The 56429-nt window shown below is 64.4% G+C and carries 54 protein-coding genes and 1 tRNA gene (2 of these 55 running past the window's edge); 32 read left to right on the top strand and 23 right to left on the bottom strand.

Going from position 1 to position 56429, the window contains the following annotated elements:
* Positions 1-329: the 5' portion of an O-acetyl-ADP-ribose deacetylase gene (locus FHS47_RS12615; RefSeq protein ID WP_167028332.1), read on the bottom strand. The gene continues 178 nt to the left of window position 1, outside the view; 329 of the gene's 507 nt are visible here — the first part of the coding sequence; the start codon lies at positions 327-329; its stop codon lies off the left edge, out of view.
* Between the two features lie 74 nt (positions 330-403).
* Here FHS47_RS12615 and FHS47_RS12610 point away from each other — a divergent pair, with 74 nt between their 5' ends.
* The 3 genes from FHS47_RS12610 to FHS47_RS12600 all read left to right on the top strand — a co-directional run bounded on the left by FHS47_RS12610 (position 404) and on the right by FHS47_RS12600 (position 5235).
* Positions 404-862, top strand: coding sequence for a MarR family transcriptional regulator (locus FHS47_RS12610; RefSeq protein WP_167028329.1), 459 nt, complete (start codon positions 404-406; stop codon positions 860-862).
* Positions 863-980: 118 nt separating this feature from the next.
* Complete coding sequence (locus FHS47_RS12605; RefSeq protein WP_167028326.1) at positions 981-2123, top strand: efflux RND transporter periplasmic adaptor subunit; 1143 nt, start codon at positions 981-983, stop codon at positions 2121-2123.
* Positions 2124-2133: 10 nt separating this feature from the next.
* Positions 2134-5235 carry an efflux RND transporter permease subunit gene (locus FHS47_RS12600; protein WP_167028323.1) on the top strand — a complete coding sequence of 1034 codons (3102 nt, stop codon included), beginning with the start codon at positions 2134-2136 and terminating at the stop codon, positions 5233-5235.
* 219 nt (positions 5236-5454) lie between these two features.
* Here FHS47_RS12600 and FHS47_RS12595 read toward each other — a convergent pair whose 3' ends face one another.
* The 3 genes from FHS47_RS12595 to FHS47_RS12585 all read right to left on the bottom strand — a co-directional run bounded on the left by FHS47_RS12595 (position 5455) and on the right by FHS47_RS12585 (position 8281).
* Entirely contained in the window at positions 5455-6897 is a 1443-nt protein-coding gene (locus FHS47_RS12595; protein WP_167028320.1) for a M20/M25/M40 family metallo-hydrolase, read from the bottom strand.
* Between the two features lie 216 nt (positions 6898-7113).
* On the bottom strand, positions 7114-7524 hold the full coding sequence (gene mscL, locus FHS47_RS12590) for a large-conductance mechanosensitive channel protein MscL (RefSeq protein ID WP_167028318.1): 411 nt from the start codon (positions 7522-7524) through the stop codon (positions 7114-7116).
* A gap of 70 nt (positions 7525-7594) precedes the next feature.
* Positions 7595-8281: a fumarylacetoacetate hydrolase family protein gene (locus tag FHS47_RS12585; RefSeq protein ID WP_167028314.1), complete on the bottom strand. Its 687-nt coding sequence runs from the start codon at positions 8279-8281 to the stop codon at positions 7595-7597.
* 117 nt (positions 8282-8398) lie between these two features.
* Here FHS47_RS12585 and FHS47_RS12580 point away from each other — a divergent pair, with 117 nt between their 5' ends.
* Genes FHS47_RS12580 through FHS47_RS12565 form a run of 4 tightly spaced genes read left to right on the top strand, consistent with a single transcriptional unit; the run spans position 8399 to position 12876 of the window.
* The gene (locus FHS47_RS12580; protein ID WP_167028311.1) at positions 8399-9652 is read left to right on the top strand and encodes an efflux RND transporter periplasmic adaptor subunit; all 1254 of its coding nucleotides are present in this window, start codon (positions 8399-8401) and stop codon (positions 9650-9652) included.
* 19 nt (positions 9653-9671) lie between these two features.
* Positions 9672-10358, top strand: a complete 687-nt coding sequence (locus tag FHS47_RS12575) for an ABC transporter ATP-binding protein (RefSeq protein WP_167028308.1) — start codon at positions 9672-9674, stop codon at positions 10356-10358.
* 16 nt (positions 10359-10374) lie between these two features.
* Positions 10375-11541, top strand: a complete 1167-nt coding sequence (locus tag FHS47_RS12570; protein WP_167028305.1) for an FtsX-like permease family protein — start codon at positions 10375-10377, stop codon at positions 11539-11541.
* Between the two features lie 12 nt (positions 11542-11553).
* Positions 11554-12876 carry an ABC transporter permease gene (locus tag FHS47_RS12565; protein WP_167028302.1) on the top strand — a complete coding sequence of 441 codons (1323 nt, stop codon included), beginning with the start codon at positions 11554-11556 and terminating at the stop codon, positions 12874-12876.
* 31 nt (positions 12877-12907) lie between these two features.
* Here FHS47_RS12565 and FHS47_RS12560 read toward each other — a convergent pair whose 3' ends face one another.
* Positions 12908-13804 carry an AraC family transcriptional regulator gene (locus FHS47_RS12560; RefSeq protein WP_167028298.1) on the bottom strand — a complete coding sequence of 299 codons (897 nt, stop codon included), beginning with the start codon at positions 13802-13804 and terminating at the stop codon, positions 12908-12910.
* A 489-nt stretch (positions 13805-14293) separates the two neighbouring features.
* Here FHS47_RS12560 and FHS47_RS12555 point away from each other — a divergent pair, with 489 nt between their 5' ends.
* The 9 genes from FHS47_RS12555 (at position 14294) to FHS47_RS12515 (ending at position 19716) form a co-directional block, all read left to right on the top strand.
* Positions 14294-14716: a hypothetical protein gene (locus FHS47_RS12555; protein ID WP_167028295.1), complete on the top strand. Its 423-nt coding sequence runs from the start codon at positions 14294-14296 to the stop codon at positions 14714-14716.
* 229 nt (positions 14717-14945) lie between these two features.
* The gene (locus FHS47_RS12550; RefSeq protein WP_167028292.1) at positions 14946-15200 is read left to right on the top strand and encodes a hypothetical protein; all 255 of its coding nucleotides are present in this window, start codon (positions 14946-14948) and stop codon (positions 15198-15200) included.
* On the top strand, positions 15197-16105 hold the full coding sequence (gene comJ / locus FHS47_RS12545) for a competence protein ComJ (protein ID WP_167028289.1): 909 nt from the start codon (positions 15197-15199) through the stop codon (positions 16103-16105). Before FHS47_RS12550 ends, comJ begins: the two co-directional genes overlap by 4 nt.
* A 542-nt stretch (positions 16106-16647) precedes the next feature.
* Positions 16648-16812: a hypothetical protein gene (locus FHS47_RS12540; protein WP_167028286.1), complete on the top strand. Its 165-nt coding sequence runs from the start codon at positions 16648-16650 to the stop codon at positions 16810-16812.
* A gap of 50 nt (positions 16813-16862) precedes the next feature.
* A complete protein-coding gene (locus tag FHS47_RS12535; protein WP_167028283.1) occupies positions 16863-17210 on the top strand; it encodes a hypothetical protein in 348 nt (115 codons plus the stop codon).
* 31 nt (positions 17211-17241) lie between these two features.
* Positions 17242-17796, top strand: a complete 555-nt coding sequence (locus FHS47_RS12530) for a hypothetical protein (protein ID WP_167028280.1) — start codon at positions 17242-17244, stop codon at positions 17794-17796.
* 81 nt (positions 17797-17877) lie between these two features.
* A complete protein-coding gene (locus tag FHS47_RS12525) occupies positions 17878-18390 on the top strand; it encodes a hypothetical protein (RefSeq protein ID WP_167028278.1) in 513 nt (170 codons plus the stop codon).
* Positions 18391-18425: 35 nt separating this feature from the next.
* The gene (locus tag FHS47_RS12520) at positions 18426-18836 is read left to right on the top strand and encodes a hypothetical protein (protein ID WP_167028275.1); all 411 of its coding nucleotides are present in this window, start codon (positions 18426-18428) and stop codon (positions 18834-18836) included.
* A 109-nt stretch (positions 18837-18945) separates the two neighbouring features.
* Entirely contained in the window at positions 18946-19716 is a 771-nt protein-coding gene (locus FHS47_RS12515; protein ID WP_167028272.1) for an SDR family oxidoreductase, read from the top strand.
* A gap of 372 nt (positions 19717-20088) precedes the next feature.
* On the opposite strand, the gene yedA is transcribed toward FHS47_RS12515, so the two are convergent.
* The 3 genes from yedA to FHS47_RS12500 all read right to left on the bottom strand — a co-directional run bounded on the left by yedA (position 20089) and on the right by FHS47_RS12500 (position 22316).
* Positions 20089-21000 (bottom strand): drug/metabolite exporter YedA, encoded by a 912-nt coding sequence (yedA, locus tag FHS47_RS12510; protein ID WP_167028269.1) that lies wholly within the window; start codon positions 20998-21000, stop codon positions 20089-20091.
* A 94-nt stretch (positions 21001-21094) separates the two neighbouring features.
* On the bottom strand, positions 21095-21970 hold the full coding sequence (locus FHS47_RS12505; RefSeq protein ID WP_208381985.1) for a methylated-DNA--[protein]-cysteine S-methyltransferase: 876 nt from the start codon (positions 21968-21970) through the stop codon (positions 21095-21097).
* A gap of 67 nt (positions 21971-22037) precedes the next feature.
* Complete coding sequence (locus FHS47_RS12500; RefSeq protein WP_167028266.1) at positions 22038-22316, bottom strand: hypothetical protein; 279 nt, start codon at positions 22314-22316, stop codon at positions 22038-22040.
* An 82-nt stretch (positions 22317-22398) separates the two neighbouring features.
* Here FHS47_RS12500 and FHS47_RS12495 point away from each other — a divergent pair, with 82 nt between their 5' ends.
* Positions 22399-22746: a Rieske 2Fe-2S domain-containing protein gene (locus FHS47_RS12495; protein WP_167028263.1), complete on the top strand. Its 348-nt coding sequence runs from the start codon at positions 22399-22401 to the stop codon at positions 22744-22746.
* Positions 22747-22846: 100 nt separating this feature from the next.
* Here FHS47_RS12495 and FHS47_RS12490 read toward each other — a convergent pair whose 3' ends face one another.
* The 5 genes from FHS47_RS12490 to FHS47_RS12470 all read right to left on the bottom strand — a co-directional run bounded on the left by FHS47_RS12490 (position 22847) and on the right by FHS47_RS12470 (position 27383).
* The gene (locus FHS47_RS12490) at positions 22847-24664 is read right to left on the bottom strand and encodes an SLC13 family permease (RefSeq protein WP_167030099.1); all 1818 of its coding nucleotides are present in this window, start codon (positions 24662-24664) and stop codon (positions 22847-22849) included.
* Positions 24665-24920: 256 nt separating this feature from the next.
* Entirely contained in the window at positions 24921-25634 is a 714-nt protein-coding gene (gene trmB / locus FHS47_RS12485; protein ID WP_167028260.1) for a tRNA (guanosine(46)-N7)-methyltransferase TrmB, read from the bottom strand.
* Positions 25635-25636: 2 nt separating this feature from the next.
* Positions 25637-26437 carry a thiazole synthase gene (locus FHS47_RS12480; protein ID WP_167028258.1) on the bottom strand — a complete coding sequence of 267 codons (801 nt, stop codon included), beginning with the start codon at positions 26435-26437 and terminating at the stop codon, positions 25637-25639.
* Between the two features lie 22 nt (positions 26438-26459).
* Positions 26460-26660, bottom strand: a complete 201-nt coding sequence (gene thiS, locus FHS47_RS12475) for a sulfur carrier protein ThiS (RefSeq protein WP_167028255.1) — start codon at positions 26658-26660, stop codon at positions 26460-26462.
* Between the two features lie 21 nt (positions 26661-26681).
* Complete coding sequence (locus tag FHS47_RS12470) at positions 26682-27383, bottom strand: hypothetical protein (RefSeq protein ID WP_167028251.1); 702 nt, start codon at positions 27381-27383, stop codon at positions 26682-26684.
* A 137-nt stretch (positions 27384-27520) separates the two neighbouring features.
* Here FHS47_RS12470 and FHS47_RS12465 point away from each other — a divergent pair.
* Positions 27521-27594, top strand: a tRNA-Gly gene (locus tag FHS47_RS12465).
* A gap of 208 nt (positions 27595-27802) precedes the next feature.
* The gene (locus FHS47_RS12460; RefSeq protein ID WP_167028248.1) at positions 27803-29107 is read left to right on the top strand and encodes a hypothetical protein; all 1305 of its coding nucleotides are present in this window, start codon (positions 27803-27805) and stop codon (positions 29105-29107) included.
* Positions 29108-29333: 226 nt separating this feature from the next.
* Here the strand turns inward: FHS47_RS12460 and FHS47_RS12455 are convergent, their stop codons facing one another.
* From FHS47_RS12455 to FHS47_RS12445, 3 genes are read right to left on the bottom strand one after another with little or no spacing between them, the layout of a single operon-like run.
* Positions 29334-30422 carry a UvrD-helicase domain-containing protein gene (locus FHS47_RS12455; RefSeq protein WP_208381983.1) on the bottom strand — a complete coding sequence of 363 codons (1089 nt, stop codon included), beginning with the start codon at positions 30420-30422 and terminating at the stop codon, positions 29334-29336.
* Entirely contained in the window at positions 30406-31989 is a 1584-nt protein-coding gene (locus tag FHS47_RS12450) for an AAA family ATPase (RefSeq protein ID WP_167028245.1), read from the bottom strand. The genes FHS47_RS12455 and FHS47_RS12450 overlap by 17 nt, the downstream gene beginning before the upstream one ends.
* Before the next feature lie 13 nt (positions 31990-32002).
* Positions 32003-33166, bottom strand: coding sequence for a hypothetical protein (locus tag FHS47_RS12445; RefSeq protein WP_167028242.1), 1164 nt, complete (start codon positions 33164-33166; stop codon positions 32003-32005).
* A 513-nt stretch (positions 33167-33679) separates the two neighbouring features.
* On the opposite strand from FHS47_RS12445, the gene FHS47_RS12440 reads away from it, so the two are divergent.
* The 5 genes from FHS47_RS12440 (at position 33680) to FHS47_RS12420 (ending at position 39072) form a co-directional block, all read left to right on the top strand.
* The gene (locus FHS47_RS12440; RefSeq protein WP_167028239.1) at positions 33680-33982 is read left to right on the top strand and encodes a hypothetical protein; all 303 of its coding nucleotides are present in this window, start codon (positions 33680-33682) and stop codon (positions 33980-33982) included.
* Between the two features lie 11 nt (positions 33983-33993).
* A complete protein-coding gene (locus FHS47_RS12435; protein WP_167028236.1) occupies positions 33994-34887 on the top strand; it encodes a hypothetical protein in 894 nt (297 codons plus the stop codon).
* Positions 34888-34964: 77 nt separating this feature from the next.
* Positions 34965-36134, top strand: a complete 1170-nt coding sequence (locus tag FHS47_RS12430; RefSeq protein ID WP_167028233.1) for a hypothetical protein — start codon at positions 34965-34967, stop codon at positions 36132-36134.
* A 253-nt stretch (positions 36135-36387) separates the two neighbouring features.
* Positions 36388-38415, top strand: coding sequence for a M13 family metallopeptidase (locus tag FHS47_RS12425; protein ID WP_167028230.1), 2028 nt, complete (start codon positions 36388-36390; stop codon positions 38413-38415).
* A 12-nt stretch (positions 38416-38427) separates the two neighbouring features.
* On the top strand, positions 38428-39072 hold the full coding sequence (locus FHS47_RS12420; protein WP_167028227.1) for a response regulator transcription factor: 645 nt from the start codon (positions 38428-38430) through the stop codon (positions 39070-39072).
* Between the two features lie 3 nt (positions 39073-39075).
* On the opposite strand, the gene FHS47_RS12415 is transcribed toward FHS47_RS12420, so the two are convergent.
* The 4 genes from FHS47_RS12415 to FHS47_RS12400 form a co-directional block, all read right to left on the bottom strand.
* Positions 39076-41799: a sensor histidine kinase gene (locus tag FHS47_RS12415; RefSeq protein WP_167028224.1), complete on the bottom strand. Its 2724-nt coding sequence runs from the start codon at positions 41797-41799 to the stop codon at positions 39076-39078.
* Between the two features lie 51 nt (positions 41800-41850).
* The gene (locus tag FHS47_RS12410; protein ID WP_167028221.1) at positions 41851-43482 is read right to left on the bottom strand and encodes a histidine kinase famiy protein; all 1632 of its coding nucleotides are present in this window, start codon (positions 43480-43482) and stop codon (positions 41851-41853) included.
* 162 nt (positions 43483-43644) lie between these two features.
* A complete protein-coding gene (gene glgX, locus FHS47_RS12405) occupies positions 43645-45765 on the bottom strand; it encodes a glycogen debranching protein GlgX (protein WP_167028218.1) in 2121 nt (706 codons plus the stop codon).
* A gap of 39 nt (positions 45766-45804) precedes the next feature.
* Complete coding sequence (locus FHS47_RS12400) at positions 45805-46452, bottom strand: TetR/AcrR family transcriptional regulator (RefSeq protein WP_167028215.1); 648 nt, start codon at positions 46450-46452, stop codon at positions 45805-45807.
* 112 nt (positions 46453-46564) lie between these two features.
* On the opposite strand from FHS47_RS12400, the gene FHS47_RS12395 reads away from it, so the two are divergent.
* The 7 genes from FHS47_RS12395 to FHS47_RS12365 all read left to right on the top strand — a co-directional run bounded on the left by FHS47_RS12395 (position 46565) and on the right by FHS47_RS12365 (position 53455).
* Positions 46565-47584, top strand: coding sequence for a DUF4105 domain-containing protein (locus tag FHS47_RS12395; RefSeq protein ID WP_167030093.1), 1020 nt, complete (start codon positions 46565-46567; stop codon positions 47582-47584).
* Positions 47562-49358 carry an alpha/beta fold hydrolase gene (locus FHS47_RS12390; RefSeq protein ID WP_208381981.1) on the top strand — a complete coding sequence of 599 codons (1797 nt, stop codon included), beginning with the start codon at positions 47562-47564 and terminating at the stop codon, positions 49356-49358. Before FHS47_RS12395 ends, FHS47_RS12390 begins: the two co-directional genes overlap by 23 nt.
* Before the next feature lie 203 nt (positions 49359-49561).
* Complete coding sequence (locus FHS47_RS12385) at positions 49562-49786, top strand: hypothetical protein (protein ID WP_167028212.1); 225 nt, start codon at positions 49562-49564, stop codon at positions 49784-49786.
* Between the two features lie 72 nt (positions 49787-49858).
* On the top strand, positions 49859-50224 hold the full coding sequence (locus FHS47_RS12380) for a BlaI/MecI/CopY family transcriptional regulator (protein ID WP_167028209.1): 366 nt from the start codon (positions 49859-49861) through the stop codon (positions 50222-50224).
* The gene (locus tag FHS47_RS12375) at positions 50224-51339 is read left to right on the top strand and encodes a M56 family metallopeptidase (protein ID WP_167028206.1); all 1116 of its coding nucleotides are present in this window, start codon (positions 50224-50226) and stop codon (positions 51337-51339) included. The genes FHS47_RS12380 and FHS47_RS12375 overlap by 1 nt, the downstream gene beginning before the upstream one ends.
* A 73-nt stretch (positions 51340-51412) precedes the next feature.
* Positions 51413-52147 carry a TlpA disulfide reductase family protein gene (locus FHS47_RS12370; RefSeq protein WP_167028203.1) on the top strand — a complete coding sequence of 245 codons (735 nt, stop codon included), beginning with the start codon at positions 51413-51415 and terminating at the stop codon, positions 52145-52147.
* 114 nt (positions 52148-52261) lie between these two features.
* Positions 52262-53455, top strand: a complete 1194-nt coding sequence (locus tag FHS47_RS12365) for an MFS transporter (protein WP_167028200.1) — start codon at positions 52262-52264, stop codon at positions 53453-53455.
* Here the strand turns inward: FHS47_RS12365 and FHS47_RS12360 are convergent.
* From FHS47_RS12360 to FHS47_RS12350, 3 genes are read right to left on the bottom strand one after another with little or no spacing between them, the layout of a single operon-like run.
* A complete protein-coding gene (locus FHS47_RS12360; protein WP_167028197.1) occupies positions 53409-53798 on the bottom strand; it encodes a hypothetical protein in 390 nt (129 codons plus the stop codon). The two genes, FHS47_RS12365 and FHS47_RS12360, sit on opposite strands and share 47 nt — an antisense overlap.
* Complete coding sequence (locus FHS47_RS12355) at positions 53795-54349, bottom strand: RNA polymerase sigma factor (protein ID WP_167028195.1); 555 nt, start codon at positions 54347-54349, stop codon at positions 53795-53797. Before FHS47_RS12355 ends, FHS47_RS12360 begins: the two co-directional genes overlap by 4 nt.
* Entirely contained in the window at positions 54339-54707 is a 369-nt protein-coding gene (locus FHS47_RS12350; RefSeq protein WP_167028193.1) for a hypothetical protein, read from the bottom strand. Before FHS47_RS12350 ends, FHS47_RS12355 begins: the two co-directional genes overlap by 11 nt.
* Before the next feature lie 131 nt (positions 54708-54838).
* Between FHS47_RS12350 and FHS47_RS12345 the strand changes: the two genes are divergently transcribed.
* Positions 54839-56429 carry the 5' portion of a M13 family metallopeptidase gene (locus FHS47_RS12345; RefSeq protein WP_167028191.1) on the top strand. It continues 407 nt past the right edge of the window, so the window shows 1591 of its 1998 coding nt (coding positions 1-1591); its start codon is at positions 54839-54841; its stop codon lies beyond the right edge, outside the window.

Below are 56429 nucleotides of genomic sequence, written 5' to 3'. Positions count from 1 at the left end.
TGCCGCGCGATTTTGAGGCAATTCTTATAGCAGTCGGCCAAAAGGCCAGGTTCGCCGCGGTCACCGCCATGCCAGACTGGCCCGACCGTATGGATCACGAACGGCGCGGGCAGGTTGAATCCCGGTGTGTAGCGGGCTTCCCCCGTCGGGCACCGAACACCTTTGCGCAGTTCCGGCAAGGCGCGGCAAGCAGCCAGCAGTGCTGGTCCGGCAGCGCGGTGGATCGCACCGTCGACACCGCCGCCGCCCAGAAGCGATTCGTTCGCGGCGTTCACGATCGCATCCACCGCCAAGGTAGTGATATCCGTTTCGATCACTTCAACTTTCATAGGAAAACTCCTTGTGACGGCCACGTGGCATTTGGCTACGATGTCCCGGACCAAGCAGCGATCCACCAAAGGCCATGGCCGAAATCAAAGCCGAAGATATCTCGTTCGCATACCTCATCAACGACGTGACCTTGCTGTTCCGCAAGCACTTCGACCGGCGGGCTGTGCGTTTCGGCCTTACCCGCGCCCAGTGGCGCGCCCTGAAGGCATTGCACCGCCGCCCTGGCATGCGTCAGAACGAGCTGGCCGAACAGCTGGACATGGAACCCATCGCCGTGGGCCGCGTCATCGATCGCCTGCAGTCGGCGGGCTTCGTCGAACGCCGGGCTGATCCGAAGGACCGCCGCGCCTGGCGCCTGCACGACACCGACCAGGCCCGCGGCGTCATCGACGACATGGAGGAAATCGCCCGCGGCCTGCGTCGCGATGCCACCCACGGCATCTCCACCGAAGAACTGCAGACCATGCTGGCCGTGCTCGACCGCATGAAGGAAAATCTCCAGGGCCTGGACGGGCCCGGCGAGGAAAGCTGAACGCCGGTCAACCTGTCGCGGGGATGTGCGTTAGCTTCTACGGATAACCGTCCCTGAACCCAAAGCCCGCGCCTCCCCCAGCGCGGCGACCGAACCGATGGATTCGGCCGGAGCCCACATGCAGCGATCCCCCGGGAAGAAACTCCTCCTCATCGTCGGCCTCGTGGTCGTCGCGGTCGTTGTTTTCGGGCTGTGGCGGCAACACGGCAAAGGCGGTGGCGAAGCCGTCACAGGGGCGGCCGCGAAAGGCGCGTCGGCGGGCGTTCCGGTCACGGTCGCGACGGCCAAGCGGGGTGAAATCGATCTTTCCCTCAAGGTGATCGGGCGGGCCGAGGCCTATTCCACCGTGAACGTGCGCTCCCGTGTCGACGGGCAGTTGGAATCGCTGGCGTTCACACCCGGAACCCATGTGAAGAAGGGCGCGCTGCTCGCGAAGGTCGACCCGCGTCCCCTGCAGGCGGCGTACGACGAGGCCATGGGCAATGTCGCGCGCGACCAGGCCCAACTCGTGAAGGCCGAGGCCGACTTGGCGCGATACCAGAACATGCTGGGCAAAGGCTTCGTCAGCCGCGCCGATTTCGATCTGTACAAGGCCAACCTCGGCGTGGCCCGCGCGGCCCTGGAGAGCGACCGCGCCGCCGCCAGGGCCGCCAAGACACAGCTCGACTTCACCACCATCGTGGCGCCCTTCGACGGCGTGACCGGCGCGCCGCTGGCCTACCCGGGCGCCACGCTCAACGCCGACACCACCGACATCGTGGTGCTCAACGAGGTGGACCCCATCCGCGTCGCCTTCTCCATTCCCGAGGACAGCCTCGCCGCCGTGCGCAACAGCGCGCGACGCGGCACCCTGCCGGTACACGCGAAGATTCCCGGCGACGATGGCGAACCGCTGACGGGCGAACTGGAATTCATCGACAACGCGGTAGATGCCACCACGGGAACCATCGTGCTCAAGGGCCGTTTCGCGAACGCCGACGGGCGGCTTACGCCTGGCCAGTTCGCAGAGGTGACGCTGCCTACGACGCGCCTGCTCGACGCCGTGAGCATTCCGGTGGTGGCGTTGCAGAGTTCGACCGAGGGCACCTTCGTCTTCGTGGTGAAGAAGGACGGCAGCGTCGAGCAGCGGACGATCACCACCGGCGCCACCACTGCGGACCGCGTGGTGGTCGACAAGGGATTGCAGGCGGGCGAACGCGTGGTGACGGAAGGCCAGATGCTGCTCGTCGACGGCGCGCGCGTGCGCGTCGACGAGGGTTGAGGGTGCGCCCATGAATCTGCCGGAACTCTGCATCCGCCGGCCGGTGATGACCACGCTGCTGATGGCGGCGCTGGTGATCTTCGGCATCGCCGCTTACCCGAAGCTGCCGGTGAACGAACTGCCCAACGTCGACTTCCCGACGATCAACATCAGCGCCAGCCTGCCGGGCGCCTCGCCGGAAACGATGGCATCGTCGGTGGCGACGCCCCTCGAGGCGCAGCTGTCGACCATCGCCGGCATCGATTCGATGACATCGTCCAGTTCGCTGGGCTCCACCAACATCACCGTCACCTTCGCACTGGACCGCAGCATCGACGGTGCCGCGCAGGACGTGCAGGCCGCCATTTCCGCGGCCACCCGGCAACTGCCGCGCGAGATGCCGACGCCTCCCACCTATCGCAAGGTGAATCCGGCCGACGCGCCCATTCTCTTTCTCACCATGCAATCGTCCACGCTGCCGCTTTCGACGGTGGACGACTACGCCGAAACCGAACTGGCGCAGCGCCTCTCGATGGTGGATGGCGTGGCGCAGGTGAACGTGTACGGCTCGCAGAAATACGCGGTGCGCATCGCCGTCGACCCGGATCGTCTGGCCGCGACGGGCATCGGCGTCGACCAGATGCGCGATGCCATCGCCGCCGCCAACGTGAACAAGGCGACGGGCTCGCTCAACGGGAAGCGCCAGTTGCTGTCGATCCGTTCGGACGGCCAGTTGATGCGGGCCGCCGACTATGCGCAAGTGGTGGTGGCGTATCGCAACGGCGCGCCCGTTCGCCTGTCCGATATCGCCACACCCCACGACAGCGTGCAGGACGACCAGAAAGCCAGCTGGTTCAATGGCGGACGTTCGATCACGCTCGCCATCCAGCGCCAACCGGGCGCCAATACCGTGGAGACGGTGGACAAGATCCTCGCGCTCCTGCCTGGGTTCACCGCGACCTTGCCGCCGTCGATGAAGTTGAGCGTGATGTACGACCGCTCGACGTCGATCCGGGAATCCGTGCATGACGTGCAGTTCACGCTGGTGCTGGCCGGCGTGCTCGTGGTGCTGGTGATCTACCTGTTCCTCGGCAATGCCTCCGCCACCCTCATCCCGGCCGTGGCGTTGCCGATTTCCGTGCTGGGCACCTTCGGCGCCATGTTCGCCCTCGGTTACAGCCTGGACAATCTTTCGCTGCTCGCGCTCACGCTCGCAGTGGGCTTCGTGGTGGACGACGCGATCGTGATGCTGGAGAACATCATGCGTCACATCGAAGCGGGTGAAGCGCCCTTCGAGGCCGCCGTAAAGGGTGCCAACGAGATCGGCTTCACCATCTTCTCCATGACCCTGTCACTGGTGGCCGTGTTCATCCCGGTGATGTTCATGGGCGGCATCGTGGGCCGACTTTTCCACGAGTTCGCGGTCGTCATCAGCGTCTCGATCCTCATCTCGGGCTTCGTGTCGATCACCCTCACGCCGATGTTGTGCAGCCGCTTCGTCAAGGCGCACGCGCACGACAGGCCGAGTTTCATCGTGCGCTGGTTCGACCGGGGATTCACCGCCGTGTCGGACGCTTACACGCGTTCGTTGTTGTGGGGCATGCGGCATCCGCGCACCGTCCTCGGCGTGTTCGCGTTGAGCCTTGTCGCAACGGGCGTGCTTTTCGTGGTCACGCCCAAAGACTTCATTCCGGCCGGGGACAGCGGGCAGCTGCGCGTGACCACGGAAGGCCCGACCGACATTTCCTTCGCCGCGATGTCGGCACGCCAGCAGGCGCTGGCCGCCATCGCGCAGCAAGACCCGAATATCGAAGCCGTGATGTCCAGCGTCGGCGCGGGCGGCCCCCGCGCCACCGCGAACGCGGGCTCGATGCTCCTTCGCCTGAGGCCGCCGGCCGATCGTGGTCACACCACGCCCGACGAGGTCATCCAGGAGCTGCGCCGCAAGTTCGCCGAAGTGCCGGGCATCCGCACCTATATCCAGAATCCCCCCGCGATCCAGGTCGGCGGGCGGCAATCGAAGGCGCAATACCAGTACACCGTGCAATCGACCGACCTGCATGCGCTCTACGACTGGTCGGGCCGGCTCGTTGCCGCGTTCCAGAAGCTGCCGGGCTTCCAGGACGTGACCACCGACCTCGATCTCAATAGTCCATCCATGGTCGTGACGGTGAATCGCGACAAGCTGGCGCCGCTGGGCCTCACCATGGACCAGGTGCAGACGGCGCTCGGCACCGCGTTCGGCGAGAACCAGATCTCGACAATCTACGGCGCCGCCACGCAGTACTGGGTGATCCTCCAGGTGGAACGGCGCATGCAGGACGATCCCGCCGTGCTGTCGCGGCTCTATGTCACCTCGGACAGCGGCAAGCTCATTCCCTTGAACACGGTTGCGAGCTTCCAGCGCGTGCCGCAGGTGCTCACGGTGAACCACCAGGGCCAGCTCCCGGCGGTCACGGTGTCGTTCAACCTCGCGCCGGGCGTGTCGCTCAGCGACGCGGTGGCGAGCATCGACCGCGCGACCACCGACATGAAACTGCCGCCCACGCTCAGCGGTTCGGTGCAGGGCACCGCGCAGGCCTTCCAGGATTCGGTGAAGGGCATGGGCCTGTTGCTCCTGCTGGCCGTCTTCGTGATCTACCTCGTGCTCGGCATCCTCTACGAGAGCTTCATCCATCCGTTGACGATTCTCTCCGGCCTGCCCGCGGCTGCCGTGGGCGCGTTGCTCACGCTGGTGATCTTCAACGCGTCGCTCGACCTGTTCGCGTTCGTCGGCATCATCATGCTGGTGGGCATCGTGAAGAAGAACGCGATCATGATGATCGACTTCGCGCTGGAACGTCAGCGCGAGGCGGGCCTGGCTCCGTTCGACGCCATCTATGAAGCATGCCGCGTACGCTTTCGCCCCATCATGATGACCACGATGGCCGCCTTCGCGGGCACGCTGCCCATCGCGCTGGGCATCGGCGCCGGTGCTGAAACGCGGCGCCCCCTGGGGCTTGCGGTGGTGGGTGGACTGATCGTGTCGCAGATCCTGACGCTCTACCTCACGCCAGTGATCTATCTGTACATGAACCGCCTGCAGGACAGGCTGGCGCCGGCGAAGAAGCTGGAAACCACGCCGGCGCACTGAAACTCGCTGGCCTTATATGGAACCGGCTTGCCCTGCGAGATATGAGGCTTGCAGTGGTGTGAAATGCCTTATGTGGGAGCCGGCTATGCCGGCGATCCCGCGGCAGCGGGCAATCTTGTCGCGAGCGTCCATCGCCGCTGAAGCGGCTCCCACACAAAGCTATCCGAACGCTTTGTGTGGGAGTCAGCTTGCCGGCCAAGGACAGCAGCCATGCCTCGATCAGTCGTGCGCGCCGTCGTTCTTGAAGGCATCCGGCGCGGAGCCGAAATCGCCGTCCGCCTGCGCGGCCATGTATGCAAACGCCGCATACACCGCCACGTTCTGGGCGAGAGCCTTCGGGTCGATCTTGTCGAGCGTGTCGTTGGCGTTGTGGTGGTAGTCGAAGTAGTCGGTGCCGTCCTGGGTGAGCGACAGCGCGGCCATGCCCTTCGCGTGCATCTGCGAGAGGTCGGAACCGCCGCCACCCGGCTTCGTCGCGTCGTACGCCACGCCGATGGGCTCGATCACCTTCGCGATCTGCTCGATGGCGCCACGCGCTTCCGGCTTCACGCTGGCGCTCATGCGCCAGATGCGGCCGGCGCCGAAATCGGACTCGGTACCCAACTGGAACTTCGAAACCTCTTTCGCATGCGCCTCGGCGTATGCGCGGCCGCCCCAAAGGCCCATCTCTTCGTTGGCGAACGCGATGACGCGAATGGTGCGGTCAGGACGCTGCGGCATGTCCTTGATCAGCTTGGCGGCGGCCGCGGCGATAGCGACGCCGGCGCCGTCGTCGATGGCACCCGTGCCGAGATCCCAGGAATCGAGGTGGCCGCCGATGGCGACGACCTGATCGGGGTGCTTGCGGCCAGTGACTTCGGCGATCACGTTCGCACCTTCATACATTCCGGCGAAACCGACATCGAGGTCGAGCTTCAGCGAAACCGGCTTGCCTTCCTTCAGCACACGCTCCAACTGGTCGGCGTCCGGCAGCGACAGCGCGGCAGCGGGAATCGCCTCCTTCGGATCGCGGAAGCCCGTGACGCCGGTATGCGGCGTGCGGCTGTGCGGGTCGGTGCCGGCCGAGCGCAGCAGGTAGGCGGCAGCACCCATTTTCGCGGCGAGTACCGCGCCCATGGTGCGTGTGGCCGAACCCATGCCGTAATCGTGGCCGTCCTTGTGGCGCTCCATGTGCGTGCTGACATAGACGATCTTGCCCTTCACGGTGGCGGGATCGGCCTTCTTCAGCGCGTCCAGATCGTCGAAGCCGACCACCTCGGCCGTGAGGCCGCCCTTCGGCGTGCCTGCGGAATAACCCAGCGCCGTGAGGAGCAGTGGCTGCGGGAAGGGCGAGACGATCTCGGCATGCTCGCTACGGCGCTGCCACAGTGGATAACTCACCTTCTCGGTGTAGACCTTGTCGAAGCCCATCGCCTTGAACTTCGCCACCGTCCAGGCCACGCCGCGCGCATCGGCGGCGCTGCCGGCAACGCGGGGGCCCACTTCGGTGGTCAGCTGGCTCACGAACTCGTAGCCCGTGTTGTCGTTCATCGCCCGGTCGCGCAGTTCGGTGGCGGCGGTGACCGCCTTCTGCGGAATCGTGGTGGCCTTGTCGGCGGCATGGACGGAGAAGGCAAGCGCAAGGCACGCGGCAAGCGCGTGAAGTCGGAGCGTGTGACGCATGTGTAACCCCCGAGGACGGAAAGACCGATTATTGCGCCGGGGCAAAAACGGCAGGTAGGCCGGAAGTCATGGGTGCTGGCACTCACCTGGGGGCGTCGCCCCTGTAGGAGCCGCTATAGCGGCGAGGAAATGCTCACCTCGCCGCTCTGGTGACAATGCGTGGATTCCCTGCGCCTACTCGCCGCTATAGCGGCTCCTACAGGACTGCGGCGAACCTCAAGGCGTGCGATTCTGCTGCTTCAACAAATCGCGGATTTCCGTGAGCAGCGCCACATCGGCCGGCGGCGGCGCCGGCTTGGCTTCCTCACGATGGCTGAGGCGGTTGATGGCCTTCACCACCAGGAAGATGGCGAACGCGATGATGACGAACTGGATGAGCACGTTGATGAAGACACCGTACTGCACGGCCACTTCGGCCGTCTTGGTGGCCGGGTCGCCGGGCTTCAGCACCCACTTCCAGTCCGAGAAGTCGATGCCGCCAATCGCGTAGCCGATCGGCGGCATGATGATGTTGTCGACCAGCGAGGTGACGATCTTGCCGAACGCGGCGCCGATCACGACACCCACGGCAAGGTCGATCACGTTACCCCGCAGCGCGAATTTCTTGAATTCCGCGATGAAGCTCATCGGCCCTTCTCCTCATGGCATGGCAGCGAACGAATGAAGTTAGCGGTCCCAATGTAGGCACTTCGCGAAGTCAGGCGACGCGCCCTTCCAGGGTGGCGACACCTTCCAGCGTGGCGCGGAAGCGGTCGCCGCGGATCAGCGCGGCCACGCCTGCGGGTGTACCGGTGTAGACGATATCACCGGCCTTCAATTCGAACAGACGCGAAAGCGCGCTGAGGATTTCCGGCACGTCGAGCACCATCTCGCCCAGCGTGGCCTGCTGGCGCACCTCGCCGTTCACCTCGAGCGCGATGCGCGTGTTCGCGGCTATCGTGGTCTCGCCCGCCGGCACCAGTGCCGACACCGGCGCGGAATGGTCGAAGCCCTTGGCCACGTCCCACGGAGCGCCTTTGGCCTTGGCCTGCGCCTGCAGGTCGCGGCGGGTAAGATCGAGGCCGACGCCATAGCCCCAGACGAGCTTGCCGGCTTCTTCGACCGAAAGATCGGAGCCACCGGCACCCAGGGCCACCACCATCTCCACCTCGTGGTGCAGATCCTGTGTGGCGGACGGGTAGGGCACGTCCGCACCGTCGGTCACGATGGCATCGGCCGGCTTGGTGAAGAACATCGGATTGGCCTTGTCCACCGAGGCGCCCATCTCACGGGCGTGGTCGGCGTAGTTGCGGCCGATGCAGAAGATGCGGCGGACCGGGAAGCGCTCGGCGCGCCCGGCGACGGGAATGCTCGGCTGGGCCGGCGTAGGGATCACGGTAGTCATCGGCCAAGCCTAGCAGGTGACACCTGTCACGGCAGATGACTGATGCCGGGAAGTGGTGCACGGTCGCCGCGGGAACGCATGATCTTGCTGCCGACATGGCACTTGGGGAAAGGGAAGATGACTTCGAACACCGAGCTGCTGCGGCAGCTGAAGATCGACAAATCGGCCAGGGAAGCGCCCGGCGACGGGGGAGGGGCCGGCGGCCGGGCCGTGTGGATCGGCGTGGCCGTGCTGGTTGTGCTGCTGGCCGTGGGCGGCGGCGCCTGGTTCTTCCTCAGCCACCGGCCCGTGGAAGTGCGCACCGCCACCGCCGTGGCGCCGAGCGCAAGCGCCGAGGCCGGCGCCGTCCTGCAGGCCACCGGCTATGTCACCGCGCGCCGGCAGGCGACCGTCTCGGCACAGATCACGGGCACGCTCACCGAGGTGCTGATCGAGGAAGGCGACCGGGTGAAGAAGGGGCAGGTACTCGCGCGCCTCGAAGACAACGCCTTGCGTGCGAGCCTCGACTCCGCCCGGGCCAATGCCGCCGCGGCGCACGCCAACGTGCTGCAGACCGAGGCGCAGCTCACCCAAGCGCGGCGCGACGCCGACCGGCAGGAAGCCCTGGTGGGCCGCGGCCTCGTCTCGAAGCAGCTCGCCGAACAGGCGCGCACGCAGGCCGACACGTATCGCGCACAGCTCAATACGGCACGCCGGCAGGCCGATGCCGCCGACGCGCAGGTGGGCGTGGGGCAGGTCAATCTCGATTACACGGTGGTGCGTGCGCCGTTCGACGGCGTGATCACCGACAAGGCCGCGCAGGTGGGCGAGATCGTATCGCCGCTATCCGCGGGTGGCGGATTCACCCGCACCGGCGTGGGCACCATCGTCGACATGGATTCGCTGGAAATCGACGTGGATGTCAACGAGGCCTATATCGGCCGCGTCCAGGCCGACATGCCGGCCGAAGCCGTGCTCGATGCGTATCCGGAATGGCGCATTCCCGCCCATGTGATCGCCATCGTGCCTGCCGCGGATCGCGGCAAGGCCACGGTGAAGGTGCGCGTAGCCCTCGAACAGAAAGATGCCCGCATCGTGCCCGACATGGGCGTACGCGTGTCCTTCCTGGAGCGGCGCGCACCTTCCCAGGCAAATGCGCCCAAGGGGGTGCTGGTTCCTGCCGCCGCCGTCATCCGCCGCGACGATCGCAACGTGGTCTACACCGTCGCCGAAGGCAAGGCCGCGCGCCGCCCGGTGAAAACCGCGAACCAAGCCACCGGCGACCTACGCCTGGTGACCGAGGGTCTTGCCGCGGGCGACACCGTCATCGTTTCGCCACCTTCCGATCTCGCCGACGGCGCCACCGTCCGCATCACCACCACCACGCCCTGACACGTACGGAGACAGAACCATGGCCACCCTGATCGACATCCAGGATCTTTCCAAGGTCTACGAGCGCGGCCGGCAGAAGGTCGAAGTGCTGCACGGCGTGAACCTCAAGATCGAGGAAGGCGACTTCCTCGCGCTGATGGGCCCATCGGGCTCGGGCAAGACCACCTTGCTGAACCTCATCGGCGGCCTCGACACGCCGACGGGCGGCAGCATCACTGTGGCAGGCGACCGCATCGACCGGCTCGGCTCGGGCGCCCTGGCGAAGTGGCGCGCGGCGCACGTGGGCTTCGTGTTCCAGTTCTACAACCTCATGCCGATGCTCACCGCGCAGCGCAACGTGGAGCTGCCGCTGCTGCTGACGAAGCTCTCCGGCGCGCAGCGGAAGAAGAACGCCTCCGTGGCTCTGCAACTCGTGGGGCTGGCTGACCGCGCCACGCACAAGCCGTCGGAACTGTCGGGCGGCCAGCAACAGCGCGTGGCCATCGCACGCGCCATCGTGTCCGATCCCACGTTGCTCGTTTGCGACGAGCCCACCGGCGATCTCGACCGCCAGTCGGCCGAAGAGATCCTGGGGCTGCTGCGCGAGCTCAACCGCGAGCACGGCAAGACCATCGTGATGGTGACGCACGATCCGAAGGCCGCCGAATACGCCAACCACACCCTGCACCTCGACAAGGGCACCCTCGTCGAGTCGGCCCTGGCGTGATGCGGAGGATGCCGGCATGAAATACCTGCACCTCATCTGGGCCGCGCTGTTCCGGCGCAAGGCACGCACCTTCTTCACCCTGGTGTCGATCCTCGCGGCATTCCTGCTGTTCGGCATGCTCGATGCCACCCGCGCGGCGTTCTCCTCCGGAGGCAGCGTGGTCGGGGTCGACCGTCTCATCACCACGTCGCGCTATTCCATCATCCAGTCGTTGCCCGCCAGCCTCGCCACGCGCATGCAGGCGGTGCCCGGGGTGAAGACCGTGGGCTATGCGAACTGGTTCGGCGGTATCTACCAGGACCCGAAGAACTTCGTGCTCAGTTTCGCGGTGAGCGACAACTATCTCGATATCTACCACGAGATCGTGTTGCCGCCGGAGCAGCGCAAGGCTTTCGAGAGCACGCGCACCGGCGCCATCGTGGGCGAGGCACTGGCCAAGCGTTTCGGCTGGAAGGTGGGCGACAAGATCCCGCTGCAGTCCACAATCTTTCCGCAACGCAACGGCGACAAGACCTGGCCGTTCGACCTCGTGGGCATCTATACGCCCGCGAAGGGCGCCGCCAACGGCACCGACCAGCAGTTCTTCTTCCACCACAAGTATTTCGAGGACGCCAACGCCTTCCAGAGCGTGGGCACCACGGTGGGCTGGTATGCCGTGCAGCTTACCTCGGCCGATAAAGCCGATGCCGTGGCCAAGGCCATCGACGCGCTTTCGGCCAACTCCGACCATGAGACGAAGACGCAGACGGAGCAGGCCTTCAACGCCTCGTTCGCGAAGCAGCTCGGCGACATCGGCCTGATCGTGTCCGCGATCATGGGCGCGGTGTTCTTCACGTTGATCCTGCTCACGGGCAACACGATGGCCCAGGCCGTGCGCGAACGCACGAACGAACTGGCCGTGCTGAAAACGATCGGCTTCTCCAGCGGCAGCGTGCTCGGCATGGTGCTGGCGGAGGGCATGCTCCTGCTGTTGCTCGGCGGGGTGATCGGCCTGGGGCTGGCCGGTGTCATCGTGCCCATCGTGGCCAAGGGAAGCGGCGGCATGTTGAACCTGCCGCCGATCGGCGTGCAAACCTGGGTGCTGGGCCTGGTGCTGATGCTGGCCATCGGCGCGCTCGTCGGCGCGCTGCCCGCCATCCGCGCCATGCGGTTGAACATCGTCGACGCGCTCGCCGGTCGCTGAGGAGACACACCGATGAAACGTGCAAAGACATTCGCCGCCAACGTGCTCACCCTGCTCGTGGTGGCCGTGTTCCTCGCGATCTGGATCGCGTTGCCGTGGCCCGGCATCGTTGCGCTGGGTGTGGCGCTGGCCATCTGGATGGCCGTGACCCGCCGCGGACGGCAGACCTGGGAAGTGACCAAGGTGGGGCTCGCCACGGTTACGCAGCGGCTGGGTTCCTCCTCCGTCGTGGTCGTGGGCATCGCCGGTGTGGTGGGGGTACTCGTGGCCATGCTCGCCATGAGCGAAGGCTTCGCCGATACCCTGCGTGCCACCGGCAACGATCGCACCGCCATCGTGCTGCGCGGCGGATCGCAGGCGGAGCTCAACTCCATCCTCGACCGCGACAGCGCCAACGTGGTGATTCAGGCACCGGGCGTGAAGAAAGACGCGCAGGGCAAGCCCATCGCTTCGGGCGAGCTCGTTGTGGTGGCCAACCTGCCGCGCAAGGGCGATCCCAACAGCGATTCGAATGTGCCCATTCGCGGCGTGAGCGAGGATGTCTGGAACCTGCGCGATCAGGTGAAGATCGTCGAGGGACGCAAGTTCAACCCCGGGCTGCGCGAGCTGATCGTCGGCAAGGGCGCCCGTGAACAGTTCGAGGGCCTGGACGTGGGCAAGAGCATTCGCCTGGCCGGACAGACCTGGACCGTGGTCGGCACCTTCGAATCGAACGACGCCCTGGAATCGGAGTTGTGGGGCGACACGCAGAGCGTGGCGTCGGCCTATCGCCGCGGCAGCAGCGTGCAGTCGGTGACGGTGCTGCTCGATTCGCCGCAGGCGTTCGATACCTTCAAGGCGAGCCTCGCGGCGGACCCGCGCCTGAAAGTGGACGTGAGCACCACGCGCGAGTACTTCGGCAAGCAGTCCGAAGGCCTGACCAAGGTGCTGCGCGCGGTGGGCATCACCGTGGGCATCATCATGGCGATCGGCGCCGTGTTCGGCGCCCTCAACACCATGTTCGCGGCCATCCAGGCACGCGCACGGGAAATCGCCACGCTTCGCGCCATCGGCTTCCGCGGCTTGCCGGTGGTGGTGTCGGTGATGCTGGAGACGATGCTGCTGGCGCTATTGGGTGGCGTGATAGGCGCGGGCATCGTGTGGATCGTCTTCAACGGCTACACGGCGTCCACGCTCGGATCGAACTTCAGCCAGGTGGTCTTCCGCTTCCACGTAAGTGGCAGCCTGCTGTGGACCGGCATCAAGTGGGCGCTGGCCATCGGTTTCATCGGCGGATTGTTTCCGGCATTGCGCGCCGCGCGGGTACCGGTGACCACGGCGTTGCGGGAGTTGTAATCGCAGCGCCAGGCGCATGCGGCGGCGCGGCTCAGTGGGATGAGTCGCCGCCGCTGCGCAGTGCTATCGCATCCTTGCGCGGGGGCGCGCCGAACATGCGCGTGTACTCGCGGCTGAACTGGGAGGCGCTTTCGTAGCCCACGCGATAGGCGGCGGTCTCGGCATTGGCCTGGCCGGCCACCAGCAGGTGTCTGGCTTCCAGCAGCCGCAGCTGCTTCTGGAACTGCAGCGGCGTCATCGACGTGAGCGCCTTGAAATGCCGGTGGAACGCGGACGGGCTCAGCTGGGCCATGTTAGCCAGATCGTCGATGCGCATGGGTTCAGCGAAGTTGGCACGCAACGTCTGCACGGCACTGAGCACGCGTCGTGTACCCGGATCGCCGAGCGTCACCTTTGCCACGTCGGCGGCGTGCGGCCCGGTAAGCAGCCAATAGGCGATCTCGCGCTTGATCAATGGCGCGACATGGGGAATCGCCTCCGGCGTATCCAGCAGCCTCACCAGGCGCAGCACGCAGTCCGAAAGCGGACCGTCGTAGTGCGTGACAAACACCCCGCGTGCCACGCCTGGCGAAGGCTTTACGGGCGTCGGCAGCTCCTCGATCACCTGGCCGAGCAACGTCGGATCAAGACCGATGGCGATGCCCAGGAACGGCTCGTCCGGGCTGGCCTGCACCACGCGGCTGAACGCGGGCATTTCAACGCTGACCACCAGCGCCTGCCCGGGGCCGTACTCGTAGCGGCGACCGCCGAAAGCGCTCCACTTGGCGCCCTGGGCTACCACGCATAAGGAGGGCCGAAACACCACCTGCGACTGGTGCGGAAGCTCCGCGCGCATGATCACCACGTCCTCGATCGCGGTGAACCACGGGGACGTGCCGCCTTGGCTTTCGGTGTAGCGCTTGATGGCGTCGAGCAGGGGGCGCGACATGGGGTATCCGAGGGCTAGTCGAGATGCTATGCATCCTATCCCGGATGGGGCCCTCCCCCGCGGCGGGTGGCAGGATCGGGCAAGAAAGTGCCCGGTTCAGGCAGCCGGTCGCGTCGCATCGTCATGGGGCAGGGCCCCAGGTGCTGCGCCTTTTCGGCAACCGAACCGCAATGTCTTGCGCTTTCTGCGCAGGGGCTCGTATAACCTCGCGACGCGACGCCATCCGGGCCTTTGACGTCTCGGACTCTCGCGCATCAAGGTACTGGCACGCTAGCTATGACAGGACTCGGTTTCTGCTCGCGCTGGAGCCGAAGGAATTTGTCGACGATCCATACCTTAGCGAGCACATTCTCGACCGTGATCCCGAGGCATGGGAGATCTTTTCCAAAGTGAGCCGGCGCATGGAGGCGGAAGGCGCCTAGCTTCAAGCTTCAAGAGGCCGCCAGCAAGAGCTTTGCCGGACACAAGCCGCGAGTGGGAGTGATACACGTGCTTGACTACGATCAATTGAAACTCTTCTTTCAGGTGGTTGTCGGGGTAATCTTCGACCCTCGTCACATCGAGGGCGACGCGAACCCTATACGCGTGCTGGGAAGGATGGAGAAGGAGAGTCGCGCATTGGCTGCTAAAGGCCTACGCCTGGGCATATCTGACGCGATATCGATGCTGAGGGATGAGCGGCCAGAAACAATTGCTGCTCTTTCTGCGAAGCTGGAAGAGGCCGGAGCGCCCTCCATCGAGATGATTCGCGCCTATCTGTCAAAAAAGTGGGCGGCCATCGTCAAGCGAGGCTCCATCGAAACCGATGAGCAGTTCTACCTGGTGAGGGAGCTTGTAGATGATCCAGGTCTCACATCGATGGACCGCGACAGATTGAACAATATGCTCGAAGTCTACGAGGCTAAGCGCTAAGTCAATTATCTAATTGAGGCCGATCTTGCAGCCGGTCGGTGGGTGTTTCACTGAAGCGGTGGGCACAACCATGACCCAGGGGGATGATGTGCATAGCAGGACGTCCTTGTTGGTCGCGCTGGCATTCCTTGCATCCTGTACCTGGGTCGAGAAGCCAAGGGCGGATACGGATCCCCTATTAGTGGATGTGCTGACTCGGCCTGCCGCGTACGAAGGAAAGACAATCACCGTGGAAGCCTGGATCAGCCTGGCGGACGAAGATCACAATTTGTGGTTGGATGCCGGTGATCACGAACGATGGGATACGCGCGGATGCATGTCGCTCATCGGATACGATCACGTACCGGATACTTCTTCACTTAACGGAAAGCGCGTTCGGGCAACCGGCGTTGTACGCAATGACGCCTCCCTCAATGGGTGGATCATTCGCTTGGGTGCTTGCCGCAACTTGGCGCTTGAGCTGGTTAAGGTCGTGCCAGTATGACTTCAGAGTCGAATGTGAAGTGCGCTGCGGGCGACTACTGTGCTCAACATGAGGCGCCGGCTTGGAAGGGGCAGGCTGACTTCATTTGTCTTGCCCGCATCGACGATACCCCTAGATGGGAGCAACTATGGGTGAGGCGAGAGGAGGGAGGAACCTTTCTCATTTGCTGTGTGCCTTTCTTTTTGTACGACCTGTCGCTCGGTGATTCAGTTGCGCTGGATGAATCGAATGTTGTCAACGGCGTTGTAAAACGCGGCGGACACATTACCTTCCGAGTTTGGTTCGGAGAGTCCTCCGAGGTCGATAAAGATCGCGTCGTGGCGCTTCTAGCGTTGCACGCAATCGTTCTTGAGTGGTCGTCACATAACCTTCTGGCTATAAGTTGCCCCCATGGTGCCGTTGCCTTAACGGTTGAAGAGGAGCTTAGCCGGGAGGAGGCGAACGGTTGCCTGCGCTATGAAAGCGGAAGTAAGTCGTCCGCGCCATCTGGTCCATTGAATGAGACATTCGATATAGAGGTATCGTACACGCAGCTTTCGATTTTCTCGTCCGATGTCAACGAGCCTTTCAATGGTTGGACTGATGAGCAGGTGGGCATTGGATATTCGTGGCGGCCGGAAAGCGTATCCTTCGGGATGGACGACGATGGTGTCCACAGCGTCACTGTCAGCCTCGAGGCGCACATGCCGCCAACGTCTGAGGCGGCGTTGCGTGCATTCGACTTGACGTTGGAAGTCGGCGCCGGCAACGAGGTGGAGGTTGCAAGCATAGGCGATTTCAAACGGCTCCCATTGCGGAAGGGTTCGTACCACCTTCGCTGCGAGGTGTTCTCGAGTGAAGGAAGGAAGACCCATGTCCACCTAACGTTCGTTCCGCGATTTACGTTGTTCGACGTCGTTCAATAACGGCCCGCGGGGCGCGGCGCTCGCGGCAAACTTAAAGGGTCACACTCTGTGGGACGGATATGAGAAATGCTTGCTAAGCATCGTCGGCTTTCACGGGCACTGGCGGCCTTCCTTATCGCGCCTTTGGTGCCGCCCATCCTCATGTTCCTTCTGTCGAATTCACGGGACGGGGCATGGGTCGCAAAGTTTGCCCTTCTATTTTCACTAGGCATGACATTGATCGTTGGCATGCCTTTGCACGTCCTTTTCCGTAGGCTCGGATGGGCAACCGTATGGGGCTACGTGCTTATCGGTGCGTGCGGTGGATTGGTGGCCTCCGTGCTTATCTTTGCAAGTACCATAATGAACGCACTTGCCACCGACGAGCCCGGACCATGGACGAGCTTCGCCTTCGTATCCGTTATGGTTGGTATGTTGGGTTGTTTATCGGGGGTGGTGTTCTGGCTGGTGGCCCGCCCTGATAGGTCATGACTGATGGAGCCCGTGCCGCATGCTTTTTCCCTTGACTGGAAAACCTGGGATGGAATCGGATGGAGATTCTGATGATCGTTTCCGGTGCCATGTGCTTCCTGGTGGTAGTCGTCTACCTATTCGCCATGGGGCGGATTGCCATCCTCATGCAGAGGGCGGGTATTAAAGAGATTGGTCTGGCCGATCGCCGTCGTGATGGGCTACTTGCACTGACGGCAGATTGGCTCCTCGTATGAGGTCTGTTCACATGGGCAAAGTTCGTCGAAGTCGGGGAGCGTCAGCCCTCTTGCTGGCGCTGGCCGCCCTATGGCCGGGCGCCGTTCTGTCCAACCAACAACGCGAGATGACGCTGTCCGAGAAAGTGGAAAGCTCTGACCTGGTGCTCATGGCGAGTATCGTCGCCGTGGGCGGCGGGGAGTGCCTGGGCATGCATCGGTGCGCCAGACTAAATGTAGCCTCCACCCTCAAGGGGACGGCTCCCGTTGATATGGCGGTGCTCTTCGATGGTCCCATCGCCGAAGAGAACCCCCTTTGCTGCGAGGTGGGCCAGACCTATTTGTTCTTTCTGAAGCGAACGAAAGGGGCCTACTTCCAATCGGCCAACGGTCCGTTTGGCATCTACCGCGTCAAGTGAGGCACCCACGCTGCAACAGGAGTCTGCTGAGATGGAATATGTTCTTTCTCGTTTGATCATGGCTACGGCCCTGTCGTTGGCCGACACAGCCGATGCATCACCTGCAGGGTCTAGCGCTGCGAGAACGGATCCGGCCGCGATGCCGGAACGAGTGTGCGAGATTCGGCAGAGGGCCTGGTGCATTACTCAAGCCGACTCAATCATTACGGACATCCCGGCATGGGCACAAACTGATCCAGACCATACCTGGCGTATACACCACAGGAGGTATCCCGATTCGGATCTGGTCATCTTTGAGCCGCGAGGTTGTCGTAAGGCGCTTGCAGATACGGTGGAGCCGATTCGCTTTTCACATGGTGTGATGTGGGAAGGGGCTTCATGGGACGAAATCCTCGTGCGTCTGCGCAAAGACGGAACCTGTGACCTGACCCTTCGTGTGCCGGTATGGGTGGAAGGCTCTCCCGACTGGCCCTTCAACGAAGGGCGAGTGAATCTGGTGGCATGCAAAGACGAGGCGTGCACATTGAATCAGCCCACCATCGCCGACCTGACCGACAAATATCAGTCGCTGCGCGGGAGCAAGTGAAACCGTGTTCGTTTCAGATCGCGTGTATGAGGGTCGATCCTTCTTAGGTCAAGACGTCGTGTCATGCCAATGATTCGAATCATGTGGATACTCGCATTCATTATGCCCCCGGTCGCTGTCGCATGCGCGGAGGAAAAAGTCACTGAAATCCGGCCTCCCTCGGTGTTTGCCACGGCAGATGGCGACATCATCGAGCTGGATCTTGCCCGCGGTGTTCGAAGGGGACCAGGCATTTTCACTGGTTCGCTCCAGGATTGCAGCGACCACTACCAGGCCTGTTTCTCGGACGGTCGTGGCTTTGCCTTTGCATACTTTCGCAAATGCAGCAGGACGGAGCCAGACGATTACAGTCGTCTTCGTTTTCAACCAAAGACGGTCATGGTTCTGCACAACGATCTCTGGTTGGTATTCGATGCCTCACCGAACTTCATGTTTCACTACCGCTTTGGCGATGGCATCGTGGGTATCTATGCCGGGAAGACCAGGAACTATGACTTCCGTGAGCTTCTCCGGAAAACGAAGCAAGGGATGGATTTTTCGGAAGGTGAATATAGGCTCACCAAGTCTGGGCCAGATGCTTCCTGCGAACGTTAATCGCCGCACGCGTGGTGGAGGATAAAGTGCCCGTCATGAGCCTTCGGTCGGTACGAATGCTGGCAGCCTTACTTGTCACTCCCTTGGTGCCGCTGTATGGCTGTGAAAAGCGATACGAAGGTTATTCGCCAAACGGCAGTGAGCCGTCTCTCCGTGAGAAGTACAGCGGTTTTCCATCGCTGCCCGCGACTCGAAATACCTTTGACACCGCGGTGGCTGGAGCGGGACTCAGGTCCGAGGAGCGGGCGAAGAACTATACCGTCGGTGGTCCGCTGACCTGTCCTGCACCGCTGAGGGCCCCGGAAGACGTTCGTCGGCGTATCGAAAGGTGCTTGTTGATCTATGGAAAGGACGCCCCGACATCCTCCGAGCAGTATGTTGCCTTCATCGACGCTGGTGGCTCGGTCATCTATGTAGAGAACTGGTACCAATACTCGGCGAGATGAATGAAGCCGCGGCGCCTGCCACGATCAGGCAAGAAACCGCCCAATTCCGGCATTCGTCCCCGCCACGCAGGCGCCTAATCTTCCCGTCATCATTCAACGGGAGTGCGTCATGCAAGGTTCCGAATCCAAAGGCCGCATCGCGGTGATCACCGGCGGCAGCCGGGGGCTGGGCCGCAATACGGTGCAGCATCTTGCCCGCCGCGGGGTGTCCAGCGTTTTCACCTATCACTCCAACGAGGCGGAAGCCAAGGCCGTCGTCGAGATGGCCGCGGCGGAAGGCGCCCAAGCCGTGGCCCTCCAGCTCGACACCGGCGATACAGCCGCATTCCCGGCGTTCACGCAGCGCTTGCGGGAAACCTTGCATCAGCTGGGAGCCGAAAGCTTCGACTACCTCGTGCACAACGCGGGCACCTCGCATCACACGCCCATCGCCGAGACCACGGAGGCTCAAGTCGACGCCCTGTACCAGGTGCACTTCAAGGGCGTGTTCTTCCTGACCCAGGCGTTGCTTCCCTTGCTGCGCGACGGCGGTCGTATCGTGACGGTGTCCAGCGGGCTCACTCGCGTGGCCATGCCGGGCAGTGCGCCTTATGCCGCGATGAAGGGTGCCGTGGAAGTCCTCACGCGCTATTTCGCCAAGGAACTGGGGTCGCGAGGCATCACGGCGAACTGCGTTGCGCCCGGCGCGGTAGCGACGGACTTCAGTGGCGGCATGGTGCGGGACAACCCCGAAGTGAATCGCAGGGTGGCTGAGTTCACCGCGCTCGGCCGTGCCGGTGTTCCGGACGATATCGGGCCGATGATCGCGTCGCTCCTTTCGGACGACAACCGCTGGGTTAACGGCCAGCGCATCGAAGTGTCGGGCGGCATGCTGTTGTAACGGGTGCCGCGCCGGCACGTGTGTCGGCGCCACTCACGCACTGGCGCGCATCGAGGGACCACGATCCTCCGCCGTGGATGCAGGCGTCCACGTCGGCGAGTTCCTGGGCAAGGCCGCGCGGATCGGGTGCTTGCGGGTGGAACCGTTGGCAGGATGCGAGTGCGGCAATGGCCACGCCGAACACCGTGGTCATGCGCGCCATCCACCAGCGGCGACTCTGCAAGCTGCCGAAAGGTATCGATCCGGTTCCAGCCAAAGCCTCACTCCCGTAACGAGGCAGGCCAGCCTAGGGAGTCGTGAGAACAACGGACATCGAATAATTCTGAAAACGTGCGTCGGTGGGTCCGCTATGGGACCCACGTCACACTCGCGTCAGGCTTTGCGTACCCGCATCATCGTGATGATGCCGACGCCCACCAGGATGATGGCCATACCGGCGAGGTCGAACCCGCCCACGTGCTCCCCCGCCAGGGCCACGCCGAACAGCACGGCAACGGGTGGGTTCACGTAGGCATAGCTGGTGGCAAGCGCGGGGCGCACCGTCTTGAGCACATAGAGGTAGGCGCTGAAGGCGACGATCGAGCCGAAGACGACCAGGTAGGCGAGCGCCATCGTGGCACCGGCTTCCGGATGAGCCGGCACGCGCTCACCGTGCAGCAGCGCGATGACGGCCAGCGAGACGCTGGCGCAGAGCATCTGTGCGGCGGTATTCATCGGCCCTTTCGGCATGTCCTGCCGCTTCGACCACACCGAGCCGAAAGCCCACGACATCGCGGCGACGATCAGTGCGATGGCCCCCAGCGGCGAGCCGGACAGGCCGGCACCGAGGTTCAGCACCACCACGCCTACGAAGCCGAGCAGGAGCCCTGCCGTTTCACCGCGCGAGGGCCACTCGCCGTAGATGCCGCCGAAGACGGCAGCGAACAACGGCATGCTGGCCACCGCCACGGCGGCGATGCCCGAGCTGACCGACTGTTCCGCAAAGCAGACCAGGCCATTGCCGCCCGCGAGCAGCAAGGTGCCGACAATGGCGGCGTTCTTCCACTGGCGCGCCGTAGGCAGGGTTTCGCCGCGCACTCGGAGCACGGCGAACAGGAGCACGCCGGCGACGGCGAAGCGGATAGCCGCCAGCATGAAGGGCGGATAGCTCACCAGCGCATAGCGGATGGCCAGGTAGGTGGAGCCCCAGATTACATACAGGGCAAACAGCGACAGCGGCACCAGCCAGCGCGGGTCGGCCGCGACGGAGGCGGGTGCTTGGTTCGTACAGGCGGTGTCTGACATGGGGCGTATCCGGGGTCGTTCGCAGCGCGTGGTGTGCTGCGAATCGTGCAAGATATCGCTGCCGGGCCGGAGGCGGTAGCGAAACCTTTCGGGGTCAGCCTTGAGCCGGTTTCATGGCCCGTTCGGTGGCGAGCAGTTGCTGCTTGATCTCCAGACCCCAGCGCCAGCCGCCCAGGCTGCCGTCCTCGCGAATGATCCGGTGGCAGGGCACCAGCAGGGCCAGCTTGTTGCTGCCGCAGGCCCGCCCGATGGCCCTGGCGGCCTTGGGCACGCCAAGCTTCGCGGCCAGTTCGCCGTAACTTAAGGTTTCGCCGCGGGGGATGCGGGTGAGGGCGTCCCACACGCGCCATTGGAAGGCCGTGGCGGCCACATCCAGCGGCGGCATGGCCGGCGCGTCGCGATCGCTCCAGCCCAGTTCGCTGGCCACGCGGCCGATCACCGCGTCCAGCCATTCCTCGCGCCCTTCGTCCACGCGCTCGCGCTGGGCCAGCGGAAATTCCGTCGCCAGCCGGGCTTCCAGTTCGGTATCGGTGTCGCCCAGCGTCACTGCGCAGATGCCTTTCGCGGTGGTGGCGACCAGCAACCGGCCTAGCGGGGTGCCGGTGGTCGTGTAGCGGATGGAGGCACCGGCGCCACCGGCGCGGTAGCTGGCCGGTGTCATGCCGAGGCGGCGATCGCTTTCCTCGTACACGCGGCTGCCCGAGCCGAAACCGGCTTCGTAGACGGCATCGGTCACGGCGGCGCCCTCGCGCAGCGCCTCACGCAACTGGCCGAAACGGCGGGCGCGGGCGTACTCGGCCGGGCTGACGCCGTAGCGGCGACGGAAGGCGCGTTGCAGGTGCGTGGGGCTCAGCCCCGCGATGGCCGCGAGGCTGTTGAGATCGGTGGCGCCGTCGCCGCGTTCGAGGGCGGCACGCACGCGTTCAAGGGCGTCGTCGGCAACGGACATGGGGCGGATCTGGGCATTCATGGTGGCCTCCTTCATGGAAGCCAGCGTAGGACGAGGCCAACCCCGTCACCATCCGCTTCTTGCGCCGTTAGTGATGGACGGGCCGGCCCTGGCGGATGACCACGAACTCGCCTTCCAGTACGTCCGGCTCTTTCGGCGTCGGGCGGGCACCGCCACCCGCCATGCGGGCACGGGAAAGCTTCCACTGACGCACGGCAAGGAAAACCAGGCCACCTGCGAACAGCACGCCGAGCACGACCACGCCAAAAACGAGCAGTACGCCTACCACGGCAAGGCCGAGCACCAGCGACAGGGCGCGGACGAGGGGATTGCGCGAACGGCGGATGGGCGGGAAGACGAGACGCATTGGTTAAAAATCCGTATGTGGCACAATGACATGCATATGAGCCCCTGTACCTTGGGGCATACCGCCCCCATAGACAAGTGCCATGACGACTACCTCCCAGGCGACCCCTCTCTGCCAGTTGGCGGACATTACCGACGGCAGCGCCATCGAGGTCGAAGCCGTCGTGAACGGAGAGACGGAATCCCTGATGGTGTATCGGCATGGAACCGAGGCCAGGGCCTATTTCAATGTCTGCCCCCATGCCGGGCGCCGCCTGGACTACGTGCCGGGCAAGTTCCTGGTCCGCGACGGGCGGATCATCTGCGCCGCCCACGGCGCCACCTTCACGGCCGACACGGGCGACTGCACCGCCGGGCCCTGCCGGGGCGACCGGTTGCGCGCGGTGTCCGTCGCGGTGGTCGATGGAGAGGTTCGGCTCGCTGCAGCGTAAAGCGCTGGGCTCCTGCCTTCGCAGGAGCGACGGCAATCTGGGCGGTGCCTGAAACCGTCGCCCCTGCGAAGGCAGGGGCCCAGCGTCTTACGCCGGCCGTTTATCGATACATCAGGTTGATCGTAACCAGCGTCAGCGTCAGCACCAGGATGGTCAGCGGCAAACCAACGCGCAGGAAGTCCTTCGACCGATAGCCGCCGGGGCCGGCCACCATCATCAGCGCCGGGTGGCCCGACGACAGCAGGAAGGTGTTCGACGAGGACACCGCCACGATCAGCGCGTAGGCCGAGGGGTTGCCGCCCGTGGTGACGGCTACGCTGATGGCGATGGGCACCATCATCACCGTGGCGCCCACGTTCGACATCACCTGCGAGAACAGCAGCGTGAGCACGGCGATGGACAGTTGCAGCGTCCACTGCGGCGCGTGGCCGAGGATCTGCAGCACTTCCTGCGCGATCCATGACGCGGTGCCCGTGGCATCCATCGACCAGCCCAGCGGAATGAGGCAGGCGGTGACGAAGATGGTCTTCCAGTTGATGGCCTTGTAGGCCTCGTCCATGTTCAGCACGCCGGTGAGCAGCATGCCCACGGCGCCCGTCATCATCGCCACCGACAGGTCGAGGTGGGTGAACAGGGCCAGGCACTTCGCCAGCACGAAGAAGCCCACGGCCTGCCAGATCTTGCCGGGACGCTGTTCTTCCTTCGGAATGTCGGTGACCACGACGATGTCGCGGTCTTCCTCCGCCAGCATGAGGTCGCGCCACTTGCTGTGCAGCACCAGGGTGTCGCCGGCGCGCAGCGTCACGGCGCGCACATCCTCGCGGAACACCTCGTCGCCGCGGTTCACCGCCAGCACGGAGATGCCGAACCGCTTGCGCAGCCGCAGGTCGCCCACGCTCTGCTTGATGAAGCGGGAGCTCGGCGGAATCACCGCCTCCGAAATACCCGCGCGCGTGGTGTTGAACTGTTCGCCGAGCTGGCGCATGCGCATCGACACGCGGCACAGCTGGTTGTTCGCGAACGCCATGATCGCATCGCGCGGGGCCAGCACGCCGAGCACGGTACCCACCCAGATCATCTGGTCCGACGGCGGGGCCACGCGGCTTTCGTTGCCGTTCTTGATGGCCAGGATCAGTGGCGCGCCATGCAGTTGTTCCACTTCGCCGATGCTCATGCCCACCAGCGGGCTTTCGGCCGTGACCGTGAGTTCGGCCGTTTCGCCGGCGATGCCGTAGGTGTCGGCGAAGTAGCTTTCCGTGCGGCCGGGGGTGACCTTCAGGCGATCGTCTTCGCGCTCCGGAAGGAGCTTGCGCGTGAAGAGGTAGAAGAACAGGATGCCGGCCCCCGCCAGTACCAGGCCGACCGGCGTGACGCTGAAAAGGCCGAATTTCGGGATAGTGTGGGCGCCGGGTGGCAGGTTGCTGTTCGCGCTGGCGATCAGGTCGTTGAGGACGATCAGGGGCGAGTTCGCGATCAGCGTGGTGTTCGTGGCCGTGAGGATGCAGAAGGCCATGGGCAGCAGCAGCCGCGACATCGGCACGCCGGTGCGTGCGGACAGGCGGCTGGTGACGGGGATCATCAGCGCGGCCAGCGCCTGGCTGGGAATCACCGCGCTGAACAGGCTGGTGACGCTGTTCACCACCACGCCGAGGCGGGATTCCACGCCGCGCGCCATGCGCATGACGAAGGCGGCGGTGAGGTTCAGCACGCCGGCGCGATCGAGTCCCGCGCCCATGATCATGATGGCGATGATCGCGATGACGGCGTTACCGGCGAAGCCGTTGAACACCTGGTCGCCGGGGATCAGGCCGGTCAGCCCGATGGTGACCACCACGAGCAGGGCCACCATGTCGGCCCGGATCCACTCCAGAACGAGCATGAGCATGGTGAAGCCCACCAGGCCCAGCACGAGGATCATTTCGGGAGTGAGTGTGAGTGCCACTAGCCGGCTATCCGGGTCCGGTCGGTTGGAACGTGCGGTGGCATGGTCTTGCCAGGCTGTGGTGTTGCCGCAGGAGTATACGCGCTGGGCGTGGACAAGGGCTGAAGCTTGCGACGCTCGAGGTGCTGTGGGAGCCGGCTATGCCGGCGATCCCGCGGCAGCGGGCAAGCGTGCCGCGAGCACCCTGTCGCCGCTGAAGCGGCTCCCACAGTGCGGTTCCGTAGGCCGGGGATCAGTCACCGAGACGCTCGTACAGAAAATCCCACACCCCATGCCCAAGCCGCGTGCCGCGGCGCTCGAAGTGGGTTTCGATGCGCCACGCGGGACGTTCCGCCGCCTGCCCGGGGCCCACGCGATTGCGCCAGCCCGGCGCCGCTTCCATGGTTTCGCGCATGTGTTCGGCGTAGGCCTCCCAGTCGGTGGCGAGGTGGAGCAGGCCGCCGGGCGCCATGCGCGAGGCGAGCAGTTCCACGAACGCGGGCTGCACCAGACGGCGCTTGTTGTGCCGTTTCTTGTGCCACGGGTCCGGGAACCAGATGCGCACTTCCGACAAGCTGCCCGGCGGGATCTCGTGCTCCAGCACTTCCACGGCGTCGTGCTTGTACAGCCGCACATTGCCCGCGTCGCGCGCGGCCAGGGCGTTCATGAGGCGGCCCACGCCCGGGCCGTGCACTTCCACGCCGATGTAGTCGCGGGCGAGGTCGTGCTCGCTCGCCCAGGCCAGTGCCTCGCCATTGCCGAAGCCGATCTCCAGCACGCGCGGCGCGGCGCGCCCGAACGTGGCGTCGAGGTCGCGCTCCTTGCCGGCGTAATCCAGGCCGAAGCGCGCCCAATGGTCGTCGAAGGCACGCTGCTGGGCCGGGGTCATGCGGCCCTCGCGCAGCACGAAACTACGGATGCGGCGGTGGAACGGCGCCTCGCCCTGGGTGTCGTCGTCGTGCGCCATGGTCAGCCCACCAGTCCGTCGACGGGGCTCGACGCCGAGGCGAAGCGCTTGCGCGGAATGCGTCCGGCCCTGAACGCGGCCCGGCCCGCCTCGACGGCCAGCTTCATCGCATGCGCCATCAGCACCGGGTTCTTCGCGCCGGCGATGGCGGTGTTCATCAGCACGCCGTCGCAGCCCATCTCCATGGCGATGGAGGCGTCGGAAGCCGTGCCCACGCCGGCATCCACGATCACCGGCACCTTCGCGTTCTCCACGATTTCCAGCAGGTTGTAGCGGTTCTGGATGCCGAGGCCCGAGCCGATCGGCGCGGCGAGCGGCATGATGGCCGCACACCCGATCTCTTCGAGGCGGCGCGCCAGGATAGGGTCGTCGGAGGTGTACACCATCACGTCGAAGCCGTCGGCCACCAGCTTCTCCGCCGCGGCCAGGGTCTGCACCACGTCCGGGTAGAGCGTGCGCTCGTCGCCCAGCACTTCCAGCTTCACCAGGTTGTGGCCGTCGAGCAGTTCGCGCGCGAGGCGGCAGGTGCGCACGGCATCGTCGGCCGTGTAGCAGCCGGCCGTGTTCGGCAGCAGGGTGAAGCGATCCGGCGGCAGCGCGTCCAGCAGGTTCGGCTGGCTGGCGTCCTGGCCGATGTTCACCCGGCGAATGGCCAGCGTGACGATCTGCGCCTCGGCGGCGTCGGTGGCGCGGCGCGTCTCGTCGAAATCCTTGTACTTCCCGGTGCCGGTGAGAAGGCGCGAATGGAAGGTGCGGCCGGCGATGGTGAGGAGGTCGTCGGCGGCGGGAGCGAAATGATTCATGGGGGTATCCGTGGGGACGGCGTCAGCCGCCGCCAATGGCGTGGACGATCTCCACCCGGTCGCCTTCGGCGAGCAGGTGCGTCGCGTGCGCGCTGCGCGGCACGATCTCGAGGTTCACTTCCACAGCCACCCGCTTGCCGGCATAGCCGGCGTCGTCGAGCAGGGCGGACACGGACGTACCCGGCGCGCAGTCGCGCGCATCACCGTTGAGCGTAATCAGCATCCGCCGATTCTAACGAGCCCGTCAGCGCCCCCGCCACCCGTCGCCGCCGCGCATCGGAATGCCCGTGCCCGGTTGGTTCCCCGAGCCCATCCCCGTTCCGGGCTGCGGCGCCCTGCTGTTCGTGTAGCCGGTGCCCGGCTGCACCGATGGATTCCCGTAGTAGCCGCGGTTCCAGCCGCGGTCGCGATCCCGGTCGTTCCAGCCCGGCGGCCGTTCCGGCGCCAGCTTCACGCCCGCGCCGCTGGCCGAGGCGTTGCCGCCACTGCCGGCCCCGAGGCTCAGGGAGTTGCCCCGGTCGTCGTCATGGTCGTGACCGCCGTGGCCGTGGCCCGGGCCGTCGTGGTCGTGATCGTGGCCCGGCCGGCCGTGGTCGTGGTCTCTGCCGCCGCGGCCGTCGCGGTCGTTCCAGCCGTAGCCGGGCGGGTAGCCGCCGTAGCCATAGCCGTTGTCGACGACGACGCTACCGCCGCCGTAGTCGCCGTGTTCCTCATATGCACCGCCACCCGCCGATACCTGGCCGCCGACATAGAGGCGCGCCGGCTGGGGTAGGGAGCCCGTGCTGACGGTTTCCTTCCGGACCGGTGCCGAGGGGGAAGGCCCCTTGATATAGCTGACACCGGGCTTGGGCATGTCGGCAGTGGACACCACCCGCGACTGCGCAAGAACCCCACCCGCGGCCAGCGCGAGCCCCACAGCGATGGAAAGCGAAAGCGCTCGATGCATGATCCGGCCCTCGTAAGGATTCCCTGGGCCGATTATGCGCGCGCCCCCTCCGGGTGGCGTAAGAATCCGCCGCCATGTTCAGCCACCCGCCACCTTTGCCCAAGCCGCCGAAGTCGTATTACCATCCGAGCCCCGACGCGGGTGTAGCTCAATGGTAGAGCTGTAGCTTCCCAAGCTACTGACGAGGGTTCGATTCCCTTCACCCGCTCCAGGTTTCCTCTTCTGCTTGATAAGTGCTCGCGGCACGACGGGGCGGTGGCTGACCAGCCCGCGATCCAGCGATAAGCCCGCAGCGCGTCCTGTCGGAGATGCCCGACAGACTGCACCCGTGTTGCCGGCCGCAGACCGGTGTTCTCGTATGCTTGGTTACTTAGCCCCGGCACCTCACAATGGATCGGAGGGAGAACCGGGATCCTGCGATGCTCAGTGACTTGTGGCACACCAGTGCGTTCGCGCGCTGGCGCATGAAAAAAATGGCGTCGACGCCTGCCTCTGAGGAGACGCGACGCGAGGCTCTTGAACAATTGCTGGCAAGCTTCAGGGTGGGCGAACTCACCTCGCTGGACGGAGTGACCTCCCCAGTCGCAAGGGCCATCGTTGCCATCCACGGCGAACGGCCGTTCGAGATGCACTCGACGTGGATCTTGAGCCCTCAAGATTGGCGCTGTCCTTGCTGCGGACGCGACAAGGTAGAGATAAGCCGCCTCGGGTCTAAGGGACAAATCTTGGCCAAGTTGGTCGTCCACCATGATCATATGGGCGAAGCCATTGCGCGCGAATTTTCGGCCGCGTTCTCGTCCGAAGGCACGGCACACCCCCAAACCGAGGGCCAAGCGCTGATCGACCGGATCGGCAGTGCGTTTTCGGCGTATGAGCCCGTGCTCATCTGCGAAGATTGCAACAACGCCGACCCGTCCGCGAAACAGGACCTGGGGCTTCCCACCTTCTTTTCGTTTTCGGTGGGTCAGCTCAAGCAGTTCATCCAACCGAGGCCCCATGTGCCGCACACGCTTGACCTGACTAAGGCGCGTGCGGTGTGGCTCGCCGCTCAGCCGGCCTACGAGCTGCGCATGAAGATCATCCGCGCCGTATCTCGTGCGGCGGCCACAAATGAACACTGGTATGAGCCGCACCCTCGTCGGTCGATTGCCGTCCCGGTGCTGGGCGACCCCCGAGCGCCCTCCATCTATAGCTGGTTGCAGGAGTGGGTAGGTCTAGACGCAGTAGTCAAAGCACTCGGGCCGCAACCGGGGCTGCATCGACCCGATCGCGCCAAGTGGCGAAAGGGCACTTTCAGACGCGCCTCGCCTGTACCCGCCAATTACCTACCACTCCTGCTGTCGCGGCCCGATGTGGCGGACAGTTGGAACGAGGTCGCATCCGATTGGTGCTGTGCCGTTTGTGGCCGGACGAAAGACGCCCAGGTGTACATCGGGCCCAAAGGCCAGGTGCTGTTTCGTACGTGCGTGACCAGCCGGTCCCCCGCTTGGCGACGCCAGCGGATCTGCAACCATTGTCGCGCGGTAATAATGAGCTTGAAGGAAGAGGTCACCGACGCGCTTGGGATGCGTCCGCAGGACAGTTACGCCCACGTCAGTCCCGAAGAGGTGCGGAGCATCATCGTAGCGCGCCCGCATTCACCGCATCAGATTCTGCCTGTCGAGGCCTTGGCGCTCGTGGATCTCGTCATCGCCCGCGCCATGCGCGACGAGGCGGGCGAATGAATAGATGGATGACGGCGAATACTGAATGGCCGTGAGGGCCGCCGCGGAGCGCCCTCTGTCAATCCCCCCGGCGACAGAAGCTTGTGTTGCAGACGCGCAACGCTGCCGGCTCGCTGGTTCATCCGAAAGAACACGAACCATTCGACCGCACCTGGTTCGGTCGGGGCGGCCCGGGTGAGCCTTGAGTCCATTAGCGCGTCGTTGGCCGCATGAAGCGGGGAGCGCGTCACTCGGCTTGTGGGACATATGACACCACGTTCGCAAGCGCGCAAGGCCCGTCGTACACGAACGCCAAGCTGTGACAGGCCCGGGTGAACGCGACGTAGTACTTAGCCGGCGACGCCACGGTGGATGGATCTCCGGACTTGAGGAATGCCTTGATTACCCCGTTCGACAAGATTAAGACGCGCGGAAACGTGAGCCCTTTGACCGCACCAAAATTCTGCGCCAGTCTTCCCCCGGAATCCGTTTTTCGATCGTAGCGCAGCAGCGTCGGCGAGAACTCGACAACGTACGCGTCGATATCTCGATGCGCCACGATAAACAGGCCATCGTGGCCGGTGATTGCGTCATTTTTTGACAGTGTTGCGGGCATGGCAGGATATAGCGAGTCGGCCAACGCGCAGATGGATGGCGGGCAACGGTAGCTTTCATTCCGGTGAAGAACGTTGCAAAGGCCCTTCGCCGCCCATTTGGCGAACAACTCCGACGCACGGTGGTTTTTAAACTGCTTGTTCTTCGCGGAATGATGCGTTGCATAAGTGCCTTGCCGAGTGTCCCCGACCAAGGTTATGGCAATCCCGGACTGCTCCATGAGAAGCGCAATGAAGTCCCAGTCATGGCCTGCGAGATCTTGGACCTCGTCGATATAGATGTCGGTGAACCGAGCGCACAGGCGGTCCAGCACCGCGCCGTCGGTCGCCTTGTTGCAGTCCAATACGAACGCGCACGCGCGATCCGAATAGATGAGACTCCCCGGCGTCACATAGTACCGGGCGACATCACTGCGCTTAGCGTAATTGACCGTCTGGCCCGATACGAAATGCAGCCCCTCGATCCGTCGATCCGGGTAGATCGCACGCTGATAGGGCCGAATGCATTCTTGAAGCAGGAATTCGTACCAGGACAAGAGCGTCACATTCGCGGGCACATGCCCGGCCTTACGCACGAAGCTCGCTTGTAACTCGGCGAGGTTCTTTACTGTGTAGGTCAAAATAGCGATGCGTGCGCTGGGATGCGCGAGCGCTTGCTCCACCAGATGCGTGGTCTTTCCTGAGCCCGCTGCCGACATCAGGACGCTATTCTTCGACGGCACGCGCGATGTATCCCGGATAGGTCATGGCTTGAGTGCTGGCGAAGATGGCCAGCGCGGTTTCAGTCTTGTGGGCCTTCATGTACGCCAGCGCCGCCGTCTTTTCGGCAAATGTTTTGCCAAGGACCGTGTTGATCACGGGCAGCTCGTTGACCTTGAGAATCTGTTGCTCAAGCGACGGAGCAGCGGGATCATCGTCATAGTCAATGTAGTCCAGATACTCGGCATACCGTTCCTTGAGCTGTTCTGGACGGCCATCGTTATCGGTGAGGGCGATGACATCGATGGACAGCAGGCGAGCGATGTCCAAGAAGCGCTTGAAGGCGAGTGACTTGACGGAAATAACGTCGACGCCGCTGGCCAGTGGCGCGCGGCCGTGGCGGTCAATGTAGGCGCGCTGCACGATCAACTCATCCGACGGGCCCTCGACGAGGATGGCTCGTCGTGCCAGCAATAACCGCAGGGTGTCGTGGCCAGGCAGCTTGAGGAAATAGTTCAGGGTATCCGGAGGCAGATTATCCAGGCGCATGTGCTTGCCGTTGGCGCCCAACATGGTCAGCTTATCGAGCCCCAGCTTATTGAGCACAAAGCTGCTATGCGTGGTGATGACGACCTGTCGATCAACGGCCTCCTTGGCGATGTTCTCGATCAAGCGTGCCATGTTGGCGAACGACAGGTGGTTCTCCGGCTCCTCGATGAGGACCACTTGGGACGCGGACTGGGCCCGCAGCGCAAGCCGCATCTTGGCAGCGCTCTGCTCGCCCAAGCTGGCCTGCGAGAAGGGAATCTGGTCCAGATATGGCGAAAGGACCGATTCCCATCCCGACCGGCTGGCCGTATCGATGCCGACTGTGAGGCTCTTCTCACTGATGGCCGAGGGCGAGGCCTTGAGATGCTCGTTGAGGACCTGCACCCGCGGATTCGCGGCGAAATCGTCCCGCATCTTGCGATAAGCGGCAGCCAAGCCCACGCGGTCTTCGGCTGTGATTGCGGCCTCGATGATCGCGGCAACATAACGATCCGCCCCCGACAGCGACTTAGATGCGTGGGTATCGATGATGGACGACTTGGCAGGCAGCGTGCGAGGCACGACGCCATTGCCAGCGAAGGATCGCCAGTAGGTCCGAAAGTATTCCACCGGGAGCCCGGCGCCATGGGGCGCTGCGGCGGTGTAATCACACAGCGCCTGGTGATAGGCATCGTCTAGTTCGATGGTCAGACTAACGCCTGCGACGTCTTGATTTCGGGAGTTGTGGGTGCCCCGAAACAACGCTAGGGCGGGGTCGTCTGTAAAATACAGTTCGATCAGCAGCGTTGGCGGTTCTCCGCCCGCAATACAGCCGCTTTTGAGGTACTCGGCCACCACGTTGTTGTTGAACATCGATGGGCTCAGCTCATACATCAGATTACGGCCACGCCACTGACAGGTAAGCGCTGCATGGATCGCTTCGAGCACCGTCGATTTTCCACGCTCATTGTCCCCCACGAGAATGTTAAGGTGGGGGTGCAGCGGAAGGTCCAGCGAGGCGAGGCTTTTGAAGTTGCGAACAATCACGCGTTCGATGGGCATGCACCATGTGCTCTCAGGGATTAGGTAAACGAAGTGGCGTGTTGTTGGGCCGCCCGGCATCTACCCAGGCTTGGTGCGCTCGGCGCAGGTCCCGTTCGCAGTCGGACACCGCCTGTTCAAAATCAAGCGCTGGATCAATCTGCACGGGCGACTCTTGCAGCACATGAATCAGTCCGATGGGCCGAAGATCGGTGAACGGATTCAGGCCGATCAGATTGCCGAGCACCTCGGGGGGAGCAGTGAAGCCGGCCAGCCGAGCGAATCGATCTGCCGCGAGACTCAGATTCCAGTCGGAGGTAAACAAAAGCAAGGCCGCCAACGCCAGGAGCGGCGGCTGCCTGTCCAAACGGTTCTTCGCGAAGCACCGGGTCCGTTTGGTCCTGAATGCACCAAAGTTATCGACAATAAAATCGACGAGTGAATTAGCGAGCACCACCTTTTCATCGAAGACCGAGACGTCGAAGGCGGTCTCGCCGCGAAGACGCGTCGCCAGGCGCGTCGCTGCAGCAACCACTTCGTCGGTGGGCCAAATTCGGCGCTCTGCTAATAAGGCCAAGATTCCATCCGCTTGTGGGTATGCCATGCGTCGCGCGACAGCTTTCCAATCGAAGTCAGGTATGTCGCCATGGGATGGTGAATAGGGAACCGAGGGTGCCGCGCGACGCCAAAGGCTTTTGACCAGTTGCGGGACTCGAGGATCAAGGGTGATCATGACTCGGTGAACTTGGCGCTGCTCGAAGAACCACAGACGCATTGCGCGCATGTCCGCCTGCGTAAACACGCCGCCGTGAATGCCTCCGCACACCAGCAAGCGGACCTGGCGAGTAAGCCAGTCTCTTGGAGACTGAAAATTGACGAGCCCGTCGACCGACGAGGGGTCGTCGTGGACAGTGAAGTCGCACAGGGGATCGTGCGCATCGCCGCCATCTGGATTTCGAAACCGAAACGTCGCTTGGCGCACCTTTCGCCGCGTCTGTCGGTCCACGCCGGCAGCGACCAAAACTGCTCCTCGAGCCCCGCACGAGGGGCATTCCAGGTCTTGCGCTGCAGCATGGCGCCACTTGTCTTCAAAGCCATCTAGGCGCAGATGGTCCAGCGGCACGCCCGTCATGCGGCTCAGCCATTGAGGTAGGTCCAGCTCGGCGGCAAACCGGTGAGAGTAGGCGGTGAGCGGCATCGACGATCCTTCGTATGCGGGCGTGCTGGAAGCCTAAATGCTGCGAGCCAGAAAGCCTAGCGGCACCTTGATCGGCACCTCGCTGTACGTGCTAACAGCAGCTGCCCGGTGATCTCCCAGCTATCGCACCGCAGAACTCGGCAGGGTGACTCGGGCGTGGAGCGGCGGCTCGGCCACACGGACCTCCCATGCAAGAGGAGCGCCTCCGATAAGCTCTGCCGGTGGAGATGGTGGCAGGGTGGCTGTCTCTCGACCTGGACGACGCGCTCGGCGCGGTGGGCGATGGCGTCCCGTATCAGCGGCGTGGGAGATGGGAGGCGGTCGGTGCCGGGCGCTAAAGGGCAGCGGCTGACTGCCGAATAAGGGTCTTAGGGCCGGCCCTTGCGCGGCCTCGGTCTCAGAGTATGATATTCAGTTGTGCGACCCTTGACTTATCGCCCATATCGTGAGTGACATGCTCGGAACGTGGCGTGTTGGAACCTGTAATCCCACAACGTGGCCGGAGGGAACCCCGTGGAACTCAAGCGCATTCAATCAACGGACTTGCCAGACATCGATGCTTCCGTGAAGGAGCGCGTCAACGATGGCCGTTGGACGCTCTTCCGGACCCATCAGGACCACGACGACAGAGAAGTCGAGTATTACATCAAGGGTAACGCCAGCCTCTATCGACTGGATCGGTCAGGAAAGGTGGTCAGCATTGGCGAGGCCGCTGAGGCGCCCCGAATCGATGAGGTGTTGCACTTCGCGGATCTGCCCAGCCCGAAATCTGTTAGCGAGAACCGCGGGACTCGCCGGGCATTGACGTTCAGCTAAGGACGCATGGAATGAGTCAGGGATTGATCGCAGGGCCCACCCGATGGGTCCTTTTTTTGGCATCCAGCCATCAGGCAGAAGACCGGCACATCCTCGATCTCGCGTACGGCGTGTATTGCCTGGAACGCGCGGGGGTGAAGGCGGCTGACATTTCGGTGTACGTGGATGGCCCCGACCGCGCCGCCATTGCAACGCAATGGAGCCAAGGCACGACATCGGCCATCCCGGTCCAGGAGAGCCACGAATTCTTCGTCGATATCAGGAACGAAAAAGCTGAGAATTTGGTGATGTTCGTCACCGGCCATGGCGGATGGGACGGGATCGACGCGCCTCATCCCATCAAGCCGTTTCCCTTCGTGACCGCCATCAAGAGTGCTCCCCAGCTCAAGCATGCGGTCGTCTATTTAGGGCAATGTTATGCAGGCATCTTCAACTATGTGGGTGCGGGCAAGGGCAAGGGGCCGTCCGGCGACGCGGATGTGATTGTCATGGGCGCGACCAATCTGCACTCGAGCATCAGCGCGTCCACCACCGAGACGTTGATCAATGGCGAGGTTCGCTGGCCCGCCAATGTCTTTTTGATTCATGTGTTCAAGTGGATCGTTAGTCCCTCCGATGTGGATGGCGACGGGCTTTATACGGTGATGGACTCGTTCAAATACGCCAGCGCGTTGTCGAATGATGGCAACTTGACATTGAAGACGCAGGTCACTAATCGAATCTTCGATTTGCGTACCGCTTGGTTGACTGCGCAGGCAGCGCATCAATCCACCGCATCGCTCAGCTTGCAAATGGCCGAGACGGCGGCTAGAGCGCAGTATTTCGACGCCTTAGAGCTGAACCACGTGCACCAAGATGGATGGATATTGAACGCCATCCCCGCTCAGCATCTGGCATTTCGGTAAGGGGCAGCGCATCGCTTCGATGTCGATACGTTGTATAGCGATCACCGCACCGCCAGCTAATACGGTTCCGTTTGGCCATGTCGCATGAGCCACTGCCGCCTGAAATCGAAGCCTGCAGGGTGCGCGCCGCGCGCATCATGGAACCGCTGCGCCTCACCCGCTCGCTGACTGATAGCGATTGCCACGGGCTTTTTCTCAGTTCGCGAACCAATGGCGGTCGCGCCTTGCGCCCCTACTATTTGGTCTACTTTCTATTGGTGGATTTACTCGGGTTCGACCATTCCGGCAGAGGCGACAAAGTCGCTTGGTCCATTCCGGTTGAATTCGAGCACCGGCTGTATGTCGTAGAGCATCGAAAGTTCGGGCTCGGGATTTTCGAACCACAGCACGATCCAAAGGCGCGCATGAGCGGGCCAGTGACGATCTTGGGTGAGCAAGATGCCACCATCATCTGCCGAATCATCAACACAGCCGTGGACAAGTCGACTCCCTATTTCGAGTGGCGCGCCCAGCAGGAGGCGCGGGGATCGCGCCTGAATGTGTCCAACCGGTCTCGTGCGCTCTTGAGCCGATACGAGCATTTCGTGGACGAAGCCAGCCGCCATGGCGAGCAGGCGGATCGGCTGCGTGACGAGAAGCGATACGTCGAGCTGGCTGAGGCCCGACGGCGAGCCAATTGGTCGGCGCAGGCGGCCATCGATGCCTTTTACGCTTGGTCGGAACATGCATTCATCCATCTGGCTGTTCTCCAAGGATCGCTCAGCACGGGAGAGGCCGTGCGTGAGTTAGCCACGGCCGACTGGGGAACCAAGTTCCGCGCCGCTTTTGATCTTGGCGATGGCTCATGCAAGGCCCATTACGACGTCCTCGTCGATCTTCGGAAGCAGATGCGCAACTTCCTGGCCCATGGCTCGTTCGGAAAGCGGGGTGAGGCGTTCCATTTCCATTCGGCAGTGGGTGCGGTGCCCCTGTTGATCAATCAGGGCGATGGTCACCCGTTTCAGCTGTCTGGCGACGTACCCTTTGCGGAATCGAAGGCGCTGGCGGCCATCGATGCATTCCTCGAATGGCTATGGGGCTCATCGCTGGCCCCAGCCAAGCACTACTTGGACAGCGATCTGCCGACCATCTTGACCCACGCGGCGAACGGCACCTATGCACGCGTGATGCAGTCGGACGAGCGCATGTGTGACTTCCTGGAGACGATGCAGGCGGAATGGGACCGTGCCGGCGATATGGATTTCTGATGCTGAACAGGGGCGACCCGTTCGACCCGAGCGGCGAATGACATGAGAACCTCCGTGAGAGTTTCTCCTGACATCGGCACGGCAGCGCCCTGGCTTCAGCTCAATAGGAGTGCAATTTCGGCAAGCGTCGATCGCTCTGAGTAGGTAGGGTCTCTTTAAGACTGGGCGTTTCACTTGAACGCTACCCCCATTTCAGGGTGTGGCTAGCCAAACCGGCCGACTACCATGCCGGGCTCGCCCACGAGAGTTCCCCATGCGCCACCCATCCCGCCGCGTCCCGCGACTCGCTTTGAGCCTGCTCGCACTCATCACCTTGCACGTCGCGTCCGCACAGACCGCACTAGCAAGCACCACCTACGGTACCTTCGGCCTCGACGTGACGGCCATCGACGCCACAGTCCGGCCGGGCGACGATTTCTGGGCATACGCGAACGGTGCTTGGGCCAAGAGCGCGCATTTCGCCGGTAACCAGGAGGTTGTCGGCGTCGCGGTGGACTTCAACGCGCTGGCGGATGCCCGCGCGCTGAACCTCATGGACCGTCCGGAATTCCTGGAAGCCCCTGATTCCGACCAGCGCAAGGTCGCGCAGTTCTACGCGAGTTGGATGGATACGGTGACGAGGGAGCGATCTGGGCTTTCGCCGCTTCGTCCCCTGCTGGCGCGCATCGCCCGCCTGAAGAGTCGTGCGGACCTGGGTGCCGCATTCGGCGCCGCGGAATTCGCCTCGCCCTTCGACATCGACGTGGCGCCGACGGCCTCGGATCCGAACCGGAATGAAGTCGTGGTTTCCGCCGGAAGCCTGGGTATGGCGCTCAGCTATTACCTCCAGCAAGGCGCAGCCTTCGACGCGGACCGCGCAGCCTATCGGCGCTACGTCGAACAGATCCTCACGCTGAGCGGCGTCGCGGCGCCGGCTACCAAGGCCGAGGCCATCGTGGCCCTCGAGATGCGCATGGCGAAAGCGCAAGCGCAGGGCACGTCCGGGGGTGACATGGTCGTGCCTGTTCCGGTGCTGCCAACGCAGCTCCCCCAAGTGGCATGGCTTGATCTTCTCAAGGCAAGGGACCTTGGCGGTGCGAAGGAGCTTCGCTTGCAGTCCGGGGCATCGGTGCGAGCACTCGCCGAGCTCGTAGCCAGCGTGCCCTTGGGCACATGGAAGGACTATCTAGCGTTCCGCCTGGTAAGCGACCGTGCCGACTATCTCCCGGCCGCGTTCGCCACAGCGCGTGAAGACTTCTACGACCGCACCCTGTATGGCCTCACGGCTTCGCGTGACCGGGCGAGCCAGGGCGTTCGGCTGGTCGAAAAGGCCATGCCCGAAGCGGTAAGCCGGTTGTACGTGAAGCGTTACATGGACACGGCGACGACGCAGGCCATCCGCGAGATGTTCGACAACGTGAAGGCTTCTTATGCCGAATTGATCGACCGCGCGGCGTGGATGGACGAGCCCACACGGCAAGCCGCGCGCGCCAAGCTGGCGGCATTGACGGCATGCATCGGCGGTCCGGAGCTGAAGACGGACTTTTCCGATCTCGTCGTTGCAAAGGACGACCTGTTCGGAAATGTCATTCGAAGCGAGCGCAAGCGCGCCGCGCTGTTGGCGGCATCGTTTAGCTCTCCACCCGATGCCTGCGCCCGCTATGGGTTCGCCCAGGGTGGTAACGACTTCTACGTGCGCGAGGAGAACCGGGTGCTCATACCCTCCGGCAGCATGATTCCGCCATTCTTCGATCCTGCGGCCGATCCGGCGGTGAACTATGGGGCCATCGGCGTCACGATCGGCCACGAAATCGGGCATGGTTTCGATGTGGACGGCGCCGCATTCGATGGGCACGGGAGGCGAGTGAACTGGTGGTCCGACGCGTCGCGTAAAGCGTTCGAACGAATGGCGGCCAGAGTGGCTGCCGACTACGCGACCATTGAAGTGCTGCCGGGTCTGCACGTGGATGGCGAGAAGACACTCGGTGAAGACATGGCCGACCTCACCGGCACCCAGGCAGCGTTCATGGCGTATCGGAAATACCAGCAGCGCCACGGCAAGGCGCCGGTGCTGAATGGCACCACAGGCGAACAGCGCTTCTTTCTGGCGCTGGCCCAGATGCGGCGAACGAACGTGCGCGAGGAGACGCTCCGGTTTCTGGTAGCCTCCGACACACACACGCCGCCCCGGCAGCGCGTGAACGGTGTCGTTCGACATATCGATGCCTGGTACGACGCATTTTCCGTGCGGCCCGGCGACCCACTCTACGTGCCGCCAGCCGATCGTATCCATCTCTGGTAGTTCCCGCCGCCCATGGCCACCGCCACCTCCGATGTGCCTCCACCGATTCGGGTGCTCGTCGTAGACGATCATCCGATGATGCGCCAGGGCCTGCACTCGCTTATCGCCCATGAGGCAGACATGCTTCTGGTGGGTGAGGCAAGCCGCGGTGACGAGGCCGTCGAAGCTTTTCGCCGCTTGCAGCCCGACGTGGTGCTGATGGATCTGCAGATGCAGGGTGGCGACGGACTCGACGCCATCCGATCGATACGCGAGGTGTCGCCGGAGGCAAACATCGTAGTCCTCACCAGCTATGCAGGCGATGCGCGCATCGCACGTGCCCTGGCCCTGGGGGCCAGGGCGTACCTGCTCAAGGCGGCCGGGGCTCAGGAGATACTTCGGGCGATGCGTGCGGCCGTGCGCGGGCGGCAAACCGTGTCTCCCGCAGCGGCGCGCCAGCTGGCCGATCGTGTGGGCACGGAAGCGCTCACGTCCCGGGAAGTTGCGGTGCTTCGCCTGGTTGCGCTTGGCCAGGGCAACCGTGCCATCGCGGCTTCGCTGCTCGTTTCCGAGGAAACGGTGAAGTCCAGGGTACGCAGCATCTTCGCCAAGCTGGGTGCCGACGACCGCACACACGCCGTAACCCTTGCGCGCGAACGGGGTTTCCTCGATCCCTAGGCGTTATCGGTACGCGGTGCGCCGTGGAATCCGCACATGTATCTCCGTACCTTCTCCCGGCGCCGTTTCGATCCGGATGCTTCCGCGCAGGGAAGCCACACGTTCGCGAATGCCGCGCAATCCGAAATGTCCCGTGGTCGATGCGCGTTCCACCGCGTCCGGATCGAAACCCAGCCCGTCATCCGTTACCACGAGCCACAGATCGTTCGTTTCGTAAGACACGGTGACGTCGACGCGCGAGCCCTGCGCGTGGCGAAACGCATTGGTCATCACTTCCGTGGCAATGACAAGCAACGAGGCAGCGGCGTTCTCGCGTAGCGGCACGGGTTTGCCATCGAGCGTGAGGGTGAACGTGGGCCCATGCAAAGACGCGAGGCGTTGACCTTCGGCAAGCAGACTGTCGTAAAGCTCCACGGCGGCATCGGGCGCGCCGCGTAGCGTCTGAATGCGGTCGCGCCCTGCCACGATCACCTGTCTCGCCTCTTCGGCAACATCAGCGATTTCGCGCCGTTCTTCGTCCGGAAGGGTAGGGCGGCGGGCCAACGCCTGCATGGTCAACATGGCGCCCTGGAAACGCTGCAGCAGGGTGTCGTGTATGTCGCGCGCCAATGCATCGCGTTCCTCCGAGCGCACGCGCAAACGCAACGACACGGCGCGCATGCGCAGCCACAGGACAAGTACGAGCAAGCCTGCCAACGCGCCCACCCACAAGGCGGTGAAACCTGCCGTCTCGCGAAACGCGGCCGTCCGGTGGATAGCGAGCACGGCCGGATTGACCGAAACCTGCGGGCCGAGCATGGCTCTCACTTCGAAAGTCGAACGTCCGGCGGGAAACTGGGTGAACGACACCTGCCGGCCTTCACCGGCATCCGTCCACGAGGGTGCCGACGGCAGCAGCCGGTACTGGAAGCGAATCCGGTCGGGACGCGATAGCTCCGCCACGGTGAATCGAACAGCCAGGTCTCTCTCGTCCGGTTCGAGGTCGATCCCTGCGCTGTCCATCGACCGATGACGGCCGCCCACGTCGACACCTTCGATGCGTGGCGTCGCAGGTGCGCGAGGTTCGGGGGCATGCGCCGGATCGATCCACGACAGGCCGGCCACGGTCTTGGCCCAGATCCGCCCGTCCGCGCTCATGCGAAGGCTCGGCAACCCGCGGTCGGGATCGGCACCGCCGGCGATGCCGTCCACGGAGTCGAAGCGGTCGAAGCGGATGGGCGTGGCCGGGTCGTCGAGGTTCATGCGGCTTGCGGGCATTCGTGAACGAAATACCAGCGCCGAGGTTGCCACCCAAAGGAAACCGTCGCGGTCGAGCGCGAGCCCGGTGACCCAATGCAGCAGATCCGGTTGCTCGGTATGAACGGTTCGGAAGCGTGTGCCATCGTAGAACTGCACGCCCCGATCCCCGCCTACCCATGCTCCCCCGTGATCGGCGACGATCGCCTTGATGGGGCCGGTTGCCAGTCCCTGCGCTTCGCCTTCGGTGGCTAGCTTGCCCTCGGCGATCCGCGCGAGCAGGGGTTTTCCGGAGAGCCCCAACCATAGGACGCCGCCGGAACCTGCCGCGCCTGTCACCGGAAGGGCGGGCAAGGCAGGCAAGGGCGTCCACTGCGTGCCGTTCCACAGGGACACAGCCGGCGATCGGCCACCCGTGGCCGATGCCTCGGTCGCGACGATGTGCCCGGCGCCGGGTATCGCAACGAACGACGCGTCATTCGTGCTCCCGCCATGCGGCAGGGATGCCGCCAGCGATGGCTCGCCCTCGCTCAGGCGCCACACACCGTGTTCGTTCGCCGCCCATGCGACGTCTCGCTCTGTGTCCAGCGCCATCGCGAACACCCGGGACGGCGGCCCATGGGTCGTTCGGGTGCCGTCGGCGTCTATGCGTAGAAGGGCCATGTTGTCGCTGCCCACCCAGGTCGTTCCGCGCGCGGTGGTGGCCGCCTCTACCTGGTGCAAGCCTTCCGGCAACGCAACCGGCACAAAGGGTGTGCGCCGAAAGAGATTCAGGCCCCCTTCGGTGCCGACCCAGATATCCCCGGCGGTGTCTTCGAGCAGGGGTTGCGGGAACGCGCCGGTGAGGCCATTCGCCCGGTTGAACGTTTCCATCGCCGGGGCGTGCCCATCCCGTTCGGCAACGTCCAGCGCTTCCCTTGATGCGTGCAGCACACCTGTCGTGCGAGTTACCCAGAGTGCCCCGCTGCGCGAGACGAGCAAGCCGTTGACCTGCGTGTCGAGTATCGGCTTGGCGACCGGCGTCAGACTCGTTCCATGGCGGCGGAACATGTGCACGCCGTCGTCGTTGCGGGTGAAGAGCCGATCGCCGCTGCCGAGGGCTACCTCGCGAACGCCTTCATGCGCCAGGGCGATCGAGGCCGCGACACCCTGCCCACGAGGCTTGACCCAAAGATCGCCATGGGCCGCCCACCACGTATTGCCGTCCGCATCGGTGGCTGGACGCTGTTCGAGGATGCCGGGCACGGTCTGGAACGTGCGAAAGGTCTTGCCGTCGAAGCGGGCGCTGCCACGGCCGGCGCGCATCCAGAGGAACCCGCGGTCGTCCAGGGCCAGGCGGGAAATGTCCCCAGGGGCGCCGCCGAGCCTTGCGAACGACACGTGTTGGAACTGCGTCAGCGATTCGGCGGGTTGTTCGGCGGCGTACGCGGCCGCCCGCACTCCACCGGCGACGAAGAAGATGAGAGTGAGGAAGGGGGCCCTGAATCGCATGCCCCCTATTGTCCGTTACATCGGCGGCTGGGGCACCGTCCGGTAGACGGCTTAGCTCACCCCTGTCGGCCCCTCCAACACCAACCGAACCTTCCGCGCCAGATCGGCCCGCGCATACGGCTTGTGGATCATCTCGAACTCCCGACCGCCCGCATCCTCGCGTTCGATGGACGAGTTGGCATAGCCGGTGGTCAGCAGGATGCGCACGCGTGGCAGGCGCTCGCGCACCTGACGGGCGAGCATCACTCCGTTCATGCTGCCCGGCATGATGAGGTCGGTGAACAGCATGTCGAAGGTTTCGCCGTCGTCGAGCCGCTTCAGCGCTTCCGAAGCGTTGTGCGAAACGGACACGTCGTAACCGTAGTCTTCGAGAATGTCGCGCGCGAGATCGGCCACGTCCTCGCGGTCTTCCACGACCAGGATGCGTGCGTGGCCCCGCTGCTCTGCGGCCGCTTGGTGCTGCTTTTCGATGGGGTGCGTGATGTCCTGGCCCACGGCGGGGAAGAAAAGTCGCACCGTCGTGCCCACGTTTTCTTCGGAATAGATGTGCACGCTGCCGCCGGACTGGCGGGCGAAGCCATACACCATGGAAAGGCCCAGGCCCGTACCGCGACCTTCTTCCTTGGTGGTGAAGAACGGTTCCATCACGCGCTTGATGATTTCCGGGGGCATGCCGGTACCCGTATCGGTGATGGCGATCTCGACATACTCGCCTGCCTGCAAATCGCTGAAGAGCCGCGAATCGCCGGTCGCAATGTGCACCTTGCGGGTACCGATGGTGATGCGCTGGCTCTCCCGGCCGGCCATGGCGTCGCGCGCGTTGATGAGCACGTTGAGGAGCGCCACCTCGCCCTGGGTCGGATCGATGCGACACAGCGGAAGGTCGTCGTCGAACTCCAGACGGATATCCGCGGCCTCGCCGAGCACACGCACCATCATGTCGTGCATGCCGGAGATCAGCGCATTCGCGTTCACCGTGCGGCCGTCCAGGCGCTGCTTGCGCGCGAATGCCAGCAGCTGCTGCGTCAAGGTGGCGGCCCGGTGCACCGCGCGCTGCGACGACTCCACATACCGGGCGACCCGGGCTGGATCGGCATCCGGCTTTTCGTTGGTCATCGCTATACCTTCGAGGTAGCCGGTGATGACCTGCAGCAGGTTGTTGAAGTCGTGCGCGATGCCGCCGGTCAATTGCCCGAGGGCTTCCATCTTCTGCGCTTGCCGGAGTGCAACTTCGGCATCGCGGCGGCGGCTCACATCGAGCTGGGACGCGAAGAAGTAGATCAATTTGCCTTCGCGGTCGTAAATCGGCGAGATGAACAACGCGTTCCAGAACGTCGAGCCGTCCTTCTTGTAGTTCAGGATCTCGGTCGCGATTTCCCGGCTTCCGGCGATCGCCTTCCGAATCTCAGCGATCGTTTCAGGGTCGGTGTCCTTGCCTTGCAGGAATCGGCAGTTCTCCCCCATCAGTTCGTCCGCCTCGTAGCCCGTCATGCGAATGAAGGCTTCGTTGGCGAAGACGATGGGGTTGTCCGGCAAGTTGGGGTTGGTGACGATCATCGGCATGCGCGTGGTCTGCACGGCAGCAAAGAAGATGTCGTGTTCGGGATGATCCATCCCGGTGTAGCCCACCTCGACGCGCTTGCCCTGGGGCTTTGGCGTCAGCCATGTCGGTTCGTCGCTCATTGGTGTCCAGAGTTGTGGCGGCAACGGGGCGGTGGGTAGCCACCGCCTTGCGTATCGTCGCCCGGAGTCTGCAAAACGGCATCTTAGCGGCGGGTGACTCCCCGGGCCCACTCTTCACGCAGACATCATGGCGATGGTGGTCTCGCGCATGACCCGGCCGGTTCAGTTCCGGCCGCAGGCCAGCACCACCATGGCACGCGGCGGGCATACGAACGTCTGGCCGCCGGGAACATTCAGCCCGGGCGCCAATTCGGTGGCTGTCGAGAGCGCCACCGTCCACTCGGGGCAATCGCTGCGCTCGGGCAGCTTGAACTCGACACCTTCGGCCCAGGCATTCACCAGCAGGAGCAGGGTCGCGTCCGTGCCGGGCCGATGCACACCCGTTTGCTGCGCGCGTCCGTCGATGAGGGCGGCCATCGAGCGAGCCGAGGCGTCGGTCCAATGCGCCTCGCCGGCCTCCGACCCGTCGGGCGCAAGCCACACGATGTCGCGCACACCATTGGCCTCGTCGTAGCGGCCATCCAGGAAACGGCCGCGGCGCAGCAGGGGATAGCGCTGGCGCAAGGCCGTCAGTTCGCGCACGAAGTCGGCCAGACGGCCTTCGGTCGGGTCGCGCTCCCAATTGATCCAGGCAATTTCGCTGTCCTGGCCATAGGTGTTGTTGTTTCCGCCTTGCGTCTGGGCGCGCTCGTCGCCGGCCAGCAGCATCGGCGTGCCCTTGGAGAGGAAGAGCGTTGCCAGCAGGTTCCGCATCTGCCGCTCGCGCAGGGCGTTGATGTCGGCGTCGTCCGTTTCGCCTTCCACCCCGCAGTTCCAAGAATGGTTGTTGTCCGAGCCGTCCTTGTTGTCCTCGCCGTTCGCGTCGTTGTGCTTCTCGTTGTAGCTCACCAGGTCGTACAGGGTGAAACCGTCGTGGGCGGTGATGAAGTTGATGCTGGCCCACGGACGGCGTCCGCGCTTGTCGAAGAAATCGGCCGAGCCCGTGAGCCGCTTGCCGAAATCCGCCAGGGTGCCTTCGTCGCCCTTCCAGAAGGCGCGCACATCGTCGCGGAACCGATCGTTCCACTCCGCCCAGCCCGGCGGGAAGTGGCCCACCTGATAGCCGCCCGGACCGCAATCCCACGGCTCGGCGATCATCTTCACCGAGGCCAGCACCGGGTCCTGTGCCACGGCGTCGAGGATGCCGCCGCGCTGGTCGAAGCCCGAGGGCTCCCGACCCAGGATGGTCGCCAGGTCGAAGCGGAACCCGTCCACATGCATGTCGTTGACCCAATACCGAAGCGAATCCATCACCATCTGGATCACCCGCGGGTGGCTCACGTTGAGCGTGTTCCCGGTACCGGTGTCGTTGATATAGAACCGCGGATCGTCGGCCAGCCGGTAGTAGGACACGTTATCGATGCCGCGCAGCGAAAGGGTCGGCCCCAACTCGCTGCCCTCGGCCGTGTGGTTGTAGACCACGTCCAGCAGCACCTCGAGCCCCTGTCGGTGCGCCGCCTTGACCAGGTCGCGGAACTCGTCGCGATGCCCGTTGGACAGGTAACGCCGCTTGATGGCGAAGAACCCGATGGTGTTGTAACCCCAGTAGTTCCGTCGCTCTGCCTCGAGCAGGTGCCGGTCGTCGAGATAGGCGTGCATGGGCAGCAACTCCACGGCCGACACGCCCAACGAGCGGATGCCATCCAGCACGGCAGGCGTGGCCAGGCCCGCGCAGGTGCCGCGCACGTCCTCGGCCACGGCCGGATGCCGCATGGTGTAACCGCGAACATGGGTTTCCATGATGACCGTCTCGTCCCATGGGGTCATGGGCCGCTGGTCGTCACCCCAGTCGTAGTTGTCTTCCACGACAACGGCTTTGGGTACGAACGGCGCGCTGTCGCGCTCGTCGAAGCTCAAGTCTGCGTCGGGGTGACCCACGGTGTAGCCATACAGCTCGTCGCACCACACCAGGTCGCCGGAAAGCTCCCGGGCATACGGGTCGATCAGAAGCTTGTTGGCGTTGAAGCGGTGCCCTTGCGTGGGCTCATAGGGTCCATGCACGCGATAACCGTAAAGCTGGCCGGGTTTGACGTCCGGCAGATAGCCGTGCCACACCTCATCGGTGTATTCAGGCAGGTCAACGCGGGTTTCGTTGCCGTCAGCGTCGAAGAGGCACAGTTCCACCCGGGTGGCGTTGGCGGAGAACAGCGCGAAATTGGTGCCGGAGCCGTCAAAGGTGGCGCCGCGCGGGAACGGACGGCCCTCCGCGACGACGAGGGCGGAGGCAGGGGGATTCTGGGTCATGGATGAGGCGCCAACGAGAGGTGGCCAAGCATCCGGGGCTTACCGTAGAGAAGGCGTTGAGGCCGGGCGATGCCTGCGTGCAGGCGGCAGGGGCGCCAGTTCCGGCCAGAGGCGACGGATGCCGTCGTCCACCGTGCGCCGGAAATTGAGCTTCCACCCGCTTTCGATACAACGCTGGCCCGCGATGCGCAGCACGCCGATCGCACCCATGGCCAGGTAGCGCGCATCGATGGGGCTGACGCGCGGAAGACGCGCAACCAGGGCCTCCGCAACGTTGGTTTCCCAGCCCTCCATGTCGAGCAGTTGGCGCCCCCGAAGGGCCGGCGTTACGTGAATGAGGTCGGCCAGCGACCGTATCTCGTCGACGGGGAGGAGGTCGACCACGGCCAGTACGCAGTTCCGAAGCAACTCACGGGGCGAGAGTGCTCGGTCGCCATGGGCCACGAGATCGATCAGCGCCTGGCGTGCCTTCTCAGCCCAGGCGAAGACGATGTCTTCCTTGCCGGCGAAGTAGTTGAAGAACGTACGCCGGGAGACGCCGGCTGCCTCGGCGATGTCGTCGACGGATACGCGGTCGTATCCGGTAGCCACGAAAAGACGGAGCCCGGCCTCGATAAGGCTGGCACGAACCGCGGTCTTTTGGCCCTCGCGGCGGCTGGATGGAGGAGAACCGGCTTTTCTCTGCATGTCGCAAGCGTAGCAATTCGCGTCTTTGGGCGGCCATGCTTCACCGAATTTGCACTAAGTGCAATAATCATGATCGACCGCTATTCCACAGAGGTGCTCGGTGGGTCCTTTACTGCGCGTTATCGGGCGATATGCCGCGCGCGCCGCGATAACGTTTTGCTTGCTTCTCGGCACGGGGTGGCTGTCCCTGGTGGTGTGGTTCCACTTGCCGACATGGGCCGGCCTCAATGCGATCGCAACGGGGTGCGTCGTATGCCTGTGCCTCCTGGCTCTAGGCCCTCGCCGGTGGCGCGCCGTTCGCCCGGCGCGATGGGGTGCGTCGGTCTGCGCGCTCGTCATTCTTGCCGGCTGGGCAAGTCTGCACCCATCCAACGACAGGCACTGGGCGCCCGATGTCGCGCGTGTGCTGCGTGCGACCGTGTCCGGTAACAAGGTGCACCTCACCAACGTACGTGACTTCCGCTGGACGGGTGACGAGACGGCAGACGAGGTGTGGGTGACACGGGATTACGACCTCGATCACATCGTCGCGGTGGATCTCGCCCTGTCGTACTGGATGGGGCCCGCCATCGCGCACACGCTGGTCAGCTTCGAATTCGACGACGGGCGTCATCTTGTCTTCTCCTCGGAAATCAGACGCGAAGAAGGCGAGTCCTTCTCCGCACTGGGTGGTTTCGTTCGCCGCTTCGAATCCGTCCTGGTGGCCGCGGAGGAGGGTGACATCCTCCGCGTGCGCACGAATTTCCGTGGCGAAACGATGCATCTTTACCGATTGCGGATGCCACCGGAGGCCAGGCGCGCGCTGTTCCTGGGCTATCTCGAACAGGCGGCGGAACTCGAACGCAAGCCGCGCTTTTACAACACGCTGACGAGCAACTGCACTACGGTCGTCTTCGACCTGATGCGCAGGATAAGTCCGGGCCTGCCCGTCGATCCGCGCATTCTCTTGTCTGGCTACCTCGACCGCTACGCGTTCGACGAGCAGGGTCTGGTCCCAGGCTTTTCCTTCAAGGCATTGCGCGATCGCGGGGATATCACGCAACGGGCACGCGCGGCGGGGAACGCGGAGGATTTTTCGAGGCTGATCCGCGTCGGTGTCCCAGGCATGAATGGAATCCGCCATGATCATTAGAGCCCTCCTTCGGCTCCTTCTCGTCGTGCTGGTCCTGCATACGACGGCCTGCGCCATGGTCAAGGTGGGCGACGTCAGCCCACGCGAGTACATTGCCCATCGCCGGGGCGACATCCTCTCCGGCCGGCATTTGAGCGGACACACGGCAGAGACCCTGGCGATGGCCGGACTCGATGCGAGGACGTGCGAGCGGGCGCCGTCACCCTGCATCGCGTCGCTGTCGGTGCTCTCGCCCATGTCGGAGGAACGCCGCCAGTCGGCCATTGCTGAAATGTGGCTGGCGCGGGCGATGGACGACACCCCGGGGGCGGACGAACGAGGCGACAAGGCAAGGGAAGCGGCCTACCTGGAAGCCGCACGCCATGCCTATGCCTATCTCTTCTACACCGAACGTGCGGCCCCCGAGCGCGCGTTCGAAGATCGTCAGACCCAGGTGCGCGACTACTACAACTACGCCGTGCAGCAGCTTGCGATCCTTCTCGGTCACCACAGTCGCGAACATACGGAAAAGGGCATGGCCACTGACATCGGCCAGACGCATGTGGTGGTCGACATACACACGCTGGCCTGGGCCAACCAACGCCCGCGCGAGGTCGTTGCGGCATCGGCCCTCCGGTTCGAGGGCATCCGCAGCACCTATCGCAGGGACGGGTTGGGTGCGGAGCTCGTGGTCGATGTGCGTTCGGCCGAAGACAAGGAAAGCAGCGCATACCGCAGCATGCCGACGCCCTCGGCAACGGCGTTCCTCCGATTCCCTGGCGACTCCCTTGCCGGCGTGCTCGGCGCTCGCGACGCGGTGCTCGAAGGTCACGATCCGTTTCGTGATGCGACGGTGTCCATGGGCGAGACGACGGTACCGCTTGCGGGCAACTTCACGGCAGGCTACGGGCTTTGGCTCGCGCGGTCGGGATTTGCCACGCAGTCGCTGGCCACCCTCCTGGGGCGCGGCGACGCTCTCACCCAGCCGCGTATCTACCTGATGCAGCCGTACGATCCCAACCGCCGGATCATTCTTCTTCTCCACGGGCTCGCCTCGAGTCCCGAGGCCTGGGTAAACGTCGCGAACGATATCCTCGGCGACGAGCGTCTCCGCCGTAACTTCCAGGTCTGGCAGGTGTACTACCCGACTAACGTGCCCATCGCGGTCAACAATCGCGCGATTCGTGACGCATTTGCACAGACGCTTGCGCACTTCGACCCTTCCGGCAACGCCGTCGCGTCCCATCAGCTGATCATCATCGGTCACAGCATGGGCGGTATCCTCGCGCGCCTGCTGGTGTCGTCGTCAGGCGACGCCCTGTGGAACGAGGCGACGCAGGGCAGCGCACGCAAACGGGCTTTCTTCAAAAGCATGCGGGCGACTTCGGCCCCTACCTGCACTTTGATGCCCTGCCCAACGTCGACGAGGCCGTGTTCATTGCCGCGCCTCATCGTGGCACGACCTTCGCGGCCAATCCGGTGGCGCGTCTGCTGTCGAACCTCATTCGCCTGCCCGGCGCGGTCGTTGCCCGCTTCGGAGGGCTCCTGGCCGATCTCGATGGGGACGACGGGGAAACAAAGGGCCGTAAGGCGCCGCTCTTGCCGAACAGCATCGACAACCTGCAGGCCAGCGATCCGTTCATTCGGGCCGCGGCAACCCTGCCCATCGATGCCGCCGTGCGCTATCACTCGGTCATCGCGCGGAAAAAAGCCGAAGGGCCGCTCGAGGACAGCGACGACGGACTCGTGCCGTACTGGAGCTCCCATCTCCCAGGCGCGGCAAGCGAAAAGGTGATCGTGTCCGGGCACAGCGTGCAGGAGACGCCGGCGGCGGTGCTGGAACTCCGCCGCATCCTCAACGAGAACATCGACCGAACTGCGCGAAGCGTGCCTTGATCTCGGTAGAAAGTCCGTAGTTTTTTACGATGTACAACCCGCAGTGAAAAAGATATACCGCGGATAGCCCGAGGAACCTTCACTTCCGGATCGCGACCCATCATGAAACTGACCACTGTGCTCAGCCTGATCATCGGAATGACGGGGTTCGTCAGCTGGTCGATCGTGATCAAGTATCGGAAATCGTGGGGCCAGGATTCCGGCGTGACCTATATTTGCAAACGGCTGATCGCGGAGCGGAACGCAGAGGGCTGGATGCTGGTTCTGAGTCAGATAGTCACCGTCCTGTCCGGGGCATACTTGCTCTATCTGGTCAACGTCAGATAGGGGCGTAGCGCAGGCCGCGCCTCGCGCGCTACATGTGTAGTACCATGCCGCGTCCCCGCTGCGGATGCACCTATGCTTCTCCCCGACACCGAATTGGAAGTCATGAAAGCCCTCTGGGAAAAGCACCCGCAAAGCGCGCGTGAACTGCACGATGTGCTTGCCGCTCGCACCGGTTGGGCCTTGTCCACCACGCGCACCGTGCTCGACCGCATGCGCGCCAAGGAACTGGTCTTGCGCACCGAAGTGCACGGGCTCGCCGTGTTCTCGCCGGCCAGGAGCAAGGTGGACGTGCTTGGGGATTCACTGGCCCATCTGTTCCGCGACGTTCTCGAGGTGCCGGGCAGCGTTCCTGTCTCCGCGCTCACCGGAAGCACACTGCTCAACGAAGAGGAACTGGCGGAACTGGATCGCATGCTCAACGGACGCAAGCGGCGCTGATGAATGCGCTGACGGTTCTCACGGGGTGCGTGTGCGGCGTCTTGGTGGGCACCGGCATGGCGGCTGCGCTGGCGCGCGTACAGGACGGGCTCTCGGCACGTGTGCGTCACGCATTCGGGTCCGCGGCGTTTTGGCTCACGGCGGCGCTTCCGCCTCTGCTCGTCTGTCTTGGCGATGCCTCCGTAACGCCGAACGCGCAGGCGCTCTGGGGCGCGACGACGGCCGTCTTCTCCGATGCGCTGCCTGCTCAGCCATGGCTGGCGACGCTGGCGCGTGGTCTGTTTTGCGCGTGGATGGCCGTGGCCGCGGCGGGTATGTGTCGTCTCGCACGCCAGGTATGGCGCACGGCCGGCTTGCGTAGAGCCCTTCGTCCGAGCGAAGTCACCTGGCCTGCCGTCGCAACGGCGAGCGTGCCGGGTCCCATGCTGATCGGGTATCGCCGTCCCGTCGTCGTGCTGCCCGAAATGATGCAGGCCTGCGCACCCGGTGTGGTGCAGGCGCTTGTTCGGCATGAGCAGGCGCACGCTGCCCGGTGGGACAACTGGCGGCTTCTGGCAGAGAACGCCGCGATGGCGCTGCTGCCATGGTGCGTGCCGTTGCGTGCATTGCACCGGATGCTTGCGGCCGCGCGCGAGGAACTGTGCGATGCGATGGCGCTGCGGGGGGCCGACGAACCGACGCGAATCGGTTATGCGCAGGCACTGGTCCATGCGCTTCGACATGCCGCGAAGTACCGCGCCCTGGGTTCCACCATGTCTGGGCCTATGTCCGCGCTGCGTCGTCGCATGGATGCCATCCTGGAGCCGTCGTGTGCGATGGCATCGCCGCCATGGCGACAGCGCGGCATGGCCGGCATGGCGCTGTCGACGGGCGCGCTGGCCGCCGCGCTCATGTGGTGCATCGGAGGTGGCCTGGAGACCGTGGCGGGCCTGCACGGCATGACGATGCGCTTCGCGCCGCTTGATGGCACGAGCGGCGTTTATCGCGTGACCACCCTCGGCGGCCCGGCGGAAACAGGCACACGCGCATTCGCCCCGGGTCCGTATCAGATTCGCTTCGCCCGGACCCCTTCCGGCGAATGGGTGGTCACGACGAGGCCGGCCGCCCGGCCCTGAGGGGCAGAGAGGGTTGTGCCGTTCGCGCTACATGTGTAGCGTAGTGGCTACATAAGTAGCCCAAAGGTGCACCGTGTTCGCCATTCTCCTCGCCGGCCTGTGGCTCGGTTCCAGCGCAACGACCGTCCCGGCAGCTGCCTCCACCACGGAATCCGCGCCAGCCTCCTTGCTCGAACAGCTCGCCATCCCGGCCGATTACCGCGTGTCGTTCGAAGATCAGGCGGGTCGCTCGCTCACGTACGCGCAGTTCAAGGCGGCGATGGCCACCCGTCCGTTCGGCGTCGAGAAGGACCGGATGGCGCACAAGGCTGTCCTGAAGCTCGAAAGCGACGCCGACATCGTCAAGGCGCATGCGGAACAGGCCCGACCGACGGCTCTCGCCATTCAGGGCCATCCGTTTCCGGCTTTCAGTGCGCAAACGCTCGACGGAAAGAAGATCGCCTCGGCGTCGCTGCGCGGAAAGCCGTTCGTCGCGAACTTCTTCTTCGCCCAGTGCGCGCCGTGTATCGCGGAAACACCGGTCCTTTCCGCGTTCCACAAGGCCCATCCCGACATCGCCGTGCTGGCGTTCACCTTCGACGATGCCGTCGCGGCGCGCGAATTCGCGCGCGCCCGTCATTTCAACTGGCCGGTGCTGCCCGATCAGCAGGCACTGGCGGAGCAGGCTGGCGTCAAGATCTATCCGACCATGATGCTGGTCGACGGCAACGGGATCGTCGCCAAGGCGACGGTTTCCGACGCAATCCACCCGGCAGGCAAGCCGCTTTCGGTGGCCGATCTGGAACGCTGGGTGAAGGGCGCCCGATAACTGCGGCGAGGCGGCGGCCTATTCCCAAGGGGAATGAGCGATATACCTTCGTGTGGCTGACCTGAAGGCCGTTCGGCGCGTAGCATTCGCATCAGTCTTCGTACTGGAACCCCCATGTCCTCCTCCACCAGACCTGCCTCCGCGCTGGGCCGGGGCACGCTTTTCGCCATGGCGCTGGCGACGGGCCTCGCCGTGGCATCCATCTATTACAACCAGCCCATGCTGGGGGTGATGTCGTCGTCACTGCACGACGCACGAGTCAGCGGCTGGATTCCCACGCTCACTCAGCTGGGTTATGCGGCCGGTCTGCTGTTCCTGCTGCCGCTCGGCGACATGCTGGAGCGGCGCCGACTCATCGTCGTGCAGTTCGGCATTCTCGCGCTCTCGCTGGTGCTGATGGCGCTCGCTCCCGGTCTTGCGGTGCTCGCCGTCGCATCCGTGCTTGTCGGCGCCGCTGCGACGGTGGCGCAGCAGATCGTGCCATTCGCGACGATCCTTTCGGCGCCGGAGAAGCGCGGCGCGGCCATCGGCACGGTCATGAGCGGTCTGTTCACGGGCATCCTCCTCAGCCGCACGCTAGCCGGCATCGTGTCGAGCGTCGCCGGCTGGCGCACCATGTTCTGGGTCGCCGTGCCGCTCGCGCTGCTGGGCGCCGTGCTCATGGCGCGCAGCCTGCCGGCGCACCACCCGGCCAGGAAGCTGCGTTATGGCGATCTGCTGGGTTCGCTCATCCACCTTTGGCGCAACGAGCCGGTGCTGCGCCGTGCCGCGGCTACCCAGGCACTGCTCTTCGCTTCCTTCTCCGCGTTCTGGACGACACTGGCATTGCGCCTGGCCGAGCCGCCGCTGAATCTCGGCGCGGCGTCGGCGGGACTCTTCGGCATCGTCGGCGCGGTGGGCGTGGCCATGGCACCCGTGGCCGGACGTGTGGCGGACCGTCGTGGTCCGGCACCGGTCATCGCCCTCGGCGCCGCGGCCACGGTGCTGGCGTGGCTGGTGTTCGGACTGTGGCAGAGCCTCGCCGGGCTCGTCGTCGGTGTGATCGTGCTGGACTTCGGCGTGCAGATCGCACTGGTGTCGAACCAGCACCTGATCTACGGCCTGCATCCGGAGTACAAGAGCCGTTTGAACACCTTGTTCATGACCACGATGTTCGTGGGCGGTGCACTGGGCTCGTCGCTGGCCGCGGCCGCATGGCATCACGGCGGTTGGCCGGTGGTGTGCGTGCTTGGCGGCGTCTTGCCGATCGGTGCGGTGGTGCTCAGTCTTGCGCGTCGCCGGGCGGCCGAGCCGCAGCGAGTGCACTGAGGGGCTTCGCTTCGTCGGGGCGCACGCGTGACGCACCGTCGAACGAAGGCAGCGACCAGTCGTGGAGCACCGCCCAGAAGGCGATGCCGAGTGCCAGGGGCGCCACCAGCATCGAATCGCTCGTATGGTGAAGCAGCACGAGCGACGCGGCCACCATGCCGCCGACGAGGGTGGTGGCGATGACGAGATCGCGCACGCACGCTTTCCACGCATTCGTGGTTTCCAGCCGTGCGAGTGCTTCCACGGCGATGACGCGGTGGGTGCGCTCGACGAAGCGCGGGTCGGGCGTGTCGATATCCGCACCGGCAAGCAGCCGGGCGAGGTCCTGGTCGTCGGATGTCATCGCGATGTCTCCGGAGCGAGAGTGAGGCGGCGGCGCAGGATGTCGCGCGCGCGTGGGATGATGCTTTTCAGCGTACCCAGCGGAAGATCGAGCAGCTTCGCCGCCTCCGTGTGCGACCAGCCTTCCACGTCGCACAGAAGAATGCAGGCGCGTTCACGCGGGGGCAGTGTGGCCAATGCGGCGAGCACATCGATCCGCGTGCCCGGATTGGGATCGACGGCGTCGAACGGCTCGGCCGACTGCTCGTGTTTGCGGCGCAAGTGCTGTTCATGGCGCTCCATGTCCAGGAAGAGCCGCCAGCCGATGCGTACGAGCCACGCGGCATAGCTGCTGTCGCTGGCGCTCCCGTCGAACTGCGTGCAGCGTTGCCAGGCGCGCACGAAGCTTTCCTGGGCGAGGTCGTCGGCCATGGCCGCATTCCCGCACAGTTTGCGCAGGAAGCCACGCAGGCGCGCCTCGTGCCGCGCGACCAGCACGTCGAAGGCAGAGCGATCGCCGGCGATGACGCGCCGGTTCAGCGCGTCGTCGGCTGGTTCGGTATCAACGGTCACGGCTCGCCCGCAGCGAAAGCAGCACGAGCGCGATGCCGGTCAGGAGCGGGAAGAGCGCCGCACCCGCGGCCACGCGCATGGCCTCTTGCGTGCCTTGCAAGGCAACGCTGCCGCCACATGCCACGCCGATGGCGACGAGTATCCAGCCATTGCGGCGGTCGGCTGCCGCGCGTTCCGCCGCGGGCACGCGGCCCAACGCGCGGTCCAACTGTTCCACGGTGAGCGGCACGCCGGCTTGCAGGCCCTGGCGCAGCGTCCGGTGCAGCATGGCCACCATGGCCAGCCGGATCAGCTGGTGCAGCACGATGAGGATGGCGAGGGCGGTAATCACACTGCCGAGGAAGTGGGCGTCGAGCATGGGAATCTCCTGCATGGGTCCTGGCATAACGGATGCCGACCGGCGATTGGATGAGCAGGCGTGAACATCCAATGCGCCGTCGTGGCGCGTTTGGATAGCACCAGCGCCGAGCGCTTCCCCCGGAGCATCCCATGAAATCCACTGTCGTCCTTTTTGCCGGCCTCCTTGGCATGGCGGCCGCCGCCTCGCCCGTGCCCGAGGTGCCGGTGGCTCCGTCGGCGGCACCATCCAAGACAGCCCAGCCGCAGGCCGCGCCCGGCGACGACTTCGACCGCTACGTGAACGGTGCCTGGGAACGCGACCACCCGGTGCCCGCCGATCGCACGTCGATCGGCATGTGGCCGGATATGCAGGCCAAGGCCGTTGAGCAGTCGCGCCTCCTGGTGGAGGAAGCCGCGGCCGTGAGAGAACCGATGGGCATCCTCTATGCGAGCTATATGGACCAGCCGATGCGGGACCGGCAAGGGCTACGACCGCTCCAGGCATGGCTGGCCGGCATCGACGCGATCGGCGATCGCGCTGCCTTCGCTGCGGCCATCGGCCAACTGGCGAGGATCGATGTAGGTGCCATCGTCGTGCCCATCATCGAAGAAGACGATGGGCACCCCGGGCAATCCATTCTCACCCTGCGCGAAGGCCGCCCCGGCCTGCCCAACGTCGAGGCCTACCATGCGACGGAAGGTCCGGCCGGTGCACGTCGCGAGGCCTATCGCACTTACCTTGTCGCGATGCTGACCGCTACGGGCGTTCCGCCGTCGGAAGCTGCCGGTCGCGTAGATGCGGTACTGGGGCTGGAGGCGCGCCTGGCCGAGTCGCAGCTCGGGCCCGCAGCCCAGCGTGACGCGGTGGGTTCGTACCATCCCGTCCCGGTCGGCGAGCTGTCGTCGCGCGTGCCGGGCTTCGCCTGGTCGTCATGGTTCGCGGCGCTCGGTATCGAGCATCCGGACCGCGTGAACGTGGCGCATCCCGCTGTTCTGCGGGCGCAACTCGAGGTGGTCGCAGCCGCACCACTCGACGTGCTGCGCGACCTCCTCCGGTTGAAACTCATGAACACGTACAGCCGCTATGTGGATGCGCGAAACGCCACAGCCCGTCTCGCGTACTACGGCGGGGCGCTGCGTGGCACGACCGCGGAACCGCCGGCGTGGAAACGCGGCGTGGACCTCGTGACCAACCTTATGCCCGAAACATTGAGCCGTGCGTACGTCGAGCATTATTTTCCGCCCGCGGCAAAGGCGCGGGCACAAGCGATCGCCGATGACGTGCGCATCGCACTGGCCGCCCGGGTGAACAAGGCCACGTGGTTGTCGCCGTCCGCACGTGCGGAAGTGAGCCGCAAACTGAAGCGCACCCGCATCAGCATCGGTTATCCCGATACCTGGCCTGCTGCCCCGACTGTCGCGCTCCGGGAAGACGACCTCGCAGGGAATGTCGCGCGGCTGACCGCATGGCGTTTCGATCAGGCAGTCGCACGCCTGACGCAGCCTCTCGACCGTACGACGTGGCAGTCGCCCGTGAGCGTGCCGAATGCCTATGCCAGCGCGGCGGCGAACGAAGTGATTTTCCCCGCCGCCCTGCTGCAGCCGCCGCTGTTCGATCCGACGGCCGATCCGGCGGCGAACTACGCACGCCTCGGCGCCACCATCGGGCACGAACTGAGCCACCTCTTCGACGACCAGGGCCTCCATTACGATGCCGACGGACGCCTGCGCGACACATGGA

The organism is Luteibacter sp. SG786, from assembly GCF_011759605.1.
Classification (GTDB): Bacteria; Pseudomonadota; Gammaproteobacteria; order Xanthomonadales; family Rhodanobacteraceae; genus Luteibacter.
Note: the sequence above shows the minus strand (reverse complement) of the source record. Positions and strands in the feature narration are given on the sequence as shown.

Excerpts from the sequence above, each read along its gene's own strand:
- FHS47_RS12610 (WP_167028329.1), top strand. The coding sequence starts at position 404 with ATGGCCGAAATCAAAGCCGAAGATATCTCGTTCGCATACCTCATCAAC.
- FHS47_RS12605 (WP_167028326.1), top strand. The coding sequence starts at position 981 with ATGCAGCGATCCCCCGGGAAGAAACTCCTCCTCATCGTCGGCCTCGTG.
- FHS47_RS12600 (WP_167028323.1), top strand. The coding sequence starts at position 2,134 with ATGAATCTGCCGGAACTCTGCATCCGCCGGCCGGTGATGACCACGCTG.
- FHS47_RS12595 (WP_167028320.1), bottom strand. The coding sequence starts at position 6,897 with ATGCGTCACACGCTCCGACTTCACGCGCTTGCCGCGTGCCTTGCGCTT.
- mscL (WP_167028318.1), bottom strand. The coding sequence starts at position 7,524 with ATGAGCTTCATCGCGGAATTCAAGAAATTCGCGCTGCGGGGTAACGTG.
- FHS47_RS12585 (WP_167028314.1), bottom strand. The coding sequence starts at position 8,281 with ATGACTACCGTGATCCCTACGCCGGCCCAGCCGAGCATTCCCGTCGCC.
- FHS47_RS12580 (WP_167028311.1), top strand. The coding sequence starts at position 8,399 with ATGACTTCGAACACCGAGCTGCTGCGGCAGCTGAAGATCGACAAATCG.
- FHS47_RS12575 (WP_167028308.1), top strand. The coding sequence starts at position 9,672 with ATGGCCACCCTGATCGACATCCAGGATCTTTCCAAGGTCTACGAGCGC.
- FHS47_RS12570 (WP_167028305.1), top strand. The coding sequence starts at position 10,375 with ATGAAATACCTGCACCTCATCTGGGCCGCGCTGTTCCGGCGCAAGGCA.
- FHS47_RS12565 (WP_167028302.1), top strand. The coding sequence starts at position 11,554 with ATGAAACGTGCAAAGACATTCGCCGCCAACGTGCTCACCCTGCTCGTG.
- FHS47_RS12560 (WP_167028298.1), bottom strand. The coding sequence starts at position 13,804 with ATGTCGCGCCCCCTGCTCGACGCCATCAAGCGCTACACCGAAAGCCAA.
- comJ (WP_167028289.1), top strand. The coding sequence starts at position 15,197 with ATGACTTCAGAGTCGAATGTGAAGTGCGCTGCGGGCGACTACTGTGCT.
- FHS47_RS12540 (WP_167028286.1), top strand. The coding sequence starts at position 16,648 with ATGATCGTTTCCGGTGCCATGTGCTTCCTGGTGGTAGTCGTCTACCTA.
- FHS47_RS12530 (WP_167028280.1), top strand. The coding sequence starts at position 17,242 with ATGGAATATGTTCTTTCTCGTTTGATCATGGCTACGGCCCTGTCGTTG.
- FHS47_RS12525 (WP_167028278.1), top strand. The coding sequence starts at position 17,878 with ATGTGGATACTCGCATTCATTATGCCCCCGGTCGCTGTCGCATGCGCG.
- FHS47_RS12520 (WP_167028275.1), top strand. The coding sequence starts at position 18,426 with ATGAGCCTTCGGTCGGTACGAATGCTGGCAGCCTTACTTGTCACTCCC.
- FHS47_RS12515 (WP_167028272.1), top strand. The coding sequence starts at position 18,946 with ATGCAAGGTTCCGAATCCAAAGGCCGCATCGCGGTGATCACCGGCGGC.
- yedA (WP_167028269.1), bottom strand. The coding sequence starts at position 21,000 with ATGTCAGACACCGCCTGTACGAACCAAGCACCCGCCTCCGTCGCGGCC.
- FHS47_RS12505 (WP_208381985.1), bottom strand. The coding sequence starts at position 21,970 with ATGAATGCCCAGATCCGCCCCATGTCCGTTGCCGACGACGCCCTTGAA.
- FHS47_RS12500 (WP_167028266.1), bottom strand. The coding sequence starts at position 22,316 with ATGCGTCTCGTCTTCCCGCCCATCCGCCGTTCGCGCAATCCCCTCGTC.
- FHS47_RS12495 (WP_167028263.1), top strand. The coding sequence starts at position 22,399 with ATGACGACTACCTCCCAGGCGACCCCTCTCTGCCAGTTGGCGGACATT.
- FHS47_RS12490 (WP_167030099.1), bottom strand. The coding sequence starts at position 24,664 with ATGATCCTCGTGCTGGGCCTGGTGGGCTTCACCATGCTCATGCTCGTT.
- trmB (WP_167028260.1), bottom strand. The coding sequence starts at position 25,634 with ATGGCGCACGACGACGACACCCAGGGCGAGGCGCCGTTCCACCGCCGC.
- FHS47_RS12480 (WP_167028258.1), bottom strand. The coding sequence starts at position 26,437 with ATGAATCATTTCGCTCCCGCCGCCGACGACCTCCTCACCATCGCCGGC.
- thiS (WP_167028255.1), bottom strand. The coding sequence starts at position 26,660 with ATGCTGATTACGCTCAACGGTGATGCGCGCGACTGCGCGCCGGGTACG.
- FHS47_RS12470 (WP_167028251.1), bottom strand. The coding sequence starts at position 27,383 with ATGCATCGAGCGCTTTCGCTTTCCATCGCTGTGGGGCTCGCGCTGGCC.
- FHS47_RS12460 (WP_167028248.1), top strand. The coding sequence starts at position 27,803 with ATGCTCAGTGACTTGTGGCACACCAGTGCGTTCGCGCGCTGGCGCATG.
- FHS47_RS12450 (WP_167028245.1), bottom strand. The coding sequence starts at position 31,989 with ATGCCCATCGAACGCGTGATTGTTCGCAACTTCAAAAGCCTCGCCTCG.
- FHS47_RS12445 (WP_167028242.1), bottom strand. The coding sequence starts at position 33,166 with ATGCCGCTCACCGCCTACTCTCACCGGTTTGCCGCCGAGCTGGACCTA.
- FHS47_RS12435 (WP_167028236.1), top strand. The coding sequence starts at position 33,994 with ATGAGTCAGGGATTGATCGCAGGGCCCACCCGATGGGTCCTTTTTTTG.
- FHS47_RS12430 (WP_167028233.1), top strand. The coding sequence starts at position 34,965 with ATGTCGCATGAGCCACTGCCGCCTGAAATCGAAGCCTGCAGGGTGCGC.
- FHS47_RS12425 (WP_167028230.1), top strand. The coding sequence starts at position 36,388 with ATGCGCCACCCATCCCGCCGCGTCCCGCGACTCGCTTTGAGCCTGCTC.
- FHS47_RS12420 (WP_167028227.1), top strand. The coding sequence starts at position 38,428 with ATGGCCACCGCCACCTCCGATGTGCCTCCACCGATTCGGGTGCTCGTC.
- FHS47_RS12415 (WP_167028224.1), bottom strand. The coding sequence starts at position 41,799 with ATGCGATTCAGGGCCCCCTTCCTCACTCTCATCTTCTTCGTCGCCGGT.
- FHS47_RS12410 (WP_167028221.1), bottom strand. The coding sequence starts at position 43,482 with ATGAGCGACGAACCGACATGGCTGACGCCAAAGCCCCAGGGCAAGCGC.
- glgX (WP_167028218.1), bottom strand. The coding sequence starts at position 45,765 with ATGACCCAGAATCCCCCTGCCTCCGCCCTCGTCGTCGCGGAGGGCCGT.
- FHS47_RS12400 (WP_167028215.1), bottom strand. The coding sequence starts at position 46,452 with ATGCAGAGAAAAGCCGGTTCTCCTCCATCCAGCCGCCGCGAGGGCCAA.
- FHS47_RS12390 (WP_208381981.1), top strand. The coding sequence starts at position 47,562 with ATGGAATCCGCCATGATCATTAGAGCCCTCCTTCGGCTCCTTCTCGTC.
- FHS47_RS12385 (WP_167028212.1), top strand. The coding sequence starts at position 49,562 with ATGAAACTGACCACTGTGCTCAGCCTGATCATCGGAATGACGGGGTTC.
- FHS47_RS12380 (WP_167028209.1), top strand. The coding sequence starts at position 49,859 with ATGCTTCTCCCCGACACCGAATTGGAAGTCATGAAAGCCCTCTGGGAA.
- FHS47_RS12375 (WP_167028206.1), top strand. The coding sequence starts at position 50,224 with ATGAATGCGCTGACGGTTCTCACGGGGTGCGTGTGCGGCGTCTTGGTG.
- FHS47_RS12365 (WP_167028200.1), top strand. The coding sequence starts at position 52,262 with ATGTCCTCCTCCACCAGACCTGCCTCCGCGCTGGGCCGGGGCACGCTT.
- FHS47_RS12360 (WP_167028197.1), bottom strand. The coding sequence starts at position 53,798 with ATGACATCCGACGACCAGGACCTCGCCCGGCTGCTTGCCGGTGCGGAT.
- FHS47_RS12350 (WP_167028193.1), bottom strand. The coding sequence starts at position 54,707 with ATGCTCGACGCCCACTTCCTCGGCAGTGTGATTACCGCCCTCGCCATC.